Origin of the sequence: Aeromonas sp. A04, from assembly GCF_047780465.1 — a bacterium.
Lineage (GTDB): Bacteria > Pseudomonadota > Gammaproteobacteria > Enterobacterales > Aeromonadaceae > Aeromonas > Aeromonas bestiarum.
In genome coordinates this window covers 1-55786 of record NZ_JBLNHP010000010.1, presented here as the reverse complement: position 1 = coordinate 55786, position 55786 = coordinate 1, and the positions used below count along the sequence as shown (strand labels likewise).

The following is a 55786-nucleotide window of genomic DNA, read 5'->3' as shown; positions in this document are numbered from 1 at the left end:
CATGGGCAGCAGGAACCAGAGCGAATCCTGGCTCGCCCACACGGTAACCCCAGCCACCAGCGCCAGCACAGAGGCCAGCCGGATCAGCGCTGATGGCAACCAGCCCGCCCCCAGCAAACGTCGGTTCAGCAGGCTGCCGATCAGGGTCGCCAGCGCCAACGCCAGGCCGGAATAGCCAAACTCGCTGGCATTCAATCCCAATCCGGCAAACAGAAACGGCGCCAGGCTGTAGTAGCCAAACAGCATGGTATTGAACAGAGCGACCAGCAGGGCACTGCGCCAGAGTCCGCCATCCCGCACCATGCGGTACGCCAATGGCCAGAGGGCAACCCGAGTGGTCATCACGGGACGGGTTTCCGGCAGCCGCCAGCCGGCGATCCCCCCCAGCATCAGGGCCAGCACAAGCAAGCCGCTGAAGACACCGAGATAGCCAAACTGCTCGGCCAACAGGCCGCCGCTCACCAGTCCCAGCACGGGGCTGAGTGATAGCGCGACCCCCATGACCGAGAAGACGCGGGCCAGATCGCTGCCCTGGTAGCTGTCGCGCAGCATGGTCTGGGTCACCACGGATCCCACGGCGGCCCCAAAGGCCGAGATGACCCGGGCCAGCAGCAACACCTCGAACTGGTTGGCCAGCAATGCCAGCAAGGTGCCGAGCCAGTAAGTGAACAGACCCGCCAGCATGGCGGGGCGTCGCCCAATCAGATCACAGAGCCGCCCCCAACAGACCACGCCCACCGCAAACGCCAGAAAATAGACCGACAGGGTCTGGGATGCCTGTCCGTCGCTTACCCTGAACTGGCTCGCGATATGCGTCAGCACAGGGCTGTAGATGGTCTCCACTATCTGGGGAAACATCATCAATCCGACCACCAGCCAGAGCGGTGGCAACTTGTTGTTCATGACAAACCTCCTTCACAAGAGGTCGTCATTCTAGAGAGATGCCGACTGTCCGATTACAATAAGCAGGACTATAAACATCAATAATCGGACACATGGCCTTTATTCTCCCCGATCACCCTTTTGACCCGGACAGCCTGGCTGGCAGCGTGATCGGCATTGCCTCCGCGCTCGGCTGGCACGACTCGGGCCTGCATCAGCATCAGCGCCATCAGCTGCTGTTTGCCCAGGCGGGCTGCATGAGCATAGAGCTGGCGAACCAGGTCTGTCTGCTGCCACCCAGCCGGGCAGCCTGGCTGCCGGCGGGCACTCCCCACAGAGTGCTGATGCGCGGTGTGGTGGCCTATCGCTCCCTCTACTTCCGGCCACAACCCGAGCTGCCAGCCAGTGTGCAGGTGATGGCGGTCAACCCGTTGCTGCGGGAGATCATAGAAAGAATGGCACTCTGGCCATGGGAGAAACCGGAGGTGGAGCAGAGCCGGATGCTGGCGCTGTTCATGGAGGAGCTGGCGCAAGCGCCGCGGGAATCCTGGCAACTGCCGCTACCGGCAGACCCGCGCCTGACGGCCTGGTTGCAGGAGGTAAAACGGGGCGACACCCTGCCCGATCGGCTCAACCGGCTGGCCGGACGGGTGGGTGCCAGTGACAAGACCATAGGCCGTATCTTCATGCGAGACACAGGCATGAGCTATCAGGCCTGGCGCCAGCAGTGGCGTCTGCTGCGCGCCATGGAGCTGCTGGCCGAGGACGTGCCCATCAGCCGGGTAGCCGCTTCGCTGGAGTTCTCCAGCGACAGCGCCTTCATCAGCTTCTTCAGGCAGCATACGGGCCAGACTCCCCTGCGCCATCTCAACTCCCGGGGTGAGTCGCATCGGCCGAACTCACCTCCACCACCAGGGTATCCAGTGCCAGTGGCTTGAGGTTGCGGATGGCATCCAGCACCACGGCATGGGATGCCTCCTGCTGCTGAGCCAGGATAGCCTGATCCAGCTGGGCGGTATCCAGCTCGGGTCTGGGGTTTTCAGTTGCCATCACATTCAGGCTCAGTGTGCTCATTATCAGGGTGGCGATCAGGGTTTTCATCTGGTGTGCTCCGGTATGGTTGAGATGACCTGATAGCTATTCCAATACTTGTGCCATATTTATAACTAGATGATTTTGCTTAAATTAATCAGTTAAAAGCCCCCATTTGTGTCTTATCTGGGTAGCAATGTGGTCATTTTTAAACCCATAAATGGTATTTTTTACCACGGTGTATTCCCGAGTCATGTTCCACGTGGAACGTCCCGTTATTTTGATCGACACCCGCTTTTAAACTGAGCTATGGTGCTACATCCCCGTAACTGACTCTGGATCCGTCACCGAATGGAATTTTCCTTGTTCGGCGAGAAGTTCACTCGCCACGCCGGCATTACCCAACTCATGGATGACCTTAATCAGGGGCTGACCAATCCGGGCGCCATCATGCTGGGTGGCGGCAATCCGGCCCCCATCCCCGCCATGCTGGAGCGCTTTCAAACCGAAGCCAAAAACCTGCTCGACAATGGCGAACTGGTCAAAGCCATGGCCAACTACGACGGCCCCCAAGGCAAGGACAGGTTCACCAAGGCGCTGGCCGCCCTGCTCAGCAAGGAGCTCGGCTGGGATATCACCTCTCGCAATATCGCCCTGACCAACGGCAGCCAGAATGCCTTCTTCTACCTGTTCAACCTGCTGGCCGGCGAGTTCGCCGATGGCCGCAAGAAGAAGGTGCTGTTCCCGCTGGCCCCCGAATATATCGGCTACGCCGACTCAGCCCTCACCGATGACTACTTTGTGGCGTACAAACCCACCATGGAGAAGCTGCCCGATGGCCAGTTCAAATACCACGTGGATTTCGAGAGCCTGCAGGTGGGCGACGATATAGGGGTGATCTGCGTCTCCCGTCCGACCAACCCGACCGGTAACGTGTTGACCGATGAGGAAGTAGAGCATCTGGATCAGATAGCCCGCGACAAGGGCATTCCGCTGCTGATCGACAACGCCTACGGCGTGCCCTTCCCTGGCATCATCTTCAGCGAGGCCAAGCCGTTCTGGAATGCCAATACCATCCTCTGCATGAGCCTCTCCAAGCTGGGACTGCCGGGTACCCGCTGCGGCATTGTCATCGCCGACGAGAAGATCATTCAGGCCATCACCAACCTGAGCGGCATCATCAACCTGGCGCCGGGCAGCCTGGGACCCGCCATCACCATCCCCATGATCGAAAGTGGCGAGATCATCACCCTGAGCGAGCAGGTGGTGAAACCCTTCTACCGGCAGAAGGCCGAGCTGGCGGTACAGCTGCTGCGTGAGGCGATTCCGGATCCGCGCTTCCACATCCACAAGCCGGAAGGCGCCCTCTTCCTCTGGCTCTGGTTCGAAGACCTGCCCATTCACTGCCAGGAACTTTATGAGCGGTTGAAGGCGAAGAACCTGCTGATAGTGCCGGGGCACTACTTCTTCCCCGGCATCGACGACCCCAAGTGGCGCCACAGCCAGGAGTGCATCCGCCTCAACTACTCCCAGAGCGAGGAGCTGGTGCGCCGTGGCATCGCCATACTGGCGGACGAGATCAACGACCTCTACGGCAGCAACTGACCTGCGAACCAAAAACAAAAAGGCCTGCAATCGCAGGCCTTTTTTATTTCTCATTGCTTAGTTGGCAGCGCCAGCGGCTCGGCTTTGCCGATGGGGATGGCACGAGGCTTGAGTGCCTCCGGCAGTTCACGCGCCAGATCTATGGTCAGCAGACCATGCTCCAGCCTGGCGCCCTGCACCTCCACATGCTGGCTCAACTTGAAGGCCAGCTCGAAGTCACGCTCGGCAATGCCCTGATGGAGGAACTGGCGTTCATCAGAGGCTGCCTTGCGCCCCTTCACCTTGAGGGTGCCGTTTTCGGTCTCCAGTTCCAGCTCTTCGCGCTCGAAACCGGCCACCGCGACCGTGATGCGATAGCCATCGTGATCGCGCTTTTCGATGTTGTAAGGGGGATAGGCCACCGCCTTCTGGTCAAACAGGCCTTCCAGCTCACGGGCCATCCGCTCGAAGCCGACGGCATTGGAATGGAGATGAGAAAAATCGAGGTTACGCATAATCCTATCCTTCTAATAAGCAACAGGTTTCAATTTCCACGGGCCCGCCATCGGCACCCGGGAAGCTTGGTAAAATGTGTGGCGAGGCCTGGCGTCAGCCGTTGATCTCGATCTTGCGCGGCTTCATCGCCTCGGGCACTTCACGCACCAGCTCAACGTGCAGCAGGCCATTTTTCAGGTCGGCGCCCTTCACCCGCACATAGTCGGCCAGCTGGAAGCGACGCTCGAAACCCCGCTCGGCTATGCCCTGATACAGGTAGTTGCGGTCGGTCTCGGCCTGCTTGCTGCCCTTCACCGTCAGCAGGTTTTCCTGAAAGCTCAACTCCAGCTCTTCCTGGGTAAAGCCCGCCACCGCCATGCTGATACGGTAGTCGTTGTCACCCAGCTGCTCTATGTTGTAGGGGGGATATCCGGCATTGCCATTGCTGGCCGCAGATTCGATGAGATTGGCCAGACGATCGAAACCGATGGCAGAACGATAGAGCGGAGAAAAGTCGATAGAACGCATAGTATTACCCTCTTGTGAGCGATAACGGATGGTTTGCCCTCCTGTCGGACGGGCGTCTGGTCGAAACCTCTGTCGAGCGTTCCGGCCTTGTTACCTATATAGGGTCCGGCTTTTTGCTTTCAAGGGCGAGAATCAAAGAAATTTTTCGAGTTTGTCCGACGCACAACTGTATCGTTCAGCTGGCCCGATAGGATCGATAATCGACCCGCGGGCCACTCATGGCTCCCCGCATCCCCCGTCATACTGGTTGCACACCTCGCCGCTATCACGGAGCTACACAATGCAGATTACCCAGGTTCGCAACGCCACCCTGCTGATCGACTACGCCGGCACCCGCTTTCTGATCGACCCCATGCTGGCAGCAAAGGGCACGCTGCCCGCCTTCGCCGGAACAGCCAACAGCCACCTGCGCAACCCGCTGGTCGAGCTGCCTCTGCCCCTGGCGGAGATACTCGATGTGGATGCGGTGATCGTCACCCACGATCACCTGGACCACTGGGACCCAGTCGCTCAGCAGCAGATCCCCAAGCATCTCCCGCTGTTTGTGCAACATCAGAAAGATGCCGACACCATGTGCGCCAGTGGCTTCAAGGATGTGCGCCTGCTGAGCGAGCAGGCCGAATTTGCCGGCATCCGCCTGCAGCAGACCAAGGGGCAACACGGCAACGATCAGGTCATGGCGGTGTTGGCCGCGCGGCTGGGTGAGGTGTGCGGTGTGGTCTTCTCCCACCCGCAAGAGAAAACTCTCTATCTGGCGGGTGATACCGTCTGGAACGAGATGGTCGCACAGAGCCTGCGACAACACGGGCCTGAGGTGATCATCCTCAACTGTGGCGATGCCCAGGTGCCGGGGCTGGGCTCCATCATCATGGGCAAGGAGGATGTGCGGGCCGTCTATCAGGCCGTGCCACAGGCCACCCTGATTGCCAGCCACATGGAGGCGGTCAATCATGCCGTGCTGTCACGCAAGGAGTTGCACGACTATCTGGCTGAGCACGGCATGGCAGATCGGGTGCGGGTGCCGGAAGATGGCGACATGATCTCGCTGTGATAACTGGGGCCATGCATCCGCATGGCCCTTCGGCTTTCAGCTGCCAGCGCATATCATGGTTGCTCACCGCGCAAAGAGGAGGCCAGCGTCATGCCCATCCCGATAGTTGCCGTCGTGGCCTTCGACCACTTCAGCCCCTTTCACTGCTCAGTGCCCTGCCTCATCTTCGGCGACATACTGCCGGGTCAGCCCCTGTTCGAACTCAGACTCTGTGCCGGGGATGGCAAGGCCAGCTCGCACTCGTCACAGGGATTCAGCATCCTGGCACCTTATGGGCTGGAGGCCCTGGCCGAGGCGGATATCATCATCATTCCCTTCTGGCGCGACCCGGCCGAGCGCCCGGCCCAGCCACTGCTGGATGCCCTGATGACGGCTCATGCCAGAGGGGCCCAGGTGGTGGGACTCTGCCTCGGCACCTATGTGCTCGCCTATGCCGGCTTGCTCAATGGACGCAAGGCCTCGACCCATTGGGAGTACGAGCAGGATTTCCTCCGCCGCTTTCCCTGCGTGCGGCTCGATACCAACGCCCTCTATGTGGATGATGATGGGCTGGTCACCTCGGCGGGCACAGCTGCCGGACTGGATTGTTGCCTCTATCTGGTACGTCAGCACCACGGCAGTGCCATCGCCAACCAGGTGGCGCGGCGGCTGGTGATCCCGCCCCACCGGGAAGGTGGCCAGGCCCAGTTCATCCAGCAGCCGGTCTCCGCCTCCACCCGGGATGCCAGGATGAACCAGCTGCTCGATCACCTGCGAGCCCACCTGTCGGAACCGCATACCCTCGACAGTCTGGCGGCCCACAGCCTGATGAGTCGGCGCACCTTTACCCGCCGCTTTCATCAGGCCACGGGCCTCTCCGTCGGAGAGTGGCTGCTGATCGAACGTCTCAGGCGTTGCCAGGAGCTGCTGGAAGCCAGCACCCACCCCATAGAACGCATCGCCGAACTGGTGGGTTTCAAGACAGCCACCTCCCTGCGCCAGCACTTTCGGGCCCGCTTCGAGGTTTCGCCGAGCGAATGGCGGCGGTCTTTTCGTGGCAGCAGGGAGTGAGCCTCTCACCTCACCCTGTTCCGGTTCGCCCAAACATGGCACCCTAACCGCAGATCCCAAGGAGCCATGCCATGTCCCGTTCCGAACGTCTGCTGGCCCTGCTCCAGCTGTTGCGCGGTCACCGTTACGCCATCACAGGCACAGAGCTGGCCAGCCGGCTCGGCATCAGCCTGCGCACCCTCTACCGGGACATCGCGACCCTGCAATCCCAGGGGGCGCATATCGAGGGTGAGCCCGGTATCGGCTATGTGCTGCGCCCCGGCTTCATGCTGCCACCGCTGATGTTCAGCGAAGAGGAGCTGGAAGCCCTGGTGCTGGGCTCCCGCTGGGTGGCCGAACATGCCGACAGCACCCTGAGTGCCGGTGCCCGCAGTGCGCTGGCCAAGATAGAGGCAGTGCTGCCCGCCGAGTACCGCCAGCAGCTCCACGCCAACACCCTGCTGATCGGCTCATCCCGCAGCGATGCCTGCACCGATGAGGCTCCCCTGCGCAGTGCCATCCGTCAACAGCGCAAGGTAACCCTGAGCTATCGCGATCTGAGGGACGCGAGTTCCGAGCGCACCGTCTGGCCATTTGCCCTCGGCTATTTCGAGCAGGTGCGGGTCCTGGTGGCCTGGTGCGAGCTGCGGCAGGACTTTCGCCACTTCCGGGTGGATCGCATCAGCCGGCTGACGCTGGAGGAGATCGGCTATCCCAGGAGCCGGGCTATCCTGCTCAAGGAGTGGCGCGCCACCCAGCAGATCCCGCAGCCACAATTCATTGCTGACAGAAACTGACAGCGGGTGGCGTCATGCTGACGGGGTCGGCGCAGATGCGCCATCCCCGAAACAAGGAGTGTCACCATGCTTGTTCCCCAGTTCACCATCCTCTATGTCGCCAATCCGGCTCGCAGCACCCGCTTCTATCGCGAGCTGTTTGGTCGCTCGCCGGTGGAGGAATCCCCCACCTTCGCCATGTTCGTGTTCGAGTCGGGCGCCAGGCTGGCGCTCTGGTCCAGTGCCACGGTTGAGCCCAAGGTCACGCAAGGAGCCGGAGCCATGGAGCTGGCCTTCCCTCTGCCAGATGATGCCAGCGTCGATGCCGAGTTTGCGAAATGGCAGGCTCGCGGCCTCACCATCACCCAGTCGCCGATCCGACTGGAATTTGGCTACACCGGCATGGCGCTCGATCCGGATGGCCATCGGCTGCGCCTCTACTGCCCGGCCCCCGAACTGGGCTGATGATAAACAGCCACAAGGGTTTGGTTGGCAATGGTCGGAGGGCGCGATGTTTCACGTGGAACATCCATGACGAGGCGAGACAATCCAGGGCCCAGCTGCCGAACGGATAATGCTATTCCGCTGACGACAGATGTAAAAAAGCCGCTCACAAGGAGCGGCTTTTTGCTGTCTGACTGACTAGGTCGATTAGACGTCGAGGTTGGCGACCCGCAGGGCGTTGGTCTCGATAAAGTCACGACGAGGCTCGACCGCATCACCCATCAGGGTGGAGAAGAGCTGGTCGGCACCAACGGCGTCGTCTATGGTCACGCGCAGCATGCGACGTGCTTCCGGATCCATGGTGGTTTCCCACAGCTGGTCCGGGTTCATCTCGCCCAGCCCTTTATAGCGCTGGATGTAGATGCCGCGCTTGCCTTCGCTCATCAGCCAGTCGACCGCTTCCACGAAGTTGGCAATCGGCTTGACCTTCTCGCCACGCTTGATGAAACCGCCTTCCTCGATCAGGTTGGCGATCTCCTTGCCGAGAGAAACCAGCTGACGGTACTCACCGGACTGCAGGAAGTCGTAGCTGATCGCGTATTCACGGTCGACCCCGTGCTGACGTACCACGGCGTGCGGCACGAATAGGCGGCGCTCTTCATCACGACGCACCTGGATCTGGTACTGGATACCGTGGTTGCTCTCGTTGAGCACGGCTTCCATTGCCTGACACCAGGCCAGCAGGTCGCTCTCGCTGGCCAGCAGGGTTTCGTTCAACTCAGGCTGATAGATCAGCTGGGTCAATACGGCATCCGGCGCCCGGCGGGACATGCGGGTGATCAGGTGAGACACGGCACGGTGCTGGTTGACCAGACGCTCCAGCGCCTCGCCACCTATGGCCGGGGCAGATTCGTTGACGTGCAGGGTAGCACCATCCAGCGCCATGGCGGTCTGGTACTGCAGCAGCGCATCTTCGTCTTTCAGATACTGCTCCTGCTTGCCCTTCTTGACCTTGTACAAGGGCGGCTGGGCTATGTAGATGTAGCCACGCTCGATGATCTCCGGCATCTGACGATAGAAGAAGGTCAGCAACAGGGTACGGATGTGCGCACCATCGACGTCCGCATCCGTCATGATGATGATGTTGTGGTAACGCAGCTTGTCCGGGTTGTACTCGTCACGACCTATGCCGCAGCCCAGAGCCGTGATCAGGGTGCCTACCTCTTGCGAGGAGATCATCTTGTCGAAACGGGCCTTCTCCACGTTCAGGATCTTGCCCTTGAGCGGCAGTATGGCCTGGTTCTTGCGGTTGCGACCCTGCTTGGCGGAGCCGCCAGCAGAGTCCCCTTCCACTATGTAGAGTTCGGAGAGGGCCGGGTCTTTCTCCTGGCAGTCTGCCAGCTTGCCGGGCAGGCCGGCGATGTCCAGCGCACCCTTGCGACGGGTCAGCTCGCGCGCCTTGCGCGCCGCTTCACGGGCACGGGCCGCATCGATGATCTTGTTGACCACTATCTTGGCATCGCCCGGGTTTTCCAGCAGGAACTCGCCGAGCTTCTCGCCCATCGCCTGTTCAACGGCGGTCTTCACTTCGGAAGAGACCAGCTTGTCCTTGGTCTGAGAAGAGAACTTGGGATCCGGCACCTTGACCGAGATGACCGCAATCAGACCTTCACGCACGTCGTCGCCACTGGCGGCCGACTTGGCCTTCTTGCTGTAATCCTCTTTGTCCATATAGGTGTTGAGGGTACGGGTCAGCGCGGTGCGGAAACCCACCAGGTGAGTACCACCATCCCGCTGCGGGATGTTGTTGGTGAAGCAGTAAACCCCTTCCTGATAGGCATCGTTCCACTGCATGGCGACTTCGACACCGATGCCGTCCTGCTCTGTGGAGAAGTGGAACACCTTGGGATGGATCGGGGTCTTGTTCTGGTTCAGATATTCAACGAACGCCTTGATACCGCCCTCGTAGCAGAAATGCACCTCACGGCCATCCCGCTCGTCCTGCAGACGGATGGAGACACCGGAGTTGAGGAAAGAGAGCTCGCGCAGACGCTTGGCCAGGATCTCGTAGTGATACAGGGTATCGGTAAAGATGGTCGGGCTCGGCCAGAAGCGCACCTCGGTACCCGTGCCGCTGCTGCTGTCGCCGATCTGCTTGAGCGGCGCCTGCGGCTCACCCAGGTGATAGGTCTGCTCGTAGACATGGCCGTTGCGACGTATGGTCAGCAACAGCTTGTCAGAGAGGGCGTTAACCACTGAGACGCCCACGCCGTGCAGGCCGCCAGACACCTTGTAGGAGTTGTCATCGAACTTACCGCCGGCGTGCAGTACGGTCATGATGACCTCTGCGGCGGAGCGGCCCTCCTCCTCGTGCATGTCTACCGGGATACCCCGGCCATTGTCACGCACGGAAACGGAACCGTCGGAATGGATCTTGACCAGAATATCGGAGCAGTAGCCAGCAAGAGCCTCGTCAATGGAGTTATCGACGACCTCAAACACCATGTGGTGCAGACCTGAGCCATCATCCGTATCGCCGATGTACATCCCCGGGCGCTTGCGGACCGCATCCAGGCCCTTCAGTACCTTGATATTCGAGGAGTCGTAAGTATTTTCACTCATAGCTTACTCTCTGCCTTCTCTAACGTTTCGGAGATCTTGCCTTGTTCCACGTGGAACAACTTGCAGTCATTCGCATCCATCATGTCTGCGAGCTGACCGGTATCGATGGCGGTGATAAACACCTGGGACGCACACTGCTTCAGCCTTGCGGCCAGCAAGCGGCGCTTGTCGACATCCAGTTCAGAGGCAAAATCGTCAATTAAAAAAATACAGCCACGGCTGCTATGTTGATTCAAATAGAGCCCTTGGGCCAGTCGCATGGCACAGACCAACAACTTCAGCTGACCCCTGGACAAAATATCCTGAGCAGGCACACCGTTCGCCTTGAGTCGCACATCAGCCTTCTGTGGGCCTACCCCTGTGTAACCCAGCGAACGATCCCGCTCAAACCCCGCCTCCAGCAAGTCGCCGAGGGGAGTCTCTTTCTCCCAGCCCCGATAGAAACCGAGACTGATGTCGAATTCCGGCAGAAAATCTGCCGTCATCTCCTTGATCAGGGGCGTAATGGCCTGACAATAACTGGCGCGAAACTCGGCCAGTTCACCCCCGAGCCGCACCAGCTCCTGATCCCAGAACGCCAGCTGGCGATACTGGGTGCTCTGGCGCAGCAGCGCATTGCGCTGTTTCAGCAGACGCCGCACTCGTCCCCACAGGGAGAAAAAGGTCGGTTCCTGATGGAAGACGCCCCAATCCAGCCAGGCCCGGCGAGCCTGGGGCCCGCCCGTCAGCAGGTTGAAGCCATCGGGATGGATCAACTGCACCGGCAACAGCTCGGCCAGATCGGCCAGTCGCTGGGCCTGGGCCCCCGCAATCTTGAGCTGGGTCTCGCCACTCTTGTCCTTGGCGAGTCCGATGGGCACCTGACGCCCCTCCAGTTCGCACTGGGCAAACAGGGTAAAGGCCCGCTCCCCCTGGCGGATGACCCGCCCGGTCAGGTGAGTACGAAAGGAGCGACCGAGACCAAGGTAGTGAATGGCTTCCAGCACGCTGGTCTTGCCGCTGCCATTGCACCCGACCAGGATGTTGAGGCCGGGGGACAGCTTGAGACTGGCCTGCTGGATATTGCGAAAGTCGCTGAGCTGGAGTTTGACCAGGGCCACGACTAGATCCGCATCGGCATCACCACATACTGAGCATCCTGATGATCAAAATCCTCAATAATGGCACTGCTGATGGAATCGCTCAGGCTAATCCGAATTTGGTCACATTTTAACGTATTCAGCACGTCCAGCACATAAGAGACGTTGAAACCTATCTCCATCTCGCTGGCCTCGTATTGTACGTCAAGCAGCTCTTCGGCTTCTTCCTGTTCCGGGTTGTTGGCGGTAATGCGCAGCAGGTTTTCCTGCAGATTGAGACGCACCCCACGGAATTTCTCGTTGGAGAGGATGGCCGCGCGGGCAAACGCCTGGCGCAGATCCTCACGACCGGCGATCAGGGCCTTGTCGCTGTTGCGCGGGATAACCCGACGCCAATCCGGGAAGCGGCCATCCACCAGCTTGGAGGTGAAGATGAAGCCGTCCAGCGCCGCGCGCAGGTTGCTGCGACCGATCTGCAGCCGTACCGGCTTGTCTTCCGCTTCCAGCAGGCGCACCAGCTCAAGCACACCTTTACGGGGCAGGATGACCTGATGATCGGGCAGCGATTCTTCCACTACCTCGCGACGGCAGGTCGCCAGACGGTGACCGTCGGTCGCCACGGTACGCAGGCCGTGGCCCTCGCTCTCGAACAACATGCCGTTCAGGTAGTAACGCACGTCCTGGCTGGCCATGGAGAACTGGGTGGCATCGATCAGCTTCTTCAGCTCCAGCTGGCCTATGTCGAATTCGAGCACGGATTCCCAATCCTCGATATTCGGGTATTCGCTGGCCGGCAGGGTCGACAGGTTGAAGCGGGAACGACCGGAGCGGATGATCAGGCGCTCGCCTTCGGTGTTGAGGCGGATGTCCGCCCCTTCCGGCAGGCCGCGGCAGATATCCAGCAGCTTGCGCGCCGGCACTGTGGTGCGGCCATCCTGGCTCTCATTATTGAGATAGACCTGACCTATCATCTCAACTTCCAGGTCGGTGCCGGTCAGCGACAGCAGACCCTGGCTGACATCAAGCAGGACATTGCCGAGGATCGGCAGGGTCGGCCGGCCACCCAGGGCACCGGACACCAGTTGCAGAGGACGTAACAGGGCCTCACGGCTAATTTCGAGCTGCATCTGTGCTCTCCGTTGTTATCGGGACGAAAGGATTCGAATCAGGTTGGAATATTCGCGCTGCATCTGTCCACTCACCGTTGTTATCAGGAGGAAAGGGTTCGGATCAGGTTGGAATAATCTTCCTTGATGTCGTGGCTCTCTTCCTTCAGTTGCTCTATCTTGCGGCAGGCATGAAGGACGGTAGTGTGGTCACGGCCACCAAAGGCATCCCCGATTTCCGGCAAACTGTGGTTGGTCAGCTCCTTGGCCAGTGCCATCGCCAGCTGACGTGGACGGGCAACGGAGCGTGAGCGGCGTTTGGACAGCAGATCCGCCAGCTTGATCTTGTAGTACTCCGCCACCGTCTTCTGGATGTTGTCTATGGTGACCAGCTTCTCCTGCAGCGCCAGTAGATCGCGCAGCGCTTCGCGCACGAAATCTATGTTGATGGCACGACCGGTGAAGTTGGCGTTGGCGATCACCCGGTTGAGGGCGCCTTCCAGTTCACGGACGTTGGATCGCAGACGCTTGGCGATGAAGAAGGCCACTTCGTCCGGCAGGTGGATCTGGTTCTCATCTGCCTTGCGCATCAGGATGGCGACGCGGGTCTCCAGCTCCGGCGGCTCGATCGCCACCGTCAGGCCCCAGCCGAAGCGGGACTTGAGGCGATCCTCGACACCATTGATCTCCTTCGGATAGCGATCCGAGGTCAGGATGATCTGCTGGTTGCCTTCGAGCAGCGCGTTGAAGGTGTGGAAGAACTCCTCCTGGGAGCGCTCCTTGTTGGCGAAAAACTGGATGTCATCGATGAGCAGGGCATCGACGCTACGGTAATAACGCTTGAACTCTTCAATGGCGTTATTCTGCAGCGCCTTCACCATGTCCTGCACAAACCGCTCGGAGTGCATATAGATGACTTTGGCGTCCTTCTTGCGCTCCTTGATGGCGTTGCCAACGGCGTGCAGCAGGTGGGTCTTGCCCAGGCCGGTGCCGCCATAGAGGAACAGCGGATTGTAAGCGCCACCCGGGTTGTCGGCTACCTGACGGGCAGCCGCGCGGGCCAACTGGTTGGACTTGCCCTCGACGAAGTTCTCGAAGGTATAGTTCACGTTGGTGTTGCTCTTGTGGTTTGGCTCAGGCTTGGCTTCAGCCTTGCTTTCCCAGCTCTTCTGCAAGTTATTCACAGGCGCAGCACCACGCGCCGGCGCTCTTGCGACCGCGACGGGATGAGGACGATTACCTATATCAAAACGCAGGGTGGGGCCATCGACCCCACAGAGTTCATTGATGATGCCGTTAACCCGGATGAGATACTTGTCTCGTACCCAGTCCAGAACAAAGCGATTCGGTGCATACAGGGTCAGAGTATTGTCACTCAACTCCGCTTGAAGCGGCCGGATCCACATGCTGAATTCTGCCGAGGGCAACTCATCTTGCAGCCGGTTAAGGCACTGCTGCCATAGCGAAGCAGTCACTCTAAACTCCCGTCAATTGATTAACTAAAGACCGGCTATTCTACGTTTTTAGCGGCTGGATCTCTAGCCGCCACCTCGCGGATCCGGCAAATAAGATCCTTGACTTTCAAGGATCCAGCACCGCTGGATCTGATTTCATCCCCAAAGTTACCCACAGCCTGATCCATCCAGGATGGCACCAAAGATCCAGACCTGAACCGGTTATTTTATATAACCAAATATCATTTATTCTTTGGCTTTTATTCCAATAACATCAGCGCAAATCCAGTGATTACAACTAAAAATACAGAACAACAGAGAGAGGAATCCCCATGACATCATCCATCAAGCTGGTCTCCGGTGCCGCCATTCTGCTGGCAGCCCTGTCCGGTCAAGCCATCGCCCAGGAAACCATCAAGGTCGGCATGTCCGGCAAGTATTTCCCGTTCACCTTCGTCAAGCAGGACAAGCTGCAGGGCTTCGAGGTGGATATGTGGAACCAGATCGGTGAGCGCACCGGCTACAAGGTCGAGTTCGTGACCGCCAGCTTCTCCGGCCTGTTCGGCATGCTGGAAACCGGCCGTGTCGATACCATCTCCAACCAGATCACCATCACCGACGAGCGCAAGGCCAAGTACGCCTTCTCCCAGCCCTACGTCTATGACGGCGCCCAGATAGTGGTCCGCAAGGGCAACAGCACCATCCACGGCATCAAGGATCTGGAAGGCAAGAAGGTCGCGGTCAACCTCGGCTCCAACTTCGAAGAGCTGCTGCGCAAGAACGACCCGAACAAGAAGATCGATATCCGCACCTACGACTCCAGCTTCGAGCAGGATGTCGCCCTGGGTCGCATCGACGCCTTCGTGATGGACCGCGTCTCCACCGCCCAGCTGATCAAGGAATCCAAGCTTCCGCTGCAACAGGCCGGCGCACCGTTCGAGACCATCGAGAACGCCCTGCCCTTCCTGAAGACGCCGGAGAAACAGGCCGTACTGAAGAAGGTCGACGACGCCCTGACCGCCATGCGCAAGGATGGCTCCCTGCGCCAAATCTCCGAAAAATGGTTCGCTTCCGATATCACCGACAAATAAATGATGGAATTTGACCTCGAGTACACGCTAGGGCTGTTCCCCATCCTGCTCAAATACCTGGGCACCACGATGGAAATGGCCCTGTGGGGATTCGTTCTGGCACTCGTACTGTCGCTGACCCTGGCGATAGTGCGGGTGTTTCGCGTCCCCGTGATCCACTGGCTGGCGATGCTCTATATCTCGTTCTTTCGAGGTACTCCCCTGCTCGTCCAGCTGTTCCTGCTCTACTACGGACTGCCGCAACTGTTCCCCGTCTTCGTGGGGATGGATGCCTTTACCGCCGCCATAGTCGGCCTGACCCTGCACTTCGCCGCCTACATGGCCGAGTCGATCCGCGCCGCCATTCTGGGCATTCACAAGAGCCAGATGGAAGCGGCGCTCAGTATCGGCATGAGCCGTTACCAGGCGATGCAGCGGATCATACTGCCGCAGGCGGCCCGCATAGCGACCCCGTCGCTGATGAACTACTTCATCGACATGATCAAGAGCACCTCGCTCGCCTTCACCCTGGGGGTGGCCGAGATCATGGGCAAGGCGCAGATGGAAGCCTCCTCCTCCTTCAAGTTCTTCGAGAGCTTCATGGCGGTGGCCCTGGTCTACTGGGTGGTGGTCATCATCTTCACCCGCTTGCAGCACCTGCTGGAAATTCACCTGAACCGAGCCTATTAAGGGAGGTCTGCGATGATCAAATTAACCGGCCTCTCCAAGGCATTTCACGGCAACAAGGTGCTCAACAGCATAGATCTGGAGGTCAGGAAGGGGGAGATAGTGGTCATCATAGGCCCCTCCGGCACCGGCAAGTCGACCCTGCTGCGCTGTCTCAACCTGCTGGAGACCCCGGATGCGGGCACTCTTGCCATCGACGACCTGCAGCTGGATCTGGCCAACGCCAGCGAGCAGCAGGCCATCGAGCTGCGCAAGCGCGCCTCCTTCGTGTTCCAGAACTATGCCCTGTTCGCCAACAAGACGGCGCTCGACAACATAGCCGAGGGGTTGATCACAGTCTGGAAACAGCCGAAGGCGGAGGCCCGTGCCACCGCGCTGGGCATCCTCAAGGACATTGGGCTTGCCGACAAGCAGGATGCCTACCCGGCGTCCCTCTCCGGCGGCCAGCAGCAGCGGGTCGGCATAGGCCGCGCCATGGCGGCTCACTCCAAGGTCATTCTGTTCGATGAGCCCACCTCGGCCCTGGATCCCGAGTGGGTCGACGAGGTGCTCGGGCTGATGAAGGAGCTCGCCCGCCAGCACCAGACCATGGTGGTGGTGACCCATGAGATTGAATTTGCTCGCGATGTTGCCGATCGGGTGATCTTCATGGAGGGGGGCCGGATCGTGGAACAGGGCCCACCGGATCAGATATTGGTCGATCCCAAGGATCCCCGTACCCGGGAGTTCTTGCGAAAAGTGCTTAAATAGCTCTCTCTTTGGCGGCCTTGCCGCCTTTTTTATTGGAGGATCCTTGTTTAACCCCGGGTTGCCAGTATAATCCGGAGCCCTTGATCCTCCGGATCCTGCCAGCTTCTCCTGCTTCTTTATGAGTCAGGGCAAGATGAGAGGGAACGGCGGATTGACTAAAAGCCGAACTCTGTTTAGAATTCGGCCTCTTTTGCTAGTCGTCACACGCTATAGCTGGCGCGTCGGCTAAGTGTGACAATCAAAACTGTACAGAAATACGGAATCGAATCATGAAACGTACTTTTCAACCGTCCAACCTGAAGCGCAAGCGCTCTCACGGTTTCCGCGCCCGCATGGCAACTGCCAACGGTCGTAAAGTTCTGGCCGCTCGTCGTGCCAAGGGTCGTGCCCGTCTGGTAGTTTAATGCCAACGCCGCACACCTTCTCTCGGGAGTTACGTCTGTTAACTCCCGAACACTTCAAACGCGTTTTCGCCGAGCCTGTCCGGGCCGCTTCTCCGCAAATTACTCTTCTCGCCTGTCCCAATACCCTCGAACATCCCCGTCTTGGCCTCGCTGTGCCCAAAAAAGCACTCAAGCGTGCCGTCTGGCGTAATCGTGTCAAACGAGTGGTCCGGGAAAGTTTCCGTCTCAATCAAGCCAACCTGCCCGCTATCGACATAGTCGTGATCGCCAAGGGCGGCGTCAAAGAGATGGATAACGAGGAGCTGTTCAAGTTACTGGAAAAGCTATGGCGCACTCTGTCACGCCGTTGCAATGGGTAGCTGTCAAACTGATACGCCTGTATCAGCTAATCATTAGCCCTCTGCTCGGGCCGCGCTGCCGTTTCACGCCAACTTGTTCCCAATTTGCAATAGAAGCAATCCGACTTCACGGTTTCATAAAAGGCGTTTGGTTAGCCAGCAAACGTCTATTAAAATGCCATCCCTTATCCGAGGGTGGTTATGACCCGGTTCCGCAACCAAAGCGAAGAAACTGAAGACTATGGAATCACAACGCAATCTCATCCTGATCGGTTTGCTGTTCGTGAGCTTTCTGCTCTGGCAACAGTGGGAGTCTGACAAGGCTCCGAAGCCGGCCCCGACTACCGTGGCCCAAACCGAACATTTCGTACCTGAAGCCGGTCAGACCGGTGATATTCCTCAGGTTTCCGAGCAAGCCAACGCGAACGCCGCACGCAAGCTGATCACAGTCTCCTCCGACGTGCTCAAGCTGACCCTGGACACCCAGGGCGGTGACATCGTTTCTGCCGAGCTGCTGGCCCACAAGCTGGAAGAAGGCAAGGATCAATCCTTCGTCCTGCTGACCAGTCAACCTGACCGCCTCTATGTCGCCCAGAGCGGCCTGGTGGGTCGCGATGGTCCTGACAGCCAGGCCCAGGGTCGTCCCACCTATGAAGCCACCCAGACCAGCTACCAGCTGGCCGATGGTCAGGATCAAGTCGTCGTACCGATGACCTGGACCGACAGCAAGGGTGTGGTCTTCACCAAAGAGTTCGTGCTCAAGCGCGGTGACTATGCGATTGGCGTCGATTACAAGATCGACAACAAATCCGCCGAGCCGGTCCAGGTGCAGTTCTACGGTCAGCTGAAGCAGACCGTGACCACGCCCAAGGATCAGGAAGGTCACGCCATGGTAGCCAGTGCTTACCGTGGTGGCGCCTTCTCCAGCGAAGAGAGCCGTTACAAGAAGTACACCTTCGACGAGATGAAGGATGCCGACCTGAACAAGACCACCAAGGGTGGTTGGGTCGCCATGCTGCAACACTACTTCGTCTCTGCCTGGGCACCGAATGCCGACGATACCAACAGCTTCTACAGCCGCGTGATCCCTGGTAAAGACCAGGCCATCATTGGCTACAAGGCGCCGCTGGTAGACGTGGCTGCCGGCCAGCAGGCCGAAGTGACCAGCAAGCTGTGGGTCGGTCCCAAGCTGCAAGACCAGATGGCCAAGGTGGCAAACCACCTCGACCTGACCGTCGACTACGGCTGGCTCTGGTTCATCGCCCAACCGCTGCACTGGTTGCTGACCGTGTTCCACGGTTTCGTCCAGAACTGGGGTCTGGCCATCATAATGCTGACCCTGCTGGTGCGCGGCATCATGTTCCCGCTGACCAAGGCCCAGTACACCTCCATGGCCAAGATGCGCATGCTGCAGCCCAAGCTGGCCGCACTGCGTGAGCGCTTCGGCGACGATCGCCAGAAGATGTCTCAGGGCATGATGGAGCTGTACAAGAAGGAGAAGGTCAACCCGCTGGGTGGCTGTCTACCGATTCTGGTCCAGATGCCGATCTTCATCGCCCTCTACTGGGCCCTGATGGAATCCGTTGAGCTGCGTCACGCGCCGTTCACACTGTGGATCACCGACCTGTCGGTGAAGGACCCCTTCTTCGTGCTGCCAATCCTCATGGGTGCTTCCATGTGGTATCTGCAGAAGATGAGCCCGACCACGGTGACAGACCCGATGCAGCAGAAGGTGATGCAGTTCATGCCGATCATCTTCACCTTCATGTTCCTCTGGTTCCCGGCTGGCCTGACTCTGTACTGGTTGGTGAGCAACGTCATCTCCATTACCCAGCAGACCATCATCTATCGTCAGCTGGAGAAGAAAGGCCTGCACACCCGCAGCTAATCTTCCCCCTGATGACAAAAGAGGCGGCCTTGGGGCCGCCTTTTTTATTACAATGTCCCCCAATTACCGAGCAAATGAGCCAAGCAAGATGACAACAGATACGATCGTGGCCCAGGCCACCGCGCCCGGCCGTGGCGGCGTTGGCATAGTCCGGGTCTCAGGCCCCGCCGCCGAACAGGTCGCCGAGATAGTGCTCGGCAAGCGCCCCCGGGTGCGCTACGCCGAATATCTGCCGTTCAAGGATGAGCAAGGCCAACCGCTGGATCAGGGCATAGCCCTGCTGTTCAAGGCCCCCAACAGCTTCACCGGCGAAGATGTGCTGGAGCTGCAGGGTCACGGCGGTCCCGTCATCATGGACATGCTGGTGCGCCGTATTCTGCAGATAAAGGGGCTGCGCCCTGCCCGCCCCGGCGAGTTCAGCGAGCGCGCCTTCATGAACGACAAGCTGGACCTGGCCCAGGCCGAGGCCATCGCCGATCTGATCGAAGCCTCCAGCGAGCAGGCCGCCCGCAGCGCCATGCACTCCCTGCAGGGGCAGTTCTCCAGCAAAATCCAGCAGCTGGTGGAGAGCCTGATCCGGCTGCGCATCTATGTGGAAGCGGCCATCGACTTCCCGGACGAGGAGATCGATTTTCTCTCCGACGGCAAGGTGGCGGGCGATCTGTACGCCATCATGGACGAGCTGGATGGCGTGCGCGGCGAAGCCAAGCAGGGCGCCCTGCTGCGGGAAGGGATGAAGGTGGTGATCGCCGGTCGTCCCAACGCCGGCAAGTCGAGCCTGCTCAACGCCCTGGCCGGACGCGAGTCCGCCATCGTCACCGAGATAGCCGGCACCACCCGCGACGTGCTGCGCGAGCACATCCACCTGGATGGCATGCCGCTGCACATCATAGATACCGCCGGTCTGCGCGACACCCAGGATCAGGTGGAAAAGATCGGCATAGAGCGCGCCTGGGCCGAGATAGAACAGGCCGACCGTGTGCTCTTCATGGTGGATGGCACAACGACAGATGCGATCGACCCGCGGGAGATCTGGCCGGAATTTGTTGATCGGTTGCCAAAAAACATCGGCCTCACGGTCGTGCGCAACAAGGCCGACCTGACCGGCGAAGATCTGGCGCCGAGCCAGGAGCTGGGCCATGCCGTCTACCGCATATCCGCCAAGACAGAGCTGGGGCTGCCCGCCCTGCGCGAGCACCTGAAAGCCTGCATGGGCTTCCAGGGCAACACAGAAGGGGGCTTCATGGCCCGCCGCCGTCACCTGGACGCGCTGGAGCGCGCCGCCGAGCGGTTGCTGGTGGCCAGGGATCAGCTGGAAATCTATGTTGCCGGTGAACTGGTGGCCGAAGAGCTGCGCCTGGCGCAGGAGTCCCTCTCCGAGATCACCGGCGAGTTCAGCTCCGACGACCTGCTGGGCCGCATCTTCTCCAGCTTCTGTATCGGCAAGTAACGCCGCACGGCAGGCAATAAAAAGCCCGGGTTTATCCCGGGCTTTTTTGTGCGTTTTTTCTTCGAAAACCTACAGACGGCGCAGGCACCACATGAAGTAAGCGCCCCCTAACAGGGTGGAGACCAGCCCGACCGGCACGTCCTGCGGGAACAGGATCTGCTGGCCGATCCAGTCCGCCGACACCATCAGCAGAGCGCCGGACGCGGCGGCACCGAGCAGGTGCCAGCGTGCCCGCACCAGTCCCATCAGCTTGGCCATGTGCGGGGCCAGCAGACCGACGAAGGAGAGCGGCCCCACCACCAGGGTGGCGCTGGCGGTGAGCACGGCCACCAGCAGCAGTATGGCGAGCTGCGCCCGGTTGAGGCGAATGCCCAATGCGGTCGCCAGCGCCGACCCCATCGGCAGCAGATCGAGCCAGCGGCTGATGAGCAGGCAGGCAGCCAGCATCAATACCGCCAGTGCCACCAGCCCATAGGCCACCGGCAGGGTGACGTAATAGGTGGAGCCGGACATCCAGGAGAGCAGCTGCTGCACCCGTATGTCGCCGTTGGCCAGCGCTATGGCCTGCAGCGGCTCGAACAGCGCCGTGATGGCGATGCCGGACAGCAGGATCCGCTCCGGCTGGAAGCCGTGCTTGCGGTTGACCAGCACCAGCAGCAAGAGACAAACGAAGGCGCCGAGCAGGCCGCCCAGCAGCATAATGGGCAGCGGCAAAGCCGGCAGCAGCAAGGCCGTCGCTATCACCCCCATAAAGGTACCGCCGCTCACCCCCAGCAGCTCAGGGCTCGCCATGGGGTTGTTGCTGACCCGCTGCAGCAGGGTGCCAGCCAGCGCCAGCAAGACGCCGGCGGCACCGGCCGCCAGGGTGCGCGGCAGCCGCCACTCCAGCTGGGCCTGCCACCTGAGCCAGCTCGGCCAGCTCCAGCCATCCATCCCCTGCCCGACCAGCAGGGAGCCTATGATGGCGAGCCCCAGGCCGAGCAGCAGCAAGGTGAGCAGCCGAGTCGGGGCCGGATGCCGTGCGACCGACAGGCCGCTTGCCCCCTTAGGCGAGCCGGACTTCAGGGCCAGCCGCGGGATCAGCCAGAGCAGCAGCGGCGCCCCCAGCAATGCCGTCATGGCACCGGTCGGGATCAGCACGGGCCAGACGTTGCTCAGGGTCTGCAGCAGCAGATCGGTGGCCGTCAGCAGCAGAGCCCCCAGGATTGGCCCCCACAACAGCCGTTGGCCGAGTTGACGGATCCCCAGCAGCCGCACCATGGCCGGCGCCGCCAGCCCGATGAAACCGATCAACCCCACCACGCTCACCACGCAGGCGGTGACGAACACCGCCAGCCCGAGTCCGGCCAGTCGCAGCTGCTGCAAGGAGACACCCAGGCTGCGGGCGCTGGCATCATCCAGCTCCAGCACCGCCAGCGGGCGCACCAGCACAGCCGCCAGCCCCCCCGCCACCAGCAGCCGTGGCAGCAGATAGCTCACTCCGCTCCAGCTGTTCTGGGCCAGGGAGCCACTGCCCCACACCAGCAGTCCCTTCAGCTCCTCCTGAAAGAACAGCAGCAGCCCCATGCTGATGGCCGCCAGATAGAGGTTGATCACCAGACCCGCGAAGACAATGACTACCGGATTGAGCTGACGGCGCCAGGCCAGGGCGAACACCAGCGCCATGGCGAGGCTGCCACCGGCCATGGCGATCCACTCCCGCCCCAGCAGCAGCCAGGAGGGGGCAAACAGGGTCACCATCATCAGCGCCAGCTGGGCGCCGGAGGCCACCCCCAAGGTGGTCGGCGAGGCGAGCGGGTTGCGCAGCACCTGCTGCATCAGGGTACCGGCCAGACCGAGGGCGGCTCCGGCCAGCAGAGTCACCGTCAGCCGGGGCAGCCAGCTGAAGTGCACAACGGCCTGGCGGACATCATCCAGATTGGGCGAGAAGAGGGTCTGCCACCAGAGCGCGCCCGGCACCTGGCGGGCCAGATCCCAGCCAGCGAGCGAAAGAGTCAGCCCCAGCAGGATCAAGGCCGGCCGCAGCAGCGGGGATGGGAATATGTGTTTCATTGGCTATCTCCCCTGGCATCCTGCTGCAATGCCTCGTTGAGCAGGCAAGCGAAGCGGCGGGCGGCGAGCACACCACCGAAGCTCCAGACTGCGGGCAGATGCAGCACAGGTGCCTGCTGCACCAGCGGCAGATGCTGCCACAGGCCGGGCTCCTGCAGACGCTCGCTCACCCCGACGGGGATGGGATCCACCACCACCAGCCGCGCGGCTGGCAGCGCCATGAACTGCTCTATGCTGGCCACCGAGAAACCCCAGGCATTGGTCTCCCCCTGCCAGGCATTGCGCAGGCCGAGTCGCTGCATCACGGCCTCGAACAGGCTGTGGCGGCCGAACACCCGCACGTGGCGCTCATCAATGAACTGCACCACCAGCAGGGGCGGCAGATCCGCGGGCAACTCGGCCCGCATCTGCGCCAGATCCCGATCCAGCCCGGCCAGCAGCCTCTCGGCCTCGGCCGTTTTGTTCACCAGCGCCGCTATGGTCAGGGTCGCCTCATGGAGCCGCTGCCACAGATCGGTTTGCGGATCATAGAGGGCGATGGACTGCACGGGTGCGATGCGGGACAGGGTCTGTGCCAGCGGCGCCGCCAGCGGGGAGATGAGGATGCGATCGGGTTTCAACTCGGCCAGCAGCTCGCGGTTGGGCTGGGCCCGCAGTCCTATATCCACCACCTCGGCCGGCAGCAGCGGCTCGCCGACCCAGGCGCGGTAGGAGCTGACATCCCCCACCGCCAACGGGGTCACCCCCAGCGCCAGCAGGGTTTCGGCTATGGTCCAGTCGACTGTGGCGATGCGGGGTTCCGGCGCGGAGGTGGCATGCACCGCAAGCGGCAGCAGCAGACCGACAAGGCAGAGCGCCATCTTCTTCAATAAACGGTTCAAGAGAGCCCCTCAGTCAGACAATGGCGATGGCGTGGTCATGGGCCGGGTGGCGAATGACCTCCATCGGGATGCCATAGATGGCGTGCAGGGTCTCGCTGGTCATGATCCGATCTGGCTCGCCATGGGTGAGCAGGCGGCCCGAGTGCAGTGCCACCAGCCGATCGCAGAAGCGGGAGGCCATGTTGATGTCGTGAATGACTATGATGACCCCGAGGTTGAGCTGACGGCTGAGCTGCCTGACCAGAGTCAGCACCTCCACCTGATGGGCCACGTCCAGCGCGGCCAGCGGCTCGTCCAGCAGGATAAAGCGGCTCTCCTGCGCCAGCAGCATGGCCAGCCAGACCCGCCCCCGCTCGCCGCCGGAGAGAGTATCCACCAGCCTGTCGGCGAAGCGTTCGGTATGAGTGAGGGCGATGGCCCGCTCGACCTGACGCTGATCCTCCTCCCCCATGCGGCCCAGCAGACCGCGCCAGGGATAGCGACCCATCTCCACCAGCTCGCGCCCGAGCAGGTTCTCGGCGCTCGGCAGATGCTGGGGCAGATAGGCCACCTGACGGGCGAAGTCCCGATTGCCCCACGCCTGCAGCGGCTTGTCATCGAACAGGATCTCGCCGTCACTCAGGGGCTGCTGGCGCGCCAGCAGCTTGAGCAGGGTGGATTTGCCCGAGCCGTTGTGGCCTATGAGGCCATAGACCCGGCCCTGCTCGAAACGCAGGTCCGTTGGGTGCAGCAGCTGGCGGTCGTTTACCGCGAAGCTGGCGGCTTTCATCTCAAACATAAGCAATTCCTGTGCTGGCCTGATGCCAGTCTCATCGGTGCAGGCATCAAGCCGGCACCTCGCAATCCAGATGAGCGACGGCATCCTGGCTGACCTGCTCGCGTCGTTCGCCGGTCAGCTCGATAAGCTGACCCTGGCGCATCTCCAGCAGGCGATCGGCCAACGCGAAGTAGTGATCGTCGTGACTGATGGCGATCACCGTCTTGCCCATCGCCTTGAGGCGCGGCAGCAGCAGCTGATAGAAGATGCGGCGGAACTGGGGATCCTGATCCGCGGCCCACTCGTCAAACAGCATCACCTCACGCTGCTCGGCCAGCGCCAGCAGCAGGGCGACCCGCTTGCGCTGCCCCTGGGAGAGGTCGATATCGGTGATGAAGCCATCCTCGATGGCGAGCTTGCTGCCCATCTGCAACCGATCCAGCCACTCGGCCACCAGCTCGGCCTTGGGCTCGGGCCCCAGCAGGTGCTGGAACAGGTGGTAGTCGGTGAAGATGGCGGAGAAGAGGGCCAGATAGGCGTTGCGATCCGTGACGGGTTCGCCATCTTGCAGGATCCGGCCAGACACCGGCTGATAGAGGCCGGTCAGCAGCATGGCCAGGGTCGACTTGCCGGAGCCGTTGCCGCCTATGATGAAGACTTGCTCCCCCCGCTCGATCACCAGATTGATAGGACCCACGGCGAAACCGCCTTCCCCCTGATAGTGAAAGCTCACCTGCTCCAGCTCGATGCGTTGCCAGGCACGGGGCGCGGGCGGCAGCGGGAAGTCGGGATCCGGCTCGGCCAGCGCCAGTGCGGCTATCTTGTCGAATGCCACCTGGGCGGAGAGCAGGGTCGGCAGGGCGCCAATCCCCTGCAACAAGGGTGTGCGCAGGAACAGCAGGGTCAGCGCGAAGGTGGCGGCCACATTGGTGTTGGCCCAGCCCAGCCCGTTGGCCAGGAAGAACACCAGGCCGATGGCCCCCAGCATCATGATATTCGACCAGTTCACCGCGCTCAGGTGATAGGTGTCGGCGCGGATGATCTGCTGGCGATAGTCACGGGCGTTCTGCTCATAGAGCTGGTGGTAGACGAAATGGGCCCGCTCGCGATTGAGCGCCAGCTCCTTGCTGCCGGCTATGATGGCCTGATAGTTCTGGTAGAGCCTGTCCTCGGCCTGACGCATATGGGACAGGTGGTGATAGACGCGGTTCACCAGCAGCCAGCCCACCACCATGGTGACGGTGACCCAGAGGGCGGTGACGCCGAGCAGGGCCGGCGAGAGCCAGCCGAGATAGAGGGCCGATCCCAGGGTGAGCACCAGCCCCTGCACCAGCTCGGGCAGGCGCACGAAGGCGATGGTGATCTGGCCTATGTCGCTGGAGAGGGACGCCAGCAGCGGCCCCTGGCCAAGTTGGCGAATGCGGGCGACATCGGTATCCAGCAGTTGCTTGAGCAGACGGCCCCGCAACCGGTAGACAAAATGATGACCGAGTGTGGTCAAGGCCAATTGAGAGCCGAGTGTGATCACCAGCAGCAACAGGATCAAGCCAAGCAGTTGGCCAAGTACCGGCAGCGGATCGCCGACGGATTCGACAAGAGAGTGATTGATAAAGGCAATGACGCCGATCCCGCTCACTGCGCTGAGCAGGCTGAGCAGGGTAATGGCGATGAAGGGCCAACGATATTGGCGGTAAACCAGAGACAAGAGTTCCATAACGGACCGGTATTCTAGAGATATGCCAGGAGCAATGTGCAGGGAAAAAGGAGGGCAGGAGCCTGGGCCCCCACCCCTCCTCTATTACCAGCGGTAGTTGATGCTGCCCACTACGCTGCGCGGCTCGCCGTAGTAGCAGTAGTAGTCACAGCTCGCCACATAGGTATCACCCAGCAGGTTGTTGACGTTGAGCTGGGCTCGCCAGTTCTTGGCAAAGTCATACCCGATCATCGCATCCCACACGGTATGGGCTGGCACCTGAGCCGAACCATAGATGGGGGTGTAGTCCGCATTCACGGCACCTATGCCGACACTGGAGCCGACATAACGCACGCCGGATCCCAGTTCCAGACCGGAAACCGGACCCTGCTGCACCTTGTAGTTGCCCCAGAAGGAGGCCTGGTGGCGCGGGATCAGGCTGGCACGGCGATCGCCCTTGCCGGTGTCGTTGGTCTTGGCATCGGTATAGGTGTAGGCGGCGGTGAGACGCAGTGCCTCGGTGGCCTGCACGCTCCCTTCCAGCTCAACGCCCTGGGAGGTCACTTCGCCGGCCTGGGTCTGCTGGCCTGAACCGGTGGAGACCAGCGAGTTGGTCTGCTCCAGATCGAACAGCGCCAGGTTGATGTAGCCGTCGAGGAAGCTGGGCGCGTACTTGACGCCTGTCTCATACAGGGTGCCCTTGAGCGGCTTGTAGGACTCGCTGGTGTTGGGGTCGATCCCGGGCAACACCTCGAACGACTCGGCGTAGGCAATATAAGGAGAGAGACCGTTGTCGGCCAGGTACATCAGGCTGCCGGAGAGGGAGAGCTCGTGATCATACTGCTTCTCGTTCTTTCCCTTGGCTTCGCTGATGTTGTGGGTCTCCACGTAGTCGAAGCGACCGCCGCCAGTCAGCAACCAGCGATCGTCCCAGCGAACCTGGTGCTGGGCGTAGAGGCCGCTCTGGCCCTTGGTGCTCTTCTGGTGGGTGGCGGTGGATTCGTCAAAACCGGGGAAGCCGCTGTAATCCGGGTTCATGGTGTTGATGGAGCCCATGCCGTAGTTGTCGGCTTCCTGGCCTTCATTGACGTGGCGCTGCAGATCCAGCCCCAGCAGCAGGGTCTGTTCCGTGCTGTCGGTGTTCCAGTAACCCACCATCTGGTTGTCCATGGTGGCACTCTTGGTGTTGCCATCCCGGTAGACCAGACCGCGGAAGGCGGTGGTGCCTTCATAGGTCGGGAAGATATAGGTCTGACGCAGCAGCAGATCGTTGTAGTTGAAGCGGACGTTCTGCTTGAACTCCCAGGTCTGGTTGAGCTGGTGAGCCAGCTCGTAACCGGTGGAGATCTGGGTGTTGCGGTTGCGATCGTAATCCGGCTGGCTCAGGTTGGTGGAGGGATCGATCTGGCCCCCGCTGGTATTGAGGGTGCCGTAGACGGGGAAGAAGCCGTTGGTCGGTACCCCTTCGTCGTGCAGCAAGCTGGCCAGCAGGGTCAGGCTGGTGCGATCCGAGAGATCAAAGGTCACGCTCGGCGCCAGATAGACGCGATCGTTGTAAGTACCATCCAGCACGCCATCACGCTCTTTATAGAGGGCAACCATGCGGTAGCGGCTGTTGTCGGTCAGCGCATCGGAGACATCCACCCCGATCTGGCGATGATCCCGGCTGCCCAGTTGTAGATCCAGCAGCCCCTGCGGGGTGGCGGTCGGCCGCTTGCTGATGGCATTGATCACGCCACCGGGAGGCGCCTCGCCGTAGAGGATCGAGGCCGGCCCTTTCAGCACTTCCACGCTCTCCAGGCCGAACGGCTCGGGTGTCCAGACATAGTAACCTGTGCCGAACAGGCGGTTGCCGTCCAGATAGGAGGCGGCATCGAAGCCGCGCACCTTGAACCAGTCGGTATTGTTGTCGGAGCCATAGAGGCCGGTCAGCACGCCGGAGCGGTAGCGCAGGGACTCGTCAAGCTGCTGCACGGCGCGCTGATCCAGATCCTCGCGGTTGACCACTGAGACGGCGCGAGGCGTCTCGGCCATGGGCACTTCCACCTTCATGGCGGTGCCGGTGACCACCATGGTCTCGCTGGCCTTGGGCAGTTCTTTCGGTTGTTCAGCCAGCACTGGCAGGCTTGCCAGCAGGCAGGAGAGCGGCAGCAGATGCTGTGCCCCTCTCTTTCGCATCGCTGCGATTGGGGTGTTTTTTTGCGCAATCATATAAGTGTCTCAAATATCAATGAGTTGTTTCTGGTTTCTTATTATTGGTGCCCGGTCATGCCGGTCGGCCCGGTTCCTCAGGCGAATAAAGCAGCGTCATGCTACTACAGGAGCCATGATCGAATCGATTCAATAATTGCTAATCATTTGCATCTGCATTGTTACTTAACGTATCAAGCAGGCGATTTTCGGGCAGAAGAGGAAGGGAGCAGACGGAGGCATCTCTGCTAAAAAGATCGGAGGAAAGAAGAAAGCGAGGGATCCTGCTTTATATAAGGAAAGAAAAGAGGATCCATTATCCCCAAGCTTTATCCATATTTATCCACACCCTTTGACGGTAGAATCCGGGTTCCGCATTTTTCAGGATCCATTCCATGGCCAAACTCAATCTCGTCGTCGGCTCCATGCTGGGCGCCGCCGAATATGTCGCAGACCACGTCGCCAACCTGCTGGAACAGGCAGGCCATCAGGCCGAGATCCACAATCCGGCCACGCTGGCCGAGGTGCTGGCCGAACCGGACGCCATCCTGCTGGTGGTCACTTCCACCCACGGCGCTGGCGACGTGCCCGACAACCTGCAACCCTTCGCCAAGGATCTTGCCGAGCAGCATCCGGATCTTAATGCCTTGAAATATGGCGTGATCGCCCTCGGCGACAGCAGTTATGACACCTTTTGCCAGGGTGGCAAGACGCTGGATCGGCTGCTGGCCGAGTGCGGCGCCAGCAGGATCGGGGATCGTCTCGACATAGATGTCACCCAGCACGAGATCCCGGAAGATGCCGCAGAAGCCTGGATCCAGGGCTGGATGCCATTGATCGCCTGATCAGGGCCTGGGAGATCCGGCAGAAAAGTCTTGATCTCCCCGTTTATCCCCAGATCGCTATCCACCAGGTTATTAACAGATTGATCCTGACGACTTGTTCTACATGGTTACCCACAACGACCGGGGGTAATGTGCATAACTACAGTGTAAAGCTCTGCAAAACCTATAGTTATCCATGTATGAGATCCAGCTCGCCAGCCGCCTGTGTATAAAAGCACTGGTTATCCCCCTGTTCCCGGGGCCAGGATCCAAGCTTTTCCACAAGCTGAGATCGCCTTTAACCAGATGATCTTTATGATCAAAAAGCGCTTATCAACAGAAATGGTGGATCCTAATAAAAGATCCAATAAAAGATCGATCTAAAGATCCTTAAGATCTATTAAGTGGATCCTCCCTCCATACTGACCGTTAAGTAGACGTTCCCCTCAGGACGCGAAACAGATAGAATGTTCCGCCCCTCAGCCCAGGCAAACAACGATCTTCAGGCGTGCAGATCAAGGTGATCCCCAATGCAATACCATGAACAATTTGATGTGATCGTCGTCGGTGGCGGTCATGCAGGAACCGAAGCAGCAACAGCGGCAGCCCGTATGGGTCTGAATACCCTGTTGTTGACCCACAATATCGATACGTTGGGACACATGTCCTGTAATCCGGCGATCGGCGGGATCGGCAAGGGACACCTGGTCAAGGAAGTTGACGCCCTCGGCGGGATCATGGCGCGAGCCATAGATCTTGGCGGGATCCAGTTCCGTACCCTGAACTCCTCCAAGGGGCCAGCGGTACGAGCCACCCGTGCTCAGGCGGATCGACTGCTCTACAAAGCCGTCGTACGCCAGATGCTGGAGAACTACCCGAACCTGAAGATCTTCCAGCAGGCCTGTGACGATCTGATCATGGACGGGGATCGTGTTGCCGGTGTGGTCACCCAGAGCGGGATCCGCATCAGCGGCAAGACTGTGGTACTGACCGTAGGCACCTTCCTGAATGGCTTGATCCACATAGGGATGGAAAACTACAAGGGTGGCCGCGCCGGGGATCCTCCCTCGATCGCCCTGGCTCAACGGCTGCGCGAGATGCCGCTGCGCATCGATCGCCTCAAGACGGGTACACCGCCGCGGATCGATGCCCGCAGCGTCGATCTCTCCGTGATGCAGGCCCAGTACGGCGATGATCCGCGCCCCGTCTTCTCGTTTATCGGCAACGCCAGCCAGCACCCCCGTCAGGTGCCCTGCTACGTCACCCACACCAACGAGCGTACCCACGACGTGATCCGCAACAATCTGGATCGCAGCCCCATGTACGCCGGGGTGATCGAAGGGATAGGCCCGCGCTACTGCCCGTCGATCGAAGACAAGATCACCCGCTTCGCGGACAAGACGGCACACCAGATTTTTGTCGAGCCGGAAGGCCTGACCACCCACGAACTCTATCCGAACGGGATCTCCACCAGCCTGCCATTCGACGTGCAGGTGCAGATAGTGCGTTCCATTCGTGGTTTCGAAAATGCCCACATCACCCGCCCCGGCTACGCCATCGAATATGATTTCTTCGATCCACGGGATCTCAAGGCCAACATGGAGAGCAAGTGCATCGGCAACCTGTTCTTCGCCGGCCAGATCAACGGCACCACGGGTTACGAAGAGGCCGCGGCCCAGGGCCTGATGGCCGGTTTGAACGCAGGTCTGCGTGCCCAGGACAAGGATCCCTGGCATCCGCGTCGGGATCAGGCCTACATGGGCGTGATGATGGACGATCTCTCCACTTTGGGGACCCGCGAGCCCTACCGCATGTTCACCAGTCGTGCCGAATATCGCCTGCTGCTGCGGGAAGACAACGCCGACCTGCGCCTGACCGCCATCGGCCGCGAGCTGGGTCTGGTGGATGACGAGCGCTGGGGCAAATTCAACGCCAAGATGGAACAGGTGGAGCTGGAGCAGCAGCGCATGCGTTCGACCTGGATCCACCCGCAACATCCGTCGCTGGAGGCGGTCAACGCCTTGGTCAATGCCCCGCTGACCCGCGAGCAGAGTCTGGAAGAGCTGCTGCGTCGTCCCGAGGTGACCTACGATGCGCTGATGGCCATCGAAGGCGTGGGCCCGGCGCTGAGCGATCGCGCCGCCGCCGATCAGGTGGAGATCCAGATCAAGTACGCCGGTTACATCGAACGTCAGCACGACGAGGTGGAGAAGCAGCTGCGCAACGAGAACACCCTGTTGCCGCTGGACATGAACTACCGCGACGTCAACGGTCTCTCCAACGAGGTGATCGCCAAGCTGAGCGATGCCAGGCCGCAGACCATAGGTCAGGCTTCCCGCATCTCCGGCATCACCCCGGCAGCCATCTCCATCCTGCTGGTTCACCTGAAGAAACACGGCCTGCTGCGTAAAACCGCCTGAGGATCCCCATGCTGGAAAGATTGAACGGCCTGCTCATGCAGGCCGGTATTGTTATCACCGACACCCAAAAGACCCAGTTGGTTCAGCTTGTCGAGTTGCTGCACAAGTGGAACAAGGCTTACAATCTCACCTCGGTGCGTGATCCGGACGCCATGCTGGTCAAGCATATCCTCGACAGCCTGGTGGTGAGCCCTCACCTGCACGGTGAACGTTTCATCGATGTGGGCACAGGCCCTGGGCTGCCTGGCTTGCCGCTGGCCATCATCAATCCGGACAAGCAGTTCGTGCTGCTGGACAGTCTGGGCAAGCGGATCAACTTCATCCGCCAGGTGATCCAGGAGCTGGGCTTGACCAATGTGACGCCCGTCAAATCCCGGGTTGAAGAGTATCGGCCCGAGGTGGGTTTCGATGGCGTACTCAGTCGGGCCTTTGCCTCGCTGGAGGACATGCTGACCTGGTGTCATCATCTGCCGTCGGCCCAGGGCAGCTTCTTGGCGCTCAAGGGGCAATACCCCGGGCCCGAGCTGGCTCAACTGCCTGCCAACATACGTCTGGTCGCCTCCCATCAACTGGTGGTGCCGGAACTGGAAGGCGAACGTCATCTGCTGGAATTCAAACATGTCCAGCCCGAATAGGGTCGCAGTTTCATTTAGGGGATAGTGTGGGAAAAGTCATCGCCATAGCCAACCAGAAGGGTGGAGTGGGTAAAACCACCACCTGTGTGAATCTGGCCGCCTCCCTGGCCGCCACCCGGCGCAAGGTGCTGGTGATCGATCTGGATCCGCAGGGCAATGCCACCATGGGCAGTGGCGTCGACAAGTACGAAGTCGAGCGCACCGCCTATGAGCTGCTGATCGAAGACGCCCCCATTGGCGAGGTGATCATCCCCGAAACCTCGGGGGGCTATCACCTCGTCGCCGCCAACGCCGACGTGACCGCGGCCGAAATTCGCCTGATGGAATTCTTTGCCCGCGAGATCCGCCTGCGCAATGCGCTGGCCTCGGTACGGGACAAATACGATTACATCTTCATCGACTGCCCGCCTTCTCTCAACATGCTGACCGTGAACGCCATGGCCGCCGCCGATTCCGTGCTGGTGCCCATGCAGTGCGAATACTATGCGCTGGAAGGGCTTACCGCCCTGGTCGACACCATCAGCAAGCTGGCAGCCGTGGTCAATCCGGAGCTGAAGATCGAAGGGGTGCTGCGCACCATGTTCGATCACCGCAACCGGCTGGCCAATGATGTGTCCGATCAGCTGAAACAGCATTTCGGGGACAAGGTCTATCGCACCATAATCCCCCGCAACGTAAGACTGGCGGAGGCGCCGAGCTTCGGTGCCCCGGCCATGCACTATGACAAATCATCGGTGGGCGCCAAGGCCTATCTGGCGCTGGCGGGCGAGATGCTGCGCCGCCAGGAGCAGGAGCGTCAGGTGACCATCGCAGACCGAGAGAGCATATGACGCCGAAAAAACGTGGACTGGGTAAGGGGCTGGACGCCCTGCTCAGCACCAGCACGGCCGCACGCCAGAAACAGGTGATGAGCGACCAGCGTACCGAGCAGGCCATGGCCCCCACCAATCAGGGTGAGCTGCGCAGGCTGCCGGTGGAGTGGTTGCAGTCCGGCAAGTACCAGCCACGCAAGGACATGTCGCAGGATGCACTGGAAGATCTGGCCAATTCCATCCGCGCCCAGGGCGTGATCCAGCCGATCGTGGTACGCCCTCTCGGCGAGCAATCCTTCGAAATCATCGCCGGCGAGCGACGCTGGCGTGCCTCCCAGCTGGCCCGGCTCGATGTGGTGCCCTGCATTGTCAAGGATGTGCCCGACGAGGCGGCCGTCGCCATCGCGCTGATTGAGAACATCCAGCGTGAAGATCTCAATGCCATCGAAGAGGCGGTCGCCCTGCAGCGGCTGCTGACCGAATTCGAGCTGACCCACCAGCAGGTGGCCGAGGCGGTCGGCAAGTCCCGCACTACTGTGACCAACCTGTTGCGCCTCAACCAGCTCAACGACGACGTCAAGCGTTTCGTCGAACACGGCGATCTCGACATGGGTCACGCCCGCGCCTTGCTGGCGTTGAGCGGCCAGGCCCAGTCCGAACTGGCCAAGCTGGTCGCCCAGAAAGGGCTGACAGTGCGAGATACCGAGAAGCTGGTTCAAAAAGCGCTGGAACCGGCAAAAGCCAGGGTTGAACCCGTCCGTGATCCCCAGTTTGGTTACCTGGAGCGCCAGATTTCAGAAAAAATTGGCAATCAGGTACAACTTCAGCCGGGAAAACAGGATAGCGGCAAGTTAGTAATAAGTTACGAGAACTTGGCGGATTTGGACCGGGTATTGGGCTATTTTGGCCTGTCAGAAACGTGATTTTTACGCTTTTTGTAGTAATAAAACATCCATTCCTTTTGATATGGACATAACCTTGATTCTGTGCGGAAAGCCGCAAAAATTAAGGATTTTTGCCATGTTGCAATAGCTGTCTTCAAGGGTATAATTTGACCGGCTTTTAGGGCTGTAAACACGGGGTCTTCGGATCCCGATTTTTTACAGTTCTGTAATGTTCAGGGGTAGGTTGGTGAAGCAGAAAATAGCCTTGGAAGGTTTGACGCTGGCCTTGGCTATGCTCGTTTGTCAGCTCGTCCTGATCCTGGCGATCAGTACCGTCTGGTTTTACCAGGCCGGTGCGTTTGCCGGACGTTCCTCCCTCTATGGGGGGAGCATGTACTGGGTTCCTCAAGCCCTGTTCACGCTCTGGGTTCTGCGCCGCAAGGTGACGAAGGAGAGTGTGGGCCTGGTTCTGCGGGACTTTTATGGTGGGGCAGGGATTAAGCTCATTACTACAACAGGACTTTTCGCCCTGATGTTTGGCGCCGGGATCGAGGTCGATACCGTCTCGTTCTTTGCCACTTATATCCTCGCCCTCGTTGTACAGTGGATAGTCTCATTCACGCTTAACAACCACTATTAGGAAAACTCATGTCTGCAACCGGAGAAGTCCTGACTCCTCAGGGATATATCTCCCACCATCTGACCCATCTGCAAGTCGGGTCTGGGTTCTGGACAGTCAATGTCGACTCAATGATATTTTCTGTTCTGTTGGGCACTCTGTTTATCTGGTCTTTCCGCCGTGTAGCCGTCAACGCTACCAGTGGTGTGCCCGGTAAGCTGCAGTGCTTTGTGGAGATGCTGGTCGAGTTTGTGAGTGGTAACGTCAAGGACATCTTCCATGGTCGTAACAAGGTCATTGCACCTTTGGGCCTGACGGTGTTTGTGTGGATCTTCCTGATGAACCTCATGGATCTGATCCCAGTTGACTTTATCCCCCACGCTGCACAGTTGATGGGTGTTCCCTATCTGCGTGTGGTTCCCTCTGCTGACGTTAACATCACCATGTCCATGGCTTTGGGCGTGTTCTTCTTGATCCTGTACTACAGCATCAAGGTCAAGGGTATCAGCGGGTTTGTGAAGGAGCTGACGCTTCAGCCTTTCAACCACCCGGCTGCCATCCCGGTTAACTTCATCCTTGAAACCGTCACGTTGATTTCCAAACCTGTTTCTCTGGGTCTACGACTGTTCGGCAACATGTATGCTGGCGAACTGATCTTTATCCTGATTGCGGGTTTGTTACCCTGGTGGTCACAGTGGATCCTGTCCGTGCCTTGGGCAATTTTCCACATCCTGATCATCACTTTGCAGGCGTTTATCTTCATGGTTCTGACCATCGTATATCTGTCGATGGCACAAGAAGACCATGGTTGATGCAACTCAAATAATCCTTTTTATACAATCAATTACATCTAAATAAATGGAGATCCTCATGGAAAACTTGAACATGGACCTGCTGTACATCGCTGCTGCAATGATGATGGGTCTGGCGGCTATCGGCGCGTCCATCGGTATCGGTATCCTGGGTGGCAAGTTCCTGGAAGGTGCAGCTCGTCAGCCTGACCTGATCCCTGTTCTGCGTACCCAGTTCTTCATCGTGATGGGTCTGGTGGATGCGATCCCGATGATCGCCGTTGGTCTGGGTCTGTACGTGATGTTTGCGGTTGCTGGCTAAGTCTCAACGACTCCCAGGCATAACCCATTAACTAACTAAGAGGACATAGGCTGTGAATATCAACGCCACCCTCCTCGGCCAAGCAATTGCTTTTTTCTTCTTCGTAGTGTTTTGCATGAAGTACGTGTGGCCGCCGCTGATGGCAGCCATCGAAGCCCGTCAGAAAGAAATTGCTGATGGTCTCTCTTCCGCAGAGCGTGCCAAGAAAGATCTGGATTTGGCCAAGGCCAACGCCACCGATCAGCTGAAAGAAGCCAAGCTCCAGGCTGCAGAAATCATTGAACAGGCTAACAAACGTAAAGCCCAGATCATTGATGAGGCTGCTGTCGGAGCCCAGACTGAGCGGGAAAAAATCCTGGCTCAGGGCCGCGCCGAGCTCGAAGCTGAACGTCATCGTGCCAAAGAAGAACTGCGTAAGCAGGTTGCTGCTCTTGCCATTGCTGGTGCAGAGAAGATCCTGGCGCGTCACATCGACCAGGCTGCCAACAGCGACATCGTCGACAAACTGGTAGCAGAACTGTAACGGGAACGGGGCTATGTCTGAACTGACTACAATCGCTCGCCCCTACGCCAAGGCTGCTTTCGAGTTTGCCGTTGAGCACAAGGCGGTTGACCAGTGGCTGGGGATGCTCGGCTTCGCTGCACAAGTAGCGGAGAACGAGACCATTCACAACCTGGTGAACGGCTCTGTCGCTGCCGAAGAACTGGCAAATCTCTTTGTCGGTATCTGTGGTGAGCAACTCGACGAGCATGGCCAGAACCTGATCCGGGTAATGGCTGAGAATGGTCGCTTGGGTGTGCTGCCGGCGGTCGTTGCTGAATTTGTAGCGTTCAAGGCTGAACTGGATAAAGAAGTTCAGGCTGACGTGATTTCGGCGACCGAACTGACCGACCAGCAGAAAGCCGCTATTCAGGCTTCTCTGGAACAACGTCTCGCGCGCAAAGTGAAGCTGAATTGCAGCATGGATGCGTCCTTGATGGCCGGGGTGCTCATCAAGGCCGGTGATCTGGTAATCGACGGCTCTGTCCGCGGTAAGCTGGGTCGCATGGCTGACGCGCTGCAATCTTGATTGGGGTATTAGAGCATGCAACTGAATTCCACTGAAATCGCCGAGCTTATCAAGCAGCGCATCGCGCAGTTTGATGTCAAAAGCGAAGCGCGTAACGAAGGTACCATCGTCTCTGTGAGCGACGGTATCATTCGTATTCACGGCCTGGCCGATGCCATGCAAGGTGAGATGATCGAGCTGCCGGGCAACCGCTTCGCTCTGGCATTGAACCTGGAGCGTGACTCCGTCGGTGCTGTGATCATGGGTTCCTATGACGGTCTGTCAGAAGGAATGAAAGTAAAAGGCACTGGCCGTATTCTGGAAGTGCCGGTCGGTCGTGGTCTGTTGGGCCGGGTGCTGAACACCCTGGGTCAGCCGATCGACGGCAAAGGTCCGGTCGACAACGACGGCTTCTCGCCGATCGAAGTGATCGCCCCGGGCGTTATCGAGCGCAAATCCGTTGACCAGCCGGTTCAGACCGGTCTGAAAGCCATCGATGCCATGATCCCAATCGGTCGTGGCCAGCGTGAGCTGATCATCGGTGACCGTCAGGTGGGCAAGACCGCCATCGCGATCGACACCATCATCAACCAGAAAGACTCCGGCATTAAGTGTGTCTACGTTGCGATTGGCCAGAAGGCCTCCACCATCGCCAACGTGGTGCGCAAGCTGGAAGAGCACGGCGCGCTGGCCAACACCATCGTCGTTGTTGCTTCTGCCTCCGAAGCCGCTGCCCTGCAGTACCTGGCACCCTATGCCGGTTGCTCCATGGGTGAGTACTTCCGTGACCGCGGTGAAGACGCGCTGATCATCTATGATGACCTGTCCAAGCAGGCCGTAGCTTATCGCCAAATCTCCCTGCTGCTGCGCCGTCCGCCAGGACGTGAAGCCTATCCGGGTGACGTTTTCTATCTGCACTCCCGTCTGCTTGAGCGTGCTGCTCGCGTCAACGCCGAGTACGTAGAGAAGTTCACCAATGGTGCCGTGAAAGGCCAGACCGGTTCTCTGACCGCGCTGCCGATCATCGAAACCCAGGCCGGTGACGTATCTGCATTCGTACCGACCAACGTGATCTCCATCACAGATGGTCAGATCTTCCTGACGTCACAGCTGTTCAACTCCGGTATTCGTCCGGCGGTTGACCCGGGTATCTCCGTATCCCGTGTGGGCGGTGCCGCTCAGACCAAGATCGTCAAGAAGCTGTCCGGTGGTATCCGTACCGCACTGGCCCAGTATCGCGAACTGGCGGCATTCGCCCAGTTCTCTTCCGATCTGGACGATGCGACTCGCAAGCAGCTGGACCATGGTCAGAAAGTGACCGAGCTGATGAAGCAGAAACAGTACTCTCCGATGAGCGTGGCCCAGCAGTCGCTGGTGCTGTTCGCCGCCGAGAAAGGCTATCTCTCCGATGTCGAGCTGAACAAGATCGTCGACTTCGAAGCCGCTCTGCTCTCTTACGCCAATACCCAGCATGCTGAGCTGATGGCTGAAATCAATGCCAAAGCAGACTACAACGACGCGATCGTTGGCAAGCTGACTGCGTTGCTGGATGACTTCAAGGCAACCCAGACCTGGTAAGCGTGTGTGGCAGCGCGAGCTGCCACCTGATGGAGAGTAAGAGATGGCCGGCGCAAAAGAGATACGTAACAAGATCGGGAGTGTGAAAAACACTCAGAAGATCACCGGCGCTATGGAAATGGTGGCAGCAAGCAAGATGCGCCGTGCGCAGGAACGCATGTCTGCCAGCCGTCCGTACGCTGAAACCATGCGCAAGGTGATCGGCCATATCGCCCAGGGGAACTTGGAATACAAGCACCCCTACCTCATGGAACGTGAGGTCAAGCGAGTGGGTTACATAGTCGTCTCCACCGACCGTGGCCTGTGTGGCGGTTTGAACATCAACCTGTTCAAGGCTGCCCTCAATGATATGAAGCAATGGAGCGCGAAAGGTGCCAAGGTTGACCTGGCTCTGATCGGCAACAAGGCCTCCAACTTCTTTGAACGGCACGGCGCCAAGGTGAAAGCTCATGTCGCAGGACTGGGTGACAACCCGAGCGTCAATGACCTGATTGGTTCAGTCAAGGTCATGCTGAAGGCTTACGACAACGGTGAGATTGACAAGCTGTACCTGGTGTACAACAAGTTCGTCAACACCATGGTGCAGCAACCACGAGTCGATCAACTGCTGCCTTTGCCCGTAACTGAAGACAGCAAGCTCGCCAAGAAGCAACACTGGGATTACCTCTATGAGCCGGATCCCAAGCAGCTGCTGGATACCCTGTTGATTCGCTATGTCGAATCCCAGGTGTACCAGGGGGTGGTAGAAAACTTGGCAAGTGAACAGGCAGCCCGAATGGTTGCCATGCAAGCCGCGACTGACAACGCCGGTAACCTGATTAACGATCTGCAACTGGTATACAACAAGGCCCGTCAGGCCAGTATTACCCAGGAGCTGACAGAGATCGTATCCGGTGCTGCTGCGGTGTAAGGCAAGGGTTATCAAAGGTTTAGAGGATTTGACATGAGTAACGGTTTCATCGTCCAAATCATCGGCGCTGTGGTGGACATCGAGTTCCCGCAGAATGCCGTGCCCCAGGTGTACGATGCACTGAAGGTCGTCAGCGAAGGTCAAGGCCTGGGTCTGGTGCTGGAAGTGCAGCAACAGATCGGCGGCGGCGTCGTTCGTTGCATCACCATGGGCTCCTCCGACGGTCTGCGTCGTGGGTTGGAAGTAATGAATAGCGGTAAATCCATCCAGGTGCCGGTCGGCGTATCGACTCTGGGTCGGATCATGAACGTACTGGGCGATCCGATCGACGAAAAAGGTCCGATCGGTGAAGAAGAGCGTTGGTCCATCCACCGCGCGGCCCCCAGCTACGAAGATCAGTCCAACAGCAACGATCTGCTGGAGACCGGCATCAAGGTTATCGACCTGGTATGCCCGTTCGCCAAGGGTGGTAAGGTCGGTCTGTTCGGTGGTGCCGGTGTCGGCAAGACCGTCAACATGATGGAGCTGATCCGTAACATCGCCATCGAGCACAGCGGTTATTCCGTGTTCGCCGGTGTTGGTGAGCGTACCCGTGAGGGTAACGACTTCTACCACGAGATGATGGAGTCCAACGTACTGGACAAAGTATCTCTGGTTTACGGTCAGATGAACGAGCCGCCCGGAAACCGTCTGCGCGTGGCGCTGACCGGCCTGACCATGGCCGAGAAGTTCCGTGACGAAGGTCGTGACGTGCTGTTCTTCGTGGACAACATCTACCGTTACACCCTGGCCGGTACTGAAGTATCCGCACTGCTGGGCCGTATGCCGTCCGCAGTAGGTTACCAGCCGACCCTGGCCGAGGAGATGGGTGTTCTGCAAGAGCGCATCACCTCCACCCGGACCGGTTCCATCACTTCAGTCCAGGCCGTTTACGTGCCTGCGGATGACTTGACCGACCCGTCTCCGGCGACCACCTTCGCCCACTTGGACGCCACCGTCGTTCTGTCCCGTCAGATCGCGGCTCTGGGTATCTACCCGGCCGTTGACCCGCTGGACTCCACCTCCCGTCAGCTGGATCCGCTGGTGGTAGGCAAGGAGCACTACGAGACCGCTCGTGGTGTACAGACAGTACTGCAGCGCTACAAAGAGCTGAAGGACATCATCGCCATCCTGGGTATGGATGAACTGTCAGAAGAAGACAAACTGACCGTAGCCCGTGCCCGTAAGATCGAGCGTTTCCTGTCCCAGCCGTTCTTCGTGGCAGAAGTGTTTACCGGTTCTCCGGGCAAATACGTGCCGCTGAAAGAGACCATCCGTGGTTTCCAGGGCATCCTGAAAGGCGAGTACGACGATCTGCCTGAGCAGGCGTTTTACATGGTTGGCAGCATCGACGAAGTCGTCGAGAAATCCAAGAAACTGTAAGCCTCGATAGGAGGGCCCATGGCTGAGATGATCTCCTTTCACCTGGATGTGGTGAGCGCCGAAGGGAAACTTTTTTCCGGTCGGGTGCAATCTGCTCAGGTATCAGGCTCCGAAGGTGAGCTGGGTCTCCGTCACGGTCATGCTCCGTTGCTGACTGCCATCAAGCCGGGCCTGGTCCGCTTGATCAAGCAAAATGGTAGCGAAGAGGTGCTGTATATTTCCGGCGGCATGCTGGAAGTGCAACCCGAAGCCGTGACCGTGCTGGCGGATACTGCGATTCGTGCCAACGATTTGGATGAGGCGAAAGCCCAGGAAGCCAAACGTGCGGCCGAAGAGCGGATCCACAGCTCCCATGGTGATATCGACTATGCCCAGGCCGCTACCGAGCTGGCCAAGGCGATGGCCCAACTGCGGGTTATCGATATCGTCAAAAAGAATTACCGTTAAGTTCGGTGATGCAAAAAGCGACCTTCGGGTCGCTTTTTTTTTACTCGTTGGATAGACTCCGCCGAGTATTTATTCATGTTCCAAAGGTCGAGTTATGTCCCTCAATGTCGTGATCCTGGCGGCGGGTAAAGGCACCCGCATGCGCTCAGCCCTGCCCAAAGTGCTGCACCCGGTAGCCAATAAACCCATGGTTTCCCATGTGATCGACACCGCCCGCAAGGTCGGTGCCGAGCAACTGCATCTGGTCTATGGCCACGGTGCCGAGCTGCTGAAGGAGCGGATCCAGGCCGCCGATCTGAACTGGGTACTGCAGGCCCAGCAACTGGGTACCGGTCATGCCGTCGCCCAGGCCATCCCGTTCTGGAAAGATGAGGATGACGTGCTGGTGCTGTACGGCGACACCCCGCTGATCCAGCCGGAAACCCTGCAACGGCTGCTGGCCGCCAAGGCCGATGACGGCATGGCGCTGCTGACAGTGGTGCTGGACAACCCGACCGGTTATGGCCGCATAGTGCGCGCCAACGGCCAGGTGGTCGGCATTGTCGAGCAGAAGGATGCCAACGCCGAGCAGCTCGCCATTCGCGAGGTCAACACAGGCGTGCTGGTGGCCAACGGCGGCCAGTTGCGTCAATGGCTGTCACGTCTGGACAACAAGAATGCCCAGGGCGAGTTCTATCTGACGGATGTGATCGCCATGGCGCACGGGGATAATTGCCCCATCGCCGCCGTGCATCCGGACCATGCCATGGAAGTGGAAGGGGCCAATAATCGAGTTCAACTGGCTCAGTTGGAGCGCAGTTATCAGCAAATGCAGGCCGAGCAGCTGATGATCGCCGGCGTCACCATGATCGACCCCGCACGCTTTGATTTACGGGGAGTTTTGGAAATTGGCGAGGAAGTGGTTATTGATGTAAATGTCATCATTGAGGGCAAGGTAACGCTCGGCAACCATGTGCGCATCGGGGCCGGCTGCGTACTGAAGGATTGCGTGATCGGCGACCACACCGAAGTGAAGCCCTACTCCGTCATTGAGGGCGCCCAGGTCGCGGATCAGTGTTCGGTCGGTCCATTTGCCCGCTTGCGTCCCGGCTCCGTTCTGGAGCAGGATGCGCACGTTGGCAACTTCGTCGAGATGAAAAAATCCCGTCTCGGGGTTGGTTCCAAGTGTGGTCATCTCACCTATCTGGGGGATGCAGAGATCGGCGCCAAGGTGAACATCGGGGCCGGTACCATCACTTGCAACTACGACGGGGTCAACAAGTTCCAGACCATCATCGAGGACGATGTGTTCGTCGGTTCCGATACTCAATTAGTAGCACCAGTTCGCATCGGCAAGGGAGCAACCCTGGGTGCGGGCTCTACTATTACCAAGGATGTGGGTGAGCATGAACTCGTGATTACCCGGGTACCCCAACGCCACATCCGCAATTGGGCTCGTCCGGTCAAGAAGAAGTGATGCCCGATCAATGAAATGCAAACCGGCGCCTGATGGCGCCGGTTTTGTTTTTAGCTCTCCTGCTTGGTGGCGGGGAGCGTCGGGACACTTCCCATCACCCGATACCAGTCCAGCTTGCGGGTCAGCACCATGACAAGCGTCAGTATGGCGAACAGCAGCAGGGCGCCGAGCAGCAGGGCTGTCTCCTGTGCTTGCAGCAGGCCGAACAGGATGGCGTAGACCAGCCCGAGCAGGGCCGCGAAGCCGAGCCCCTGTTTGGGGCCGCCCAGCACATGGCTGAGATAGAAACCGTTGAGGGCAACGCTGGCAACGCTGGCAATCAGGTAGGCCCAGCCAAAGCCGAGGTGCTCGGTCAGCGCCAGCAGCACCAGATAGAAGATGGCCAGCCCCATGCCCACCAGGGCGTACTGGATCGGGTGTACCCGCAATCCCCTGAGCAGCTCGAACATGAAGAAGCTGAGGAAGGTTAGGCCGATGAACAGCAGGGCATACTTGGCCGCCCGCTCGTTCAGCTGATAGTGATCCACCGGTTGTACCAGGCTGACGCTGAAGGCGGGCAGATCGCCGCCGGCGCCCTTCATCATGCGGTTGAAACGGGTCTCCATGTCGGTGGCGAACCAGCTGCTCTGCCAGCTGGCGTCGAACCCCCGGGCTGTGAGGGTGCGGCTGCCCGGCAGAAAGTCACCGATGAAGTTGGGATGAGGCCAGTTGCCGCTCAGCTGCAGCTTGCTGTCCTGGCCGAGGGGCACCACTTCCAGCTCATTCATTCCCTGCAGATCCAGCTCGATATGAAAGGCGTCCCCCTCACCCGGTAGGGCATTGAGCGGCGCATGGATACCGGCCAGACCGTCACCCAGCAGGGCGCCGGGGCTGAAGGCGATGCGCTGCTCACCCAGCTGCAGTTCCGGCACGCTGTTGATGCCGCGGGCATCGGACAGCACCAGGCTCAGATAGGGGGTACCCGCCACCAGCGCCGGATCGGCGCCATCGACGGTCAGGTCTGGTTCGCCGCTTATCAGGGCCTTGCCGTTCAGCCCGGTGGGCAGGCGCCCCGAGAGGGAGAGCCGGGTGTGATAGACCTGAGCCTGATAGATGCCGAGCTTGCGGGGGGTGACCTCCATGCTGGCCCGCACATCCAGCTGCTCCGGCAGCAGGTAGCGGTAGAGCTGCAGCTTGCGCTCGAAACGCTTGCCATCCTGCTCCACGGTGACTGTGCGGGTGTAAGGCTGCACCACGACAGGCCCCAGCAGCCGCTGCGGACCGCTGCTGCTGGCCATGATGCTGTGGATGGCCTGACTGCGATAGGCCTGACGCTCCCGGTTCAGCTCCATGATGGATTGCACCGGCACCATCAGCAGCAGGCTGAGCAACAGCAGCAGAAAGATTTTGTGGCTGAATATCTGTTTGACCATGACACGTCTCCTTGTTGACGGGAACAAGTGTGTCTGGCTCGGGTGAAGAGGCGATGGGGCCGTGTGAAGTTGGGGTGAAGGGCGATAAAAAAACCGGCGCCTTGCGCCGGTCTTGGCATCACAGCTTCTTCAGCTGTTCGGGCAGGGCGGCAAACACCTCTTCCTTCGCCTTGATCGAGGCGAATTGCTTGCCGGGCTTTTGCACGACTGTGTGGACGAAGATGAGCTGCTTGCCCGGCTTGCTGGCCCAGCCGACGAACCAGCCGATCTGCTGATCCCGGTTGAGGCTGCCATCCAGCAGCTTGGGGTAGCCCATGCCGGTCTTGCCGTGGATCTGCCAGCCGTCGATGTCGGGCTGACGCAGGATATTGGCCGTGTGCTGCAGGGTCTGGGCGGAGACAGGCAGCTTGCCGCTCACCAGTTTGCCGAGGAAGCGGGCCTGCTCCTGCGGGCTGATGGCGAGGCTGGAGCTGAGCCAGGCCTGGGTCAGACCGTCGTGCTTGCCGGGGTTGCCAGAGAGATCCCGGTTGCCGTAGTCGAAGCGATCGACGTACTGCTGGAAGCGCTCCATCCCCAGCCACTCGGTGAGGCGCTGGGAGTACCAGACCACAGAGTAGGTGAACCAGCGGCTCGGGGTTGTGGTCTCGCGCCAGGCGGGCAGCCAGTCATCGTCGCCGGGTTTGAATGGCAGGGCCGGCAGCTTTTCATCCACCAGGAAGCCGCTGTCATACCCCATCAGTGCCAGCGGGATCTTGAAGGTGGAGGCGGGCGGCAGCTGGCTTGAGCAATCCCCCTGGCTGCTGATGGGCTTGCCGCTGCCATCGGCAAACAGCATGCAGCCGGAGGCGGCGCTGGCCGGCAGCGAGAATAGCAGGCCTGCGGCGAGCAGGCCGGGTAACAGAATGCGGGACATGGGGTCTCCTTGGACAAATGGGGCTGAGGGCCGGGAGGCGGCAGCATAACGCCGCTTTATGTGGCCAGTGTGAAGTGTCAGCCGGTGGGCAGCCAGAGCTCGGCCAGCACACCGCCATCGGGCTGATTGCCGAGGCTCAGGTGGCCGCCGTGCTGGCGGGCCACCTCGGTGGCAAAGCTGAGCCCCAGGCCGCTGCTCTTGCCCTTGTCGGGCCTGGGCAGGGAGTAGAAACGCTCGAAGATGCGTGGCAGGGCATAGTCCGGAATGCCGGGCCCCTGATCCCGCACCCGGAAACAGTAGCCGTCGGCACTCATCTCGCCGGTCAATCTGACCGTGCTGCCGGCGGGCGAGAAGTCGAGGGCGTTGTCCAGCAGGTTGCCGAGGGCCTGCTCCACCAGCAGCGAGTCCCACTTCTGTTTCTGGGCCTCGCCGAGTTCGGCCACCAGCGTCACCTGGCGGCGCTGGGCCAGGATCTGGCGGGCGTCGAGGGTCCGCCTGCCCAGTGTGGCGGGGGCTATGGACTGTCTGTCCAGCCCCTGCCCCGACTCCAGTTTGGCCAGTTGCAGCATGCGTTCTATCAGCTGCTGCATGCGGGCCGTCTCCAGATTGATGTTGCCGATGAAGCGCCGCGCCACCTCGGGTGGCGGCGCTTCCGCCAGCAGCTCCCCTGCCCCGCGAATGGCGGCCAGCGGGCTCTTCAGCTCGTGGGTCAGGCTGTGTACATAGGCTTCGATATAGGCCTTGCCGTCCAGCTGGCGACGCATGGTCTCCAGAGATCGGCCGAGCCGATCCAGCTCGGGGCTGTAGAGGCGCGGCAGGCTGGCCGGCTGGTTGTGGCTGACCGCATCGGCGTAGTGCACCAGCTTGCCGATGGCGCGGTTGAGCCACCACACCAGCAGGGCGCCGATCAGCAGCGAGATGAACAGCAGCAGGGCCGCCCCCTGCAACAGCTGGTGTTCGCTGCGCTCTATCATGGGCAGCAAAGTGCGGTTGGGCTTGGCGACCGTGAGGGATCCCAGGATGTCGTCCCCCTCCCGCAACGGCGCGGCCACGTGCATCACGGAACTGGCGGGATCGTCGGGGTCGCTGCGGGTGCTGCGGGCCCCGTATTCGCCGCGCAGGGTGCGATAGACGTCGTTCCAGCGCGAGTAGTCCTTGCCCAGATCCACCCCGTCCGAGTCGTAGACCACCTTGCCCCAACGGTCGACCACATAGATGCGGTACTCCGCCTGCTGCTTGAGGTGGCCGTCGATCAGGGCGTTGATGGGACTCTGGTTGAGGCGGGCGAAGGCGCTGGCCAGCCTGCCATTCGCCATCTTGCCTTCCTGCAGATCGTCCAGCGCCAGCGGCGCCAGCATCTGGGCCATGTCGACCAGGGTATCTTCGGTGGCGCTGCGCACCCCGGGTTTGATCTCCTCGACGAAGATCTCCAGCACGAACCAGGCGGCCAGTGCGAAGATCAGCACCAGTCCGCACAGCAGTTGCAGTCCAATTCTCATGTCGGCTCCCGGCCGCTGCACGGCAGCAGCATGTTCATGCCAGCTCCAGGCTGTACCCCAGCCCGCGATGGGTCAGGATCAGGTTGGCGTCCGGGTCGCGCTCCCGCAGCTTGGCGCGGATGGTCTTGATGTGGGTATCGACGGTGCGATCCAGGCTCTCCTCCGCCCCGCTCCACACCAGATCCATCAGCTGCTGGCGGGAGTAGACCCGGCCTGGCGCCTGCATCAGGGTCTTGAGCAGCAGGTATTCGTAACGGGTGAGCGCCAATGGCTGACCGTGGAAGCTGATGCGGGCCCGCTCCTCATCCAGTGCCAGCAATTGGCTCGGTGGGGGCGTGGTTGGCTGGCTGCGGCGCAGAATGACCCGCACCCTGGCGCACACCTCCCGCGGCGAGAAGGGCTTGGCCACATAGTCGTCGGCCCCTATCTCCAGCCCGATCAGCCTGTCTATCTCCTCGCTGCGGGCGGTGAGAAACATCAGCGGAGTGTCGCAGCAGGCCCGCACCTGCTTGCACAGCTCGAAACCGCTGATGTCCGGCAGCCCTACATCCAGGATCAGAAAATCCGGTCGCGTCTGTTCCAGTCGTGCCAGCAGCGGCTGGCCGAGGGGAAACCATTCCACCTCGAAGCCGTCGGTTTGCAGCGCATAGATCAGGGTGTCGGCTATGCTGGCCTCATCTTCCACCAGCCAGATGACTCGTTTTTGCATGGCGTCCTCGTCGTAAATCCGTTGTCCCATTCTGGCATCGAACCAAATCGGATCCTATTTGCTGTTTTATTTTTCCAAAAAAGGCGCTAACATTTCGATATTCTTTCGAATCGAAACTTAAAGATGACCAAGCGTAATACCCAGCAGCGCCGCCATACCATAGTGAGCCTGGTGCAGGAGCAGGGGGAAGTGAGCGTCGATACCCTGGCCAAGCACTTCTCCACCTCCGAAGTGACCATCCGCAAAGATCTGGCCGTGCTGGAAACCGGTGGCCTGCTGTTGCGTCGTTACGGTGGTGCCGTGCCCCTGCCCAGCGAGATGGTGGTGGACAGCAATCCCGAGCAAGTTTCGAAACGAAAGCTGGCCATAGCCCGTGCCGCCGCCGAACGGATCCGCGATCACAATCGCGTCATCATCGACAGCGGCAGCACCACCAGCGCCATGATCCCCATGCTGGGCAACAAGCGCGGTCTCATCGTCATGACCAACTCCCTCAACGTGGCCGGCGCCCTGCGCGAGCTGGAGAACGAACCCACCCTGCTGATGACCGGCGGCACTTGGGATCCCCACTCCGAATCCTTCCAGGGTCAGGTGGCGGAGCAGGTGCTGCGCTCCTATGACTTCGACCAGCTGTTCATCGGCGCCGATGGCATAGACCCTGAGCGGGGCACCACCACCTTCAACGAGCTGGTGGGCCTGTCACGGGTGATGGCCGAGGTGTCGCGGGAGGTCATCGTCATGGTCGAGTCGGAGAAGATTGGCCGCAAGATCCCCAACCTCGAGCTGCCCTGGGCGAACATCCAAACCCTGGTGACCGACGAAGGGCTGGCCAGCTCGGCCAGAGAACAGATTCAAGCCCGGGGGATCACGCTGATCTGCGCCCCCGTGGCCGGCTGATATCGCCAATCAAATATCCCGTTATCCAAACCTATTTCTGAATTCAATCGAGGAGAAGTGTATGTGTGGCATCGTCGGGGCCGTCGCCCAACGTGATGTGGCTGAAATCCTGGTAGAAGGCCTGCGCCGTCTGGAATACCGTGGCTATGACTCGGCCGGTGTGGCCGTGTTCAGCGCCAGCCAGCCGCTGCAGCGGGTTCGCCGTCTGGGCAAGGTGGCCGAGCTGGCCAAGGCGCTGGAGGAGCAGTCCGTCCACGGTGGAACCGGTATCGCCCATACCCGCTGGGCTACCCATGGCGAGCCGTCCGAGCGCAATGCCCACCCCCACGTCTCCGAGCATATAGTCGTAGTGCACAACGGCATCATAGAGAACCATGAAGAGCTGCGGGCCGAGCTGCAAGGGCTGGGCTATGTGTTCAGCTCAGACACAGACACCGAGGTGATCGCTCATCTGGTGCATCACGAGCTGAAATCCGCCCCCAGCCTGCTGGCGGCCATGCAGGTGGCTGTGAAGCAGCTGCGCGGTGCCTACGGTACCGTGGTGATGGACAGCCGTGACGACAGCCGTGTAGTCGTGGCCCGCTCCGGCTCCCCGCTGGTGATCGGCCGCGGCATAGGCGAGAACTTCATTGCTTCCGACCAGATGGCGCTGCTGCCGGTGACCCGTCGCTTCATCTTCCTGGAAGAGGGTGACGTGGCCGAGGTGACCCGTCGCGACGTGCACATCTTCGATACCCACGGTGACGCCGTGGTGCGCGAAGAGCTGGAATCCGAGCTCTCCCACGATGCCGGTGACAAGGGCGAATACCGTCACTACATGCTCAAAGAGATCTACGAGCAGCCCAAGGCCATCACCAACACCCTGGAAGGCCGTCTGGGCTCGGATCATGTTGTGGTCGAGTCGTTCGGCAACGGCGCCCGTGCCATCTTCGACAAGGTCGAGCACGTCCAGATAGTCGCCTGCGGCACCTCCTACAACTCGGGCATGGTGGCTCGCTACTGGTTTGAAGAGATAGCCGGCGTCTCCTGCGACGTGGAGATCGCCTCCGAGTTCCGCTATCGCAAGTCCGTGGTGCGCCCCAACAGCCTGCTGGTGACCCTGTCCCAGAGCGGCGAAACCGCCGATACCCTGGCCGCCCTGCGGCTGGCCAAGCAGTCCGGCTACATGAGCTCGCTGGCCATCTGCAACGTACCGGGCTCCTCCCTGGTGCGTGAATCGGATCTGGCCTTTATGACCCGCGCGGGGGCAGAAATCGGGGTGGCCTCCACCAAGGCGTTCACCACCCAGCTGGCCGGCCTGCTGATGCTGGTGGCCTCTGTCGGTCACTGCCGTGGCAACCTGAGCGCTGCCGCTGAGGCCGAGCTGGTCAAGGCGCTGCAAGCCCTGCCGCTGCGCATCAAGGAGAGCCTGGCGCTGGCCAAGGATATCGAAGCCCTGGCCGAAGAGTTCGCCGACAAGCACCACAGCCTGTTCCTCGGCCGTGGCAGCCAGTACCCCATCGCCATGGAGGGGGCGCTCAAGCTCAAAGAGATCTCCTACATCCACGCCGAGGCCTATGCCGCCGGTGAGCTCAAGCATGGCCCGCTGGCGCTGATCGATGCCGAGATGCCCATCATAGTGGTGGCGCCGAACAACGATCTGCTGGAGAAGCTCAAGTCCAATGTGGAAGAGGTGCGTGCCCGTGGCGGTATCCTCTACGTGTTCGCCGATGCCGATGCCGGCTTCAAGAGCGACGAGACCATGCGGGTGATGAGCCTGAACCATGTGGAAGAGATGATAGCCCCCATCGTTTACACAGTGCCGTTGCAGCTGCTCTCCTACCACGTTGCCCTCATCAAGGGCACGGACGTGGATCAGCCGCGCAACCTGGCGAAATCCGTGACTGTGGAATAAGCCGTTGTCAGAAATGAAAAAAGAGCCGCATTGCGGCTCTTTTTGTTTGTCTGGTGGGGGCGCTATGACAGCCGCAGGTTGGTGATGGTCACGTCGTCCAGCGAGGGCACTATGATGCCGCTGGAGATGCTCTTGGCGATCGCCTGGTTGCGGTTCTTCGAGTCGGTCTTGTTGGTGACCTGGTTGAGGTGGAAGTTCACGGTCCGCTCGCTGATGCCGAGTATGGTGGCTATCTCCCAGGAGGTCTTGCCCTCGCTGGCCCAGAACAGGCACTCCTTCTCCCGGTCCGACAGCTCGGTCAGGTACTTCATCAGATCCGGCCTGCTCTTTATCAGCTGCAGCGCCGAGTTGAAGATGTAGCTGGCGCAGAACGACAGCAGGGGAACGTTTTCAAACATCAGATCGGAGTTGGATTTTTCCTTGCTGATGAAGGAGAGGATGCCGTGCTCTCCCTGCGGGGTGTGCAGCGGGAAGGAGACACCGTTCCTCACCCCGAAATCGGCGGCCAGATTCATTACCTCCCGGCTGGCGCTGGGCAGCCAGGGAGAGTCGCAGTCGAGCTTGTTCCAGAAGATGGGCTGGGTCTGCTTCAGGCCCAGGAAGACCACAGGATCCTGGGTCAGGTAGTGCCGCTCCGTGTAGGCATCGAACCAGCTGGTGGGGCAGTTGTTGAACAACGCCACGTGGGATTTCTGCATGCTGATGGGGAAAATAATCAGCAGACGGAAGTAATCAAAGCCCATCTGATGACTGAAGCGCTCCAGTTGCTGCTGGATATCGCTGGTCTTCTTGGCCTTGGTGAACCGATCGATGTGTTCCCAGATCGCATCGTTAAACATGTACATCTCCTTTTTCGATCTCTATCGCATTGATCGAAAAGATATTTTTTATTTATTAATTTGGTGTTGTGACTACCAACGCCAGTGACTCCCGTGCTTGCTTAAAAATTATCCTGTTTTTTCGGCTGAAGGCCAAGAAAATCATCTGATTGCCACTGACCCCACTCTTTGAGACAATGAGAATAGTTATCATTGTTAAGATTTATATCATGAATAAGTTTTGGGGTTTGGCCTTGTTGCCATTGTCAGTCCACTTCGCTGCCGGCGCCGACGAGCTGGTCGCACCGGCACTGAAGAGCAGCATAGCTGCCGGAAAAGTCTCCCAGCAGCGGGTGGAAAAAGCCGCCGATGCGGCCGTTGCCGCCCGGCTGGAGCTGCAAAATGCCCAGCTGCAACTGCGCGATCTGGAAGCCTACAACCGCTACATGCAGTCTCTGGTGGCCGATCAGCAAAATGAGCTGGGCAAGCTGAACCAGCAGCTGGAAGCGGTACAGGAGACCCGGCAGGGCCTGATCCCGCTGATGCTGCAGATGCAGGCGGATCTGGAGCAACTGGTACAAAATGACATCCCGCTGCGCAGGGAAGATCGCTTGGCGCGGGTGGAACAGCTGAAAGCGACCCTGGCCCGAGCGGACGTGAGCGAGGCGGAGAAATTCCGTCAGCTGCTGCAGGCCTATCAAATCGAAGCCGAATATGGCAGCCGGCTGGATAGTTACTCCGCCGAGCTGGTGCTGGACGGCACACCGCGCCGGGTCGATGTGCTGGCAGTGGGCCGGGTCTCCCTGCTGGCGATGACCGCCGATCGCTCCCAGGCGTGGCGTTGGTCTGCGCAGAGCAAGCAGTGGCAGGCCCTCGACAGCCAGTGGCTCTCTCCCATCGCCGAGGCGCTGGAGATGGCTGCCGACAAGAAGGTCCCCCAGTTGTTGAATGTCCCCCTTTCCGTCAGCCGTGGTCAGGAGGCCCAGTCATGAGCGTCACCATGAAGTGGTTCCCCCTCGCTATTGCCCTCTCTCTGGGCACCACAGCTGCCGTTGCCGATGAAGCCTGGCAGCAGCAGGAGCAAGCCCGTGAACAGCAGGCGCAGCAGGATCTGGCCTCCGTCTCCAAGGAGCTGAACGGTGCTCGTGCCAAACTGGCCGCGGCCCAGAGCCTCAGCAAGCAGCTGGCGGCCGAGTTTGCCGGCAACGAGAAGCAGCTGGTGGAGCTCAACGCCCAGTGGGAGCAGGCCTCCGGCGACATGAACGAGATCTTCGCGGTCACCCGTCAGGGCGCAAGCGACGCGGTCAAGCTGCTGGCCGAGTCCGCGGTCGAGGGCCAGTATCCCGAGCGCCTCGCCCCGCTCAAGGCTATGGCGCAGGAGAAGCAGGTGCCGGATCGCGCCGCCCTCGCCCTGTTGCCCGCGACTCTGCTGCAAGAGATCCGCGAGTCTGGCCGGGTTGCCCGGTTCGACGGCAAGGTGCTCGATGCCCAGGGGGCTGCCAGCGAGCAGCCGCTGACCCGGGTCGGCAGCTTTGCCCTGCTGGGTGGTGAAGGCTTCCTGCAGCCCACAGCCGAGGGTCTGAGCCCTGTGCTGGGTCTGCCGGGTGGCGTGCTCTCCGACGTTGCGGCCTATCAGGGTCAGGAAGGGGAAGCGCTGCCGCTGGATCCCTCCCATGGCACCCTGCTGGAGATGCTGGCGCAGGCCCCCACCTTCTGGCAGCAAGCCCAGCAGGGTGGCCAGGTTGGCGCCATCATAGTGCTGCTGGCCGCCATAGGTCTGGGGATCGCTGCAGTACGGCTGTGGAGCCTTTCCCGTGAACTGGGTCGGGTGCGTCGCCAGCTCAAGAGCGGCGAATATCACGCCGACAACGCCCTCGGTCGGGTGCTGACGGTGGCCGAGCAGCATCCCGAGCTGAGCATGGAGACCCTCGAACTGAGGCTGGACGAGGCCATACTGCAGGAGACGCCCCGCATGGAGCGTGGTATCGGCATGGTCAAGGTGATCGCGGCCATAGCTCCCATGCTGGGTCTGCTCGGTACCGTCACCGGCATGATCGGCACCTTCCAGGCCATCACCCAATTCGGCACCGGTGATCCCAAGATCATGGCCGGCGGCATCTCGATGGCGCTGATCACCACGGTACAGGGTCTGGTGGCGGCCATTCCGCTGATCCTGGCTCACAGCCTGCTGCAGTCCCGCTTCACCGAGCTCTCCAATGTGCTGGAGCAGCAGGTGGCCGGCATCCTGGCCGAGCGCGCCGAGAGCAATAACGGCGGGATGGAGCGAGCGGCATGATGCTCGACATCTGGCAACAGTTGCAGAGCTTCATGGGCCGTGGCGGCCCCGTGCTCTGGGTCATTCTGGCCCTGCTGGTGCTGATGTGGATTTTGATGATCGAGCGGCTGCTCTACCTCAATCTGGGCTTTGGCCCCTTGCAGCAACAACTGCTGAGCCGCTGGCAGGGGCGCAGCGAGCGCCACAGCTGGCATGCCAGGGCCATTCGCGGTCGCTGGCTGGCCCAGGCCGAGCTGGAGCTGAACCGTCATCTGATCTTCATCCGCACCCTGGTGGTGCTCTGCCCCATGCTGGGGTTGCTGGGCACAGTGACCGGCATGATAGGCGTATTCGATGCGTTGGCCGCGGCCAACCGCTTTAACCCGGAGAGCATGGCTGGCGGTATCTCCCGCGCCACCATACCCACCATGGCAGGCATGGTGGTGGCCCTCTCCGGCGTCTTGTTACTCAGCCGGCTCGAGAGCCAGGCCAGGCGTGCGCTGGCCAAGACACGGGACGGCCTGCGAGAAGAGAAGGTAATGCAATGAGACGGCAATCCAAACGCCAGCGTGACGAAGTGCAGATCGACATGACCCCCATGCTGGATATCGTGTTCATCATGCTGATCTTCTTTATTGTCACCACCTCCTTCGTGCGCGAAGCCGGGCTCGAGGTGCACAGACCCCAGGCCAGTCAGGCCAAGGCGCAGAAATCCTCCAGCATCATGCTGGCGATTGGCGCCCAGGGTCAGATCTTCCTCGACCGCAAGCAGATAGACGTGGAGCGGGTTCAGGCCAGTATCGCCCGCCTGCTGGCGGAGCAGCCCGATGCCAGCCTGGTGATCCAGGCCGACGAGCGGGTGCCCCACGGCAAGGTGGTACGGGTGATGGATGAAGCCAAGGCGGCGGGCATTGCCAACATCGCCGTGGCGGTGGCGCCGAAATGAAGTTCAAGTTGATGAGCCTGGGGCTGGGGATCGCCCTCAGTCTGGCAATCCTGCTGTTCATGGCCACTCTGGTGGAGCCCCCCAAGGGCGAGAAGGTGGCGAGCGAGCAAAAATCCATCGTCATCAACATGCAGAACGAAGTGACCGAGGTGCAGGTGCGTGAACGCCCTGTGCCGCAAGAGCCCGAACCTCTGCCGGAACCTCCCGCCGCCCTGGCGTCGACCCCCATGCCCTTGCCGGCCGCGGCGCCGCTGCCTTCGGTGCAACCTAGCCTGGATCTGGTCTCCAGCCTCAGCGCTGTGCAGGTCTATGCCCCCGGTGTGGCGACCAGCACGGCCCCCGTGCTGAGCGGCAATTTTCATGGTCAGCAGCAGGGCGCCGGTGTCGGTGCCGGCGATATGCTGATGCCACTGCAACGGATCGAGCCTGTTTACCCCTATCGCGCTCAGCAGGCCGGGATCGAAGGCGCCGTGACCCTGCGCTTCAGCGTCGATGCCGAGGGGCGAGTACAGGATGTGGAAGTGATCGAGGCCAAACCCAAGCGTCAGTTCGAGCGGGCGGCCATTCAGGCCATCAACAAGTGGCGCTATCAGCCCAGGCCCGGCGCCAGTGACAAACTGGTGCAAGTCATCACGCTCAAATTCAAACTGGAGTCATAACTATGTTACGGATCTGGATCTGCCTGCTGGCCCTGGTCAGCCAAGCCTGTCTGGCAATGGAGGTGAGCCCCCATTTCTCTCGTCAGCTTGAGCCCGTGATGAAGCTCTATCAGTCTGGCCAGTGGCAACAGGCCCAGAGCAAGGCGTCCGGCCTCAAGCCGGGGTCCGATGCCGAGCGCGCCTGGCTGGCCCAGCTGCAGGCGTCCTTGGCAGCCAACCTGCAGCAGACCGCCCAGGCGAGCCGTTACGTCGAACAGGCGCTGGCCTATAAAGAGTGGCCGGAGCAGCAGCAACTCCAGTTGCTGCGTCTGCGTGGCGATATTCAGGCACAGCAATCCAACTGGACCGGCGCCATCGCCAGCTACAAGGCGGCACTGGCACTCAAACCCGACGATGGCTTGCGCCTGCGTCTGGCCGGTCTCTATTACCACAACAAACAGTATGCCGAGGCCGCCAGCCAGAGCGAACAACTGCTCAAGAAGAGCTGGCAGAAGCAGGCCGCCATCATTCGTCTCTCCGCCCTCACCGCCCAGCAACGTTATGGTGTAGCTGCCGATCAGGCCGCCGAGCTGATCCGTCACGAGCCGACAGAGAGCAAATGGTGGCAACAGGCGGTGTCGCTCAATCTTTCCGCCAAGCGTGGCGATCAGGCGCTGGCCCTGTTGCAAACCGCCATTGACCGTCAATTAATGGATGATGCCGCCGCTCGCAACCAGCTGATCCGCCTTTATGCCTGGCAGGGGCTGCCCTATCGCGGTGCCCGTCTACTGGAAACCGCCATGGTGAAGGGTCAGATGAAGCAAAGTGCTGACAATCAGCAACTGCTGGCACAGCTGTGGGAAGGTGCCCGGGAATGGCCGAAGGCGGTCGATAGCTGGCAACTGCTGGCCAAACAGCATGGTCAACCCAAAGCCGCCATGCGCGCCGCCGAACTGTTGCTGCAACAGGGCAAGACGGATGCCGCCATGACTCAGCTCGCGGCCATCAAGTCGGTGAAAGGCGAGCAAGGCAATCGCGCCAAAGCGTTGCTGGTGCAAGCGCACCTTAATAAGGAGCAGTATGCACAGGCGCTGGAACTGGCCCGTGAACTGCAGCAACAGGATGACTGGCAACAGCGTGCAACCAGCTGGGTCAACTATATTCAGGCTCAAAGCGAAGAGTTGAGCAAAAAAGCGGCGTAAAAGGGGGCTAAAGCCCTGGTTTCAGGGGCTATAGCCTGCTTTTTCAGCAAACGAACGCATTTCTTCAAAAAGCCCTTGTCATCCCGGCGCGGCTCCCTATAATGCGCCCCTACCAGCACGGCGGAACACGCCAACCTGATGAGCCAGCTTCCTTGTGAAGCCGGCGCCGAAA

Annotated in this window: 55 protein-coding genes (1 of these 55 cut by a window edge); 37 read left to right on the top strand and 18 right to left on the bottom strand. The window is 60.2% G+C overall.

What is annotated here, in order from left to right:
• Positions 1–903 carry the 5' portion of a multidrug effflux MFS transporter gene (locus ACM3N8_RS20255; protein WP_290019361.1) on the bottom strand. 243 nt of this gene lie to the left of the window's left edge, so only the first 903 of its 1146 coding nucleotides appear in the window; its start codon is at positions 901–903; its stop codon lies beyond the left edge, outside the window.
• 92 nt (positions 904–995) lie between these two features.
• Between ACM3N8_RS20255 and ACM3N8_RS20250 the strand changes: the two genes are divergently transcribed.
• The gene (locus tag ACM3N8_RS20250) at positions 996–1820 is read left to right on the top strand and encodes an AraC family transcriptional regulator (RefSeq protein WP_290019362.1); all 825 of its coding nucleotides are present in this window, start codon (positions 996–998) and stop codon (positions 1818–1820) included.
• On the opposite strand, the gene ACM3N8_RS20245 is transcribed toward ACM3N8_RS20250, so the two are convergent.
• A complete protein-coding gene (locus tag ACM3N8_RS20245) occupies positions 1750–1983 on the bottom strand; it encodes a hypothetical protein (protein WP_290019363.1) in 234 nt (77 codons plus the stop codon). The two genes, ACM3N8_RS20250 and ACM3N8_RS20245, sit on opposite strands and share 71 nt — an antisense overlap.
• A gap of 282 nt (positions 1984–2265) precedes the next feature.
• Here ACM3N8_RS20245 and ACM3N8_RS20240 point away from each other — a divergent pair, with 282 nt between their 5' ends.
• Complete coding sequence (locus ACM3N8_RS20240; protein ID WP_290019364.1) at positions 2266–3519, top strand: valine--pyruvate transaminase; 1254 nt, start codon at positions 2266–2268, stop codon at positions 3517–3519.
• Positions 3520–3569: 50 nt separating this feature from the next.
• Here ACM3N8_RS20240 and ACM3N8_RS20235 read toward each other — a convergent pair whose 3' ends face one another.
• Positions 3570–4013, bottom strand: coding sequence for an Hsp20 family protein (locus ACM3N8_RS20235; RefSeq protein WP_290019365.1), 444 nt, complete (start codon positions 4011–4013; stop codon positions 3570–3572).
• Between the two features lie 94 nt (positions 4014–4107).
• Complete coding sequence (locus ACM3N8_RS20230; protein WP_042873533.1) at positions 4108–4521, bottom strand: Hsp20 family protein; 414 nt, start codon at positions 4519–4521, stop codon at positions 4108–4110.
• A gap of 280 nt (positions 4522–4801) precedes the next feature.
• On the opposite strand from ACM3N8_RS20230, the gene ACM3N8_RS20225 reads away from it, so the two are divergent.
• From ACM3N8_RS20225 to ACM3N8_RS20210, 4 genes are all read left to right on the top strand, one after another.
• A complete protein-coding gene (locus ACM3N8_RS20225) occupies positions 4802–5572 on the top strand; it encodes an MBL fold metallo-hydrolase (protein WP_290019366.1) in 771 nt (256 codons plus the stop codon).
• A 90-nt stretch (positions 5573–5662) separates the two neighbouring features.
• A complete protein-coding gene (locus tag ACM3N8_RS20220; RefSeq protein WP_290019368.1) occupies positions 5663–6622 on the top strand; it encodes a GlxA family transcriptional regulator in 960 nt (319 codons plus the stop codon).
• A 71-nt stretch (positions 6623–6693) separates the two neighbouring features.
• Entirely contained in the window at positions 6694–7398 is a 705-nt protein-coding gene (locus ACM3N8_RS20215) for a helix-turn-helix transcriptional regulator (RefSeq protein WP_290019369.1), read from the top strand.
• A gap of 66 nt (positions 7399–7464) precedes the next feature.
• The gene (locus ACM3N8_RS20210; protein WP_290019370.1) at positions 7465–7842 is read left to right on the top strand and encodes a VOC family protein; all 378 of its coding nucleotides are present in this window, start codon (positions 7465–7467) and stop codon (positions 7840–7842) included.
• Positions 7843–8028: 186 nt separating this feature from the next.
• Here the strand turns inward: ACM3N8_RS20210 and gyrB are convergent, their stop codons facing one another.
• From gyrB to dnaA, 4 genes are all read right to left on the bottom strand, one after another.
• The gene (gene gyrB, locus ACM3N8_RS20205; protein ID WP_043135282.1) at positions 8029–10443 is read right to left on the bottom strand and encodes a DNA topoisomerase (ATP-hydrolyzing) subunit B; all 2415 of its coding nucleotides are present in this window, start codon (positions 10441–10443) and stop codon (positions 8029–8031) included.
• Positions 10440–11543, bottom strand: a complete 1104-nt coding sequence (gene recF, locus ACM3N8_RS20200; RefSeq protein ID WP_103472781.1) for a DNA replication/repair protein RecF — start codon at positions 11541–11543, stop codon at positions 10440–10442. The genes gyrB and recF overlap by 4 nt, the downstream gene beginning before the upstream one ends.
• 2 nt (positions 11544–11545) lie before the next feature.
• Entirely contained in the window at positions 11546–12649 is a 1104-nt protein-coding gene (gene dnaN, locus ACM3N8_RS20195) for a DNA polymerase III subunit beta (RefSeq protein ID WP_005319542.1), read from the bottom strand.
• Between the two features lie 83 nt (positions 12650–12732).
• Positions 12733–14103 (bottom strand): chromosomal replication initiator protein DnaA, encoded by a 1371-nt coding sequence (gene dnaA / locus ACM3N8_RS20190; protein WP_043135284.1) that lies wholly within the window; start codon positions 14101–14103, stop codon positions 12733–12735.
• Positions 14104–14414: 311 nt separating this feature from the next.
• On the opposite strand from dnaA, the gene ACM3N8_RS20185 reads away from it, so the two are divergent.
• The 8 genes from ACM3N8_RS20185 to mnmE all read left to right on the top strand — a co-directional run bounded on the left by ACM3N8_RS20185 (position 14415) and on the right by mnmE (position 20669).
• Positions 14415–15173 (top strand): amino acid ABC transporter substrate-binding protein, encoded by a 759-nt coding sequence (locus ACM3N8_RS20185; protein WP_043557335.1) that lies wholly within the window; start codon positions 14415–14417, stop codon positions 15171–15173.
• Entirely contained in the window at positions 15174–15842 is a 669-nt protein-coding gene (locus ACM3N8_RS20180) for an amino acid ABC transporter permease (protein WP_122974194.1), read from the top strand.
• A 12-nt stretch (positions 15843–15854) separates the two neighbouring features.
• Positions 15855–16589, top strand: a complete 735-nt coding sequence (locus ACM3N8_RS20175) for an amino acid ABC transporter ATP-binding protein (protein WP_005319551.1) — start codon at positions 15855–15857, stop codon at positions 16587–16589.
• 269 nt (positions 16590–16858) lie between these two features.
• Entirely contained in the window at positions 16859–16993 is a 135-nt protein-coding gene (gene rpmH, locus ACM3N8_RS20170; protein ID WP_005307156.1) for a 50S ribosomal protein L34, read from the top strand.
• Complete coding sequence (gene rnpA, locus ACM3N8_RS20165; protein ID WP_042037151.1) at positions 16993–17352, top strand: ribonuclease P protein component; 360 nt, start codon at positions 16993–16995, stop codon at positions 17350–17352. The genes rpmH and rnpA overlap by 1 nt, the downstream gene beginning before the upstream one ends.
• Complete coding sequence (yidD, locus tag ACM3N8_RS20160; protein WP_010635605.1) at positions 17319–17567, top strand: membrane protein insertion efficiency factor YidD; 249 nt, start codon at positions 17319–17321, stop codon at positions 17565–17567. Before rnpA ends, yidD begins: the two co-directional genes overlap by 34 nt.
• A gap of 5 nt (positions 17568–17572) precedes the next feature.
• On the top strand, positions 17573–19219 hold the full coding sequence (yidC, locus tag ACM3N8_RS20155) for a membrane protein insertase YidC (RefSeq protein ID WP_043135288.1): 1647 nt from the start codon (positions 17573–17575) through the stop codon (positions 19217–19219).
• Positions 19220–19307: 88 nt separating this feature from the next.
• The gene (mnmE, locus tag ACM3N8_RS20150; protein ID WP_098981225.1) at positions 19308–20669 is read left to right on the top strand and encodes a tRNA uridine-5-carboxymethylaminomethyl(34) synthesis GTPase MnmE; all 1362 of its coding nucleotides are present in this window, start codon (positions 19308–19310) and stop codon (positions 20667–20669) included.
• Positions 20670–20738: 69 nt separating this feature from the next.
• On the opposite strand, the gene fhuB is transcribed toward mnmE, so the two are convergent.
• The 5 genes from fhuB to ACM3N8_RS20125 all read right to left on the bottom strand — a co-directional run bounded on the left by fhuB (position 20739) and on the right by ACM3N8_RS20125 (position 28263).
• Positions 20739–22721 (bottom strand): Fe(3+)-hydroxamate ABC transporter permease FhuB, encoded by a 1983-nt coding sequence (fhuB, locus tag ACM3N8_RS20145; RefSeq protein WP_416016533.1) that lies wholly within the window; start codon positions 22719–22721, stop codon positions 20739–20741.
• Positions 22718–23581, bottom strand: a complete 864-nt coding sequence (locus ACM3N8_RS20140) for an ABC transporter substrate-binding protein (RefSeq protein WP_416016543.1) — start codon at positions 23579–23581, stop codon at positions 22718–22720. The genes fhuB and ACM3N8_RS20140 overlap by 4 nt, the downstream gene beginning before the upstream one ends.
• A 34-nt stretch (positions 23582–23615) precedes the next feature.
• Entirely contained in the window at positions 23616–24380 is a 765-nt protein-coding gene (locus tag ACM3N8_RS20135) for an ATP-binding cassette domain-containing protein (protein ID WP_103472777.1), read from the bottom strand.
• Positions 24381–24426: 46 nt separating this feature from the next.
• Positions 24427–26073, bottom strand: a complete 1647-nt coding sequence (locus ACM3N8_RS20130; protein ID WP_416016532.1) for a multidrug ABC transporter permease/ATP-binding protein — start codon at positions 26071–26073, stop codon at positions 24427–24429.
• 84 nt (positions 26074–26157) lie between these two features.
• Positions 26158–28263: a TonB-dependent siderophore receptor gene (locus tag ACM3N8_RS20125; protein WP_416016531.1), complete on the bottom strand. Its 2106-nt coding sequence runs from the start codon at positions 28261–28263 to the stop codon at positions 26158–26160.
• A 374-nt stretch (positions 28264–28637) separates the two neighbouring features.
• Between ACM3N8_RS20125 and mioC the strand changes: the two genes are divergently transcribed.
• The 15 genes from mioC (at position 28638) to glmU (ending at position 42411) form a co-directional block, all read left to right on the top strand.
• Positions 28638–29087 carry an FMN-binding protein MioC gene (mioC, locus tag ACM3N8_RS20120; RefSeq protein ID WP_103472774.1) on the top strand — a complete coding sequence of 150 codons (450 nt, stop codon included), beginning with the start codon at positions 28638–28640 and terminating at the stop codon, positions 29085–29087.
• Positions 29088–29596: 509 nt separating this feature from the next.
• Positions 29597–31486 (top strand): tRNA uridine-5-carboxymethylaminomethyl(34) synthesis enzyme MnmG, encoded by a 1890-nt coding sequence (gene mnmG, locus ACM3N8_RS20115; protein ID WP_043557322.1) that lies wholly within the window; start codon positions 29597–29599, stop codon positions 31484–31486.
• A gap of 8 nt (positions 31487–31494) precedes the next feature.
• Positions 31495–32121, top strand: coding sequence for a 16S rRNA (guanine(527)-N(7))-methyltransferase RsmG (gene rsmG / locus ACM3N8_RS20110; RefSeq protein ID WP_043557321.1), 627 nt, complete (start codon positions 31495–31497; stop codon positions 32119–32121).
• A 26-nt stretch (positions 32122–32147) separates the two neighbouring features.
• Complete coding sequence (locus ACM3N8_RS20105) at positions 32148–32951, top strand: ParA family protein (protein WP_416016530.1); 804 nt, start codon at positions 32148–32150, stop codon at positions 32949–32951.
• Complete coding sequence (locus ACM3N8_RS20100; protein ID WP_043557320.1) at positions 32948–33856, top strand: ParB/RepB/Spo0J family partition protein; 909 nt, start codon at positions 32948–32950, stop codon at positions 33854–33856. The genes ACM3N8_RS20105 and ACM3N8_RS20100 overlap by 4 nt, the downstream gene beginning before the upstream one ends.
• 190 nt (positions 33857–34046) lie before the next feature.
• Positions 34047–34457: an ATP synthase subunit I gene (locus tag ACM3N8_RS20095; RefSeq protein WP_010635593.1), complete on the top strand. Its 411-nt coding sequence runs from the start codon at positions 34047–34049 to the stop codon at positions 34455–34457.
• Between the two features lie 8 nt (positions 34458–34465).
• Positions 34466–35248, top strand: coding sequence for a F0F1 ATP synthase subunit A (atpB, locus tag ACM3N8_RS20090; RefSeq protein WP_042873491.1), 783 nt, complete (start codon positions 34466–34468; stop codon positions 35246–35248).
• 58 nt (positions 35249–35306) lie between these two features.
• The gene (atpE, locus tag ACM3N8_RS20085; protein WP_005307205.1) at positions 35307–35549 is read left to right on the top strand and encodes a F0F1 ATP synthase subunit C; all 243 of its coding nucleotides are present in this window, start codon (positions 35307–35309) and stop codon (positions 35547–35549) included.
• Positions 35550–35601: 52 nt separating this feature from the next.
• The gene (gene atpF / locus ACM3N8_RS20080) at positions 35602–36072 is read left to right on the top strand and encodes a F0F1 ATP synthase subunit B (protein ID WP_042873489.1); all 471 of its coding nucleotides are present in this window, start codon (positions 35602–35604) and stop codon (positions 36070–36072) included.
• Between the two features lie 13 nt (positions 36073–36085).
• Complete coding sequence (atpH, locus tag ACM3N8_RS20075; protein WP_043557318.1) at positions 36086–36619, top strand: F0F1 ATP synthase subunit delta; 534 nt, start codon at positions 36086–36088, stop codon at positions 36617–36619.
• A gap of 15 nt (positions 36620–36634) precedes the next feature.
• Positions 36635–38176, top strand: a complete 1542-nt coding sequence (atpA, locus tag ACM3N8_RS20070) for a F0F1 ATP synthase subunit alpha (protein ID WP_043557317.1) — start codon at positions 36635–36637, stop codon at positions 38174–38176.
• Between the two features lie 43 nt (positions 38177–38219).
• Entirely contained in the window at positions 38220–39086 is an 867-nt protein-coding gene (gene atpG, locus ACM3N8_RS20065; protein ID WP_043135297.1) for a F0F1 ATP synthase subunit gamma, read from the top strand.
• 33 nt (positions 39087–39119) lie between these two features.
• Positions 39120–40508, top strand: a complete 1389-nt coding sequence (atpD, locus tag ACM3N8_RS20060; protein ID WP_042037168.1) for a F0F1 ATP synthase subunit beta — start codon at positions 39120–39122, stop codon at positions 40506–40508.
• A gap of 18 nt (positions 40509–40526) precedes the next feature.
• The gene (locus ACM3N8_RS20055; RefSeq protein WP_043135298.1) at positions 40527–40955 is read left to right on the top strand and encodes a F0F1 ATP synthase subunit epsilon; all 429 of its coding nucleotides are present in this window, start codon (positions 40527–40529) and stop codon (positions 40953–40955) included.
• Between the two features lie 94 nt (positions 40956–41049).
• Complete coding sequence (gene glmU / locus ACM3N8_RS20050) at positions 41050–42411, top strand: bifunctional UDP-N-acetylglucosamine diphosphorylase/glucosamine-1-phosphate N-acetyltransferase GlmU (protein WP_098981246.1); 1362 nt, start codon at positions 41050–41052, stop codon at positions 42409–42411.
• A 50-nt stretch (positions 42412–42461) separates the two neighbouring features.
• Here glmU and creD read toward each other — a convergent pair whose 3' ends face one another.
• The 4 genes from creD to blrA form a co-directional block, all read right to left on the bottom strand.
• Positions 42462–43823: a cell envelope integrity protein CreD gene (gene creD / locus ACM3N8_RS20045; protein ID WP_290019393.1), complete on the bottom strand. Its 1362-nt coding sequence runs from the start codon at positions 43821–43823 to the stop codon at positions 42462–42464.
• Between the two features lie 118 nt (positions 43824–43941).
• On the bottom strand, positions 43942–44736 hold the full coding sequence (gene blaOXA, locus ACM3N8_RS20040) for a class D beta-lactamase (RefSeq protein WP_416016529.1): 795 nt from the start codon (positions 44734–44736) through the stop codon (positions 43942–43944).
• Positions 44737–44813: 77 nt separating this feature from the next.
• The gene (blrB, locus tag ACM3N8_RS20035; protein WP_416016528.1) at positions 44814–46235 is read right to left on the bottom strand and encodes a beta-lactam sensor histidine kinase BlrB; all 1422 of its coding nucleotides are present in this window, start codon (positions 46233–46235) and stop codon (positions 44814–44816) included.
• A 34-nt stretch (positions 46236–46269) separates the two neighbouring features.
• Positions 46270–46944, bottom strand: coding sequence for a beta-lactam response regulator transcription factor BlrA (gene blrA / locus ACM3N8_RS20030; RefSeq protein WP_043557312.1), 675 nt, complete (start codon positions 46942–46944; stop codon positions 46270–46272).
• Positions 46945–47067: 123 nt separating this feature from the next.
• On the opposite strand from blrA, the gene ACM3N8_RS20025 reads away from it, so the two are divergent.
• Positions 47068–47841: a DeoR/GlpR family DNA-binding transcription regulator gene (locus ACM3N8_RS20025; protein ID WP_041218325.1), complete on the top strand. Its 774-nt coding sequence runs from the start codon at positions 47068–47070 to the stop codon at positions 47839–47841.
• A 61-nt stretch (positions 47842–47902) separates the two neighbouring features.
• Entirely contained in the window at positions 47903–49735 is a 1833-nt protein-coding gene (glmS, locus tag ACM3N8_RS20020; RefSeq protein WP_290019398.1) for a glutamine--fructose-6-phosphate transaminase (isomerizing), read from the top strand.
• A 62-nt stretch (positions 49736–49797) separates the two neighbouring features.
• On the opposite strand, the gene ACM3N8_RS20015 is transcribed toward glmS, so the two are convergent.
• Positions 49798–50574, bottom strand: a complete 777-nt coding sequence (locus ACM3N8_RS20015; RefSeq protein WP_042873460.1) for a helix-turn-helix transcriptional regulator — start codon at positions 50572–50574, stop codon at positions 49798–49800.
• 209 nt (positions 50575–50783) lie between these two features.
• On the opposite strand from ACM3N8_RS20015, the gene ACM3N8_RS20010 reads away from it, so the two are divergent.
• From ACM3N8_RS20010 to ACM3N8_RS19985, 6 genes are read left to right on the top strand one after another with little or no spacing between them, the layout of a single operon-like run.
• Complete coding sequence (locus tag ACM3N8_RS20010; protein WP_416016527.1) at positions 50784–51545, top strand: DUF3450 domain-containing protein; 762 nt, start codon at positions 50784–50786, stop codon at positions 51543–51545.
• On the top strand, positions 51542–52849 hold the full coding sequence (locus tag ACM3N8_RS20005) for a MotA/TolQ/ExbB proton channel family protein (protein ID WP_416016526.1): 1308 nt from the start codon (positions 51542–51544) through the stop codon (positions 52847–52849). Before ACM3N8_RS20010 ends, ACM3N8_RS20005 begins: the two co-directional genes overlap by 4 nt.
• The gene (locus tag ACM3N8_RS20000) at positions 52846–53376 is read left to right on the top strand and encodes a MotA/TolQ/ExbB proton channel family protein (RefSeq protein ID WP_098981259.1); all 531 of its coding nucleotides are present in this window, start codon (positions 52846–52848) and stop codon (positions 53374–53376) included. The genes ACM3N8_RS20005 and ACM3N8_RS20000 overlap by 4 nt, the downstream gene beginning before the upstream one ends.
• Positions 53373–53774 carry an ExbD/TolR family protein gene (locus tag ACM3N8_RS19995; protein WP_005321875.1) on the top strand — a complete coding sequence of 134 codons (402 nt, stop codon included), beginning with the start codon at positions 53373–53375 and terminating at the stop codon, positions 53772–53774. Before ACM3N8_RS20000 ends, ACM3N8_RS19995 begins: the two co-directional genes overlap by 4 nt.
• On the top strand, positions 53771–54433 hold the full coding sequence (locus ACM3N8_RS19990; protein ID WP_098981264.1) for an energy transducer TonB: 663 nt from the start codon (positions 53771–53773) through the stop codon (positions 54431–54433). Before ACM3N8_RS19995 ends, ACM3N8_RS19990 begins: the two co-directional genes overlap by 4 nt.
• Positions 54434–54435: 2 nt before the next feature.
• Positions 54436–55614: a tetratricopeptide repeat protein gene (locus ACM3N8_RS19985; RefSeq protein WP_416016525.1), complete on the top strand. Its 1179-nt coding sequence runs from the start codon at positions 54436–54438 to the stop codon at positions 55612–55614.
• Positions 55615–55786 lie beyond the last annotated feature (172 nt).

Bases quoted from the DNA above. Each gene is read 5' to 3' on its own strand.
- ACM3N8_RS20250 (WP_290019362.1), top strand. From the start codon at position 996: ATGGCCTTTATTCTCCCCGATCACCCTTTTGACCCGGACAGCCTGGCT.
- ACM3N8_RS20245 (WP_290019363.1), bottom strand. From the start codon at position 1,983: ATGAAAACCCTGATCGCCACCCTGATAATGAGCACACTGAGCCTGAAT.
- ACM3N8_RS20240 (WP_290019364.1), top strand. From the start codon at position 2,266: ATGGAATTTTCCTTGTTCGGCGAGAAGTTCACTCGCCACGCCGGCATT.
- ACM3N8_RS20235 (WP_290019365.1), bottom strand. From the start codon at position 4,013: ATGCGTAACCTCGATTTTTCTCATCTCCATTCCAATGCCGTCGGCTTC.
- ACM3N8_RS20230 (WP_042873533.1), bottom strand. From the start codon at position 4,521: ATGCGTTCTATCGACTTTTCTCCGCTCTATCGTTCTGCCATCGGTTTC.
- ACM3N8_RS20225 (WP_290019366.1), top strand. From the start codon at position 4,802: ATGCAGATTACCCAGGTTCGCAACGCCACCCTGCTGATCGACTACGCC.
- ACM3N8_RS20220 (WP_290019368.1), top strand. From the start codon at position 5,663: ATGCCCATCCCGATAGTTGCCGTCGTGGCCTTCGACCACTTCAGCCCC.
- ACM3N8_RS20215 (WP_290019369.1), top strand. From the start codon at position 6,694: ATGTCCCGTTCCGAACGTCTGCTGGCCCTGCTCCAGCTGTTGCGCGGT.
- ACM3N8_RS20210 (WP_290019370.1), top strand. From the start codon at position 7,465: ATGCTTGTTCCCCAGTTCACCATCCTCTATGTCGCCAATCCGGCTCGC.
- gyrB (WP_043135282.1), bottom strand. From the start codon at position 10,443: ATGAGTGAAAATACTTACGACTCCTCGAATATCAAGGTACTGAAGGGC.
- dnaN (WP_005319542.1), bottom strand. From the start codon at position 12,649: ATGCAGCTCGAAATTAGCCGTGAGGCCCTGTTACGTCCTCTGCAACTG.
- ACM3N8_RS20185 (WP_043557335.1), top strand. From the start codon at position 14,415: ATGACATCATCCATCAAGCTGGTCTCCGGTGCCGCCATTCTGCTGGCA.
- ACM3N8_RS20180 (WP_122974194.1), top strand. From the start codon at position 15,174: ATGATGGAATTTGACCTCGAGTACACGCTAGGGCTGTTCCCCATCCTG.
- ACM3N8_RS20175 (WP_005319551.1), top strand. From the start codon at position 15,855: ATGATCAAATTAACCGGCCTCTCCAAGGCATTTCACGGCAACAAGGTG.
- rpmH (WP_005307156.1), top strand. From the start codon at position 16,859: ATGAAACGTACTTTTCAACCGTCCAACCTGAAGCGCAAGCGCTCTCAC.
- rnpA (WP_042037151.1), top strand. From the start codon at position 16,993: ATGCCAACGCCGCACACCTTCTCTCGGGAGTTACGTCTGTTAACTCCC.
- yidD (WP_010635605.1), top strand. From the start codon at position 17,319: ATGGCGCACTCTGTCACGCCGTTGCAATGGGTAGCTGTCAAACTGATA.
- yidC (WP_043135288.1), top strand. From the start codon at position 17,573: ATGGAATCACAACGCAATCTCATCCTGATCGGTTTGCTGTTCGTGAGC.
- mnmE (WP_098981225.1), top strand. From the start codon at position 19,308: ATGACAACAGATACGATCGTGGCCCAGGCCACCGCGCCCGGCCGTGGC.
- fhuB (WP_416016533.1), bottom strand. From the start codon at position 22,721: ATGAAACACATATTCCCATCCCCGCTGCTGCGGCCGGCCTTGATCCTG.
- ACM3N8_RS20140 (WP_416016543.1), bottom strand. From the start codon at position 23,581: ATGGCGCTCTGCCTTGTCGGTCTGCTGCTGCCGCTTGCGGTGCATGCC.
- ACM3N8_RS20135 (WP_103472777.1), bottom strand. From the start codon at position 24,380: ATGTTTGAGATGAAAGCCGCCAGCTTCGCGGTAAACGACCGCCAGCTG.
- ACM3N8_RS20130 (WP_416016532.1), bottom strand. From the start codon at position 26,073: ATGGAACTCTTGTCTCTGGTTTACCGCCAATATCGTTGGCCCTTCATC.
- ACM3N8_RS20125 (WP_416016531.1), bottom strand. From the start codon at position 28,263: ATGATTGCGCAAAAAAACACCCCAATCGCAGCGATGCGAAAGAGAGGG.
- mioC (WP_103472774.1), top strand. From the start codon at position 28,638: ATGGCCAAACTCAATCTCGTCGTCGGCTCCATGCTGGGCGCCGCCGAA.
- mnmG (WP_043557322.1), top strand. From the start codon at position 29,597: ATGCAATACCATGAACAATTTGATGTGATCGTCGTCGGTGGCGGTCAT.
- rsmG (WP_043557321.1), top strand. From the start codon at position 31,495: ATGCTGGAAAGATTGAACGGCCTGCTCATGCAGGCCGGTATTGTTATC.
- ACM3N8_RS20100 (WP_043557320.1), top strand. From the start codon at position 32,948: ATGACGCCGAAAAAACGTGGACTGGGTAAGGGGCTGGACGCCCTGCTC.
- ACM3N8_RS20095 (WP_010635593.1), top strand. From the start codon at position 34,047: ATGTTCAGGGGTAGGTTGGTGAAGCAGAAAATAGCCTTGGAAGGTTTG.
- atpB (WP_042873491.1), top strand. From the start codon at position 34,466: ATGTCTGCAACCGGAGAAGTCCTGACTCCTCAGGGATATATCTCCCAC.
- atpE (WP_005307205.1), top strand. From the start codon at position 35,307: ATGGAAAACTTGAACATGGACCTGCTGTACATCGCTGCTGCAATGATG.
- atpH (WP_043557318.1), top strand. From the start codon at position 36,086: ATGTCTGAACTGACTACAATCGCTCGCCCCTACGCCAAGGCTGCTTTC.
- atpA (WP_043557317.1), top strand. From the start codon at position 36,635: ATGCAACTGAATTCCACTGAAATCGCCGAGCTTATCAAGCAGCGCATC.
- atpG (WP_043135297.1), top strand. From the start codon at position 38,220: ATGGCCGGCGCAAAAGAGATACGTAACAAGATCGGGAGTGTGAAAAAC.
- atpD (WP_042037168.1), top strand. From the start codon at position 39,120: ATGAGTAACGGTTTCATCGTCCAAATCATCGGCGCTGTGGTGGACATC.
- ACM3N8_RS20055 (WP_043135298.1), top strand. From the start codon at position 40,527: ATGGCTGAGATGATCTCCTTTCACCTGGATGTGGTGAGCGCCGAAGGG.
- glmU (WP_098981246.1), top strand. From the start codon at position 41,050: ATGTCCCTCAATGTCGTGATCCTGGCGGCGGGTAAAGGCACCCGCATG.
- creD (WP_290019393.1), bottom strand. From the start codon at position 43,823: ATGGTCAAACAGATATTCAGCCACAAAATCTTTCTGCTGCTGTTGCTC.
- blaOXA (WP_416016529.1), bottom strand. From the start codon at position 44,736: ATGTCCCGCATTCTGTTACCCGGCCTGCTCGCCGCAGGCCTGCTATTC.
- blrB (WP_416016528.1), bottom strand. From the start codon at position 46,235: ATGAGAATTGGACTGCAACTGCTGTGCGGACTGGTGCTGATCTTCGCA.
- blrA (WP_043557312.1), bottom strand. From the start codon at position 46,944: ATGCAAAAACGAGTCATCTGGCTGGTGGAAGATGAGGCCAGCATAGCC.
- ACM3N8_RS20025 (WP_041218325.1), top strand. From the start codon at position 47,068: ATGACCAAGCGTAATACCCAGCAGCGCCGCCATACCATAGTGAGCCTG.
- glmS (WP_290019398.1), top strand. From the start codon at position 47,903: ATGTGTGGCATCGTCGGGGCCGTCGCCCAACGTGATGTGGCTGAAATC.
- ACM3N8_RS20015 (WP_042873460.1), bottom strand. From the start codon at position 50,574: ATGTTTAACGATGCGATCTGGGAACACATCGATCGGTTCACCAAGGCC.
- ACM3N8_RS20010 (WP_416016527.1), top strand. From the start codon at position 50,784: ATGAATAAGTTTTGGGGTTTGGCCTTGTTGCCATTGTCAGTCCACTTC.
- ACM3N8_RS20005 (WP_416016526.1), top strand. From the start codon at position 51,542: ATGAGCGTCACCATGAAGTGGTTCCCCCTCGCTATTGCCCTCTCTCTG.
- ACM3N8_RS20000 (WP_098981259.1), top strand. From the start codon at position 52,846: ATGATGCTCGACATCTGGCAACAGTTGCAGAGCTTCATGGGCCGTGGC.
- ACM3N8_RS19995 (WP_005321875.1), top strand. From the start codon at position 53,373: ATGAGACGGCAATCCAAACGCCAGCGTGACGAAGTGCAGATCGACATG.
- ACM3N8_RS19990 (WP_098981264.1), top strand. From the start codon at position 53,771: ATGAAGTTCAAGTTGATGAGCCTGGGGCTGGGGATCGCCCTCAGTCTG.
- ACM3N8_RS19985 (WP_416016525.1), top strand. From the start codon at position 54,436: ATGTTACGGATCTGGATCTGCCTGCTGGCCCTGGTCAGCCAAGCCTGT.